This is a genomic window from Mucilaginibacter sp. JRF (genome assembly GCF_015223065.1).
GTDB lineage: Bacteria > Bacteroidota > Bacteroidia > Sphingobacteriales > Sphingobacteriaceae > Mucilaginibacter.
This window is the reverse complement of the sequence record NZ_JADFBY010000003.1, coordinates 173,015-230,685: the sequence shown is the minus strand read 5'-3', so window position 1 is coordinate 230,685 and position 57,671 is coordinate 173,015. Positions and strand designations below refer to the sequence as shown.

Here is a 57,671-nt window from a genome sequence, read left to right as displayed (position 1 = left end):
TTCTGTTCAGGAGCGCATATAGATACGCTTAAAAAATACCCCATTGAGCATAACAAATATATAGGTATCGGGGCAACTATATTTTTTACGGCGCTTTTTGCCGCCCTGTCAGGCGGTTATGCCATGTACTTTGTGTTTAGCGGAAGCGCGTTCGCCGTTGGCTTCGCCATTCTGTTTGGTTTGCTGTGGGGTACGGCCATCTTTAATATGGACCGTTACATTGTATCAAGCATCAACAAAGAGGGCAGCACCAACCAGCAGATATTACAGGCATCGCCACGTATATTATTGGCTATAATGATAGGTATTGTAATATCGCGCCCATTGGAGCTGAAGATATTTGATAAGGAGATACGCACCAAGCTCAAAACATCGTACCTTAAAAGCCAGCAGCGTAAAATTGATACCTTGCAAAAAACCTATCAGGATAAGTATGCCATGGAGCTGGGCAAGAATACCGAACTGAAAAAGGAAAAGGATTCGTTAGAACGTGATATTAACCGCTCACGCTTTCAGTTGAATCAGGAGGTATTTGGCGATAAAACCAACCAAACATCGGGCATAACAGGCTATGGCACCTACGCCAAGCAAAAGGAAGCCGTGTTGAAAGAAAAGCAGGACAGGCTAAAAACCGTAACCGGCGATATGGCCAATATGGAGCAATACCTGAGCGCCCGTAAAAACTACGAGGGGTTGAACAGCACCAAGCTATTTTCGGATAAGCAACTGGATAGCCTGGCCGGCGTAGCCGGTTTCTCTGACCGTAACTGGGCATTGGGACAACTATCATACACCGAAAAAGGTGAGCGCGATCTGGATACTTACTTGGCCATAGCGTTTATTGGCTACCTGTTTATTTTGTTTGAGTGTTTGCCGGTGTTTGTAAAGCTGATGTCGCCCAAAGGGCCTTATGATGTGGCGGTAGCTAAAATTGCCGAGGCCAATGTTCACTACGCCGAACGCGATAAGGAGCGCGACATTGCCGTTACCGATAATGTGTACGATCATCACCTCGAATCAGACATTGACAAGCGAAAGCAGATCATCTCCGGGCAGTCTGAATATGATCTTAGTCGCCATAGTTATGATTAACAGGGTGATATAGCAACGTATAGTAGCCGTAATCAATAATTTACATGTTTGTTAAGTTATAAACTCGTATTTTTCGGGCCATTTATTTAACTGCACTTCATGAAAAAATTGTTACTTACTGCGGTTGTGTGCCTGGCGGTATCAACAACGTATGGTCAGCGTAAGCGCCACCGTTCGCGCCCGGTTTACAACAGCAGCCCTGTTTATTATACGGTATCGTTCCCCAACGCGGTACACCACGAAGCCGAAATTGTTATGACGCTCACCTCGGCACCGCAAGGTCCGCTGCGTGTACGCATGAGCCGCTCATCTCCGGGCAGGTATGCCACGCACGAGTTTGGCAAGAACATCTATAACGTAAAGGCTTATACCAACAAAGGTTCTGAATTGCCCATCAAACAAATTGAGGGCGATCTGTACGAGATACCATCCCATCAATCAGTAGTAAATGTAAGCTATACCCTGTTTGGTAACTGGGTTGATGGTACCTATGCCGGAATTGACGCAGGCCAGGCGCACCTGAACATGCCTGCCTCGTTTATGTGGGCCGTAGGTTTTGACCGCCGCCCGGTAAAAATTCAGTTCATTGATCTGGACAAGCACCAGTGGAAGGTATCATCCCAACTAAAATATGAGGGCAACGCCACTTACACCGCCCCTAATTTGCAATATATGATGGATAGCCCTACCGAGCTATCAGGTTACAAACAGGTAAGCTGGGAGGTGACTAATCCGACAGGTAAAAGACAAAAAATAAACCTGAATGTATACTCCGACGATAATCAGCAGGTGATCAACTCCTTTGCACAAATGGTGCAAAAAGTAGTGCTGGAGGAGCAGGCCGTATTTGGCGAATTGCCCGATTACGATTATGGCGAGTATACCTTTATCAACAACGTGCACTCTACCGTTAACGGCGATGGTATGGAACACCGCAACTCCACCATTATTACCGACCCGATAGATAAGATAGAAGGCAATGAGTTGCAGGTGCTGGGCACGTTCTCGCACGAGTATTTTCATAGCTGGAATGTGGAGCGCATCCGCCCGAAATCATTAGAACCATTTGATTTTACCCACTCTAATCAAAGCAGCGAGCTGTGGTTTGCCGAGGGTTTTACCCAATACTACGGCGAAATGCTGTTGAAAAGGGCCGGTTTTTACACGGTTGATGATTACGCGCAGGTACTGCATGGTTTGGTGAATTCGGTATTGAATACGCCGGGAGCCAAAAAATATCCGCCGGTGCAAATGAGCCGCTATGCCGTTTTCGCGGATGCGGGCGTATCTATCGACATGAATAATAACTCGAACATCTTTACCTCATATTACGTGTATGGCGGCGCTACCGCCCTGGCGCTTGATCTGCGTTTGCGTGCCGAGTTCAACCTTACGCTTGATGATTACATGCGCTTTGTATGGAAAAAATATGGCAAAACCGAAAAGCCTTACACCGTGCCAATGCTGCAATTAGCGCTGGCGCAGTTTACCAAGGAGCCGGCCTTTGCGTCAGATTTTTTCAGGCAGTATATTTATGGTACGGCGAAGAATAATTACGAAGGATTACTGGCTAACGCCGGGTATGTGTTACGTAAAGAAAATCCGGATAAGGCATGGGCTGGTTCGCTGTCAACAGGTGGCGGTCGTGTAAAATCAGGTCAGGCGCATGCCTCGTACGCGGCAAACGGATTATTGGTAGCCCTGCCAACCGTTGAGGGTACACCCTGGTACAAAGCCGGTATTGACGCGGGCGATGTGATACTTACTATTGATGGTATGCCGGTAAAATCAACAAAAGATGTTGATGATCTGTTAAACACCAAAAAGCCGGGCGATAAGTTGGCCATTAAATACCACAACCGTAGCGGCGACCATGATGCCACCCTAACCCTCGAAGCAAACCCTTATTTTGAAGTGGTGAGCTTTGAAAAGGCAGGCAAAACATTAACCAAGGAGCAGGAAACATTCAGAAATAACTGGTTACAATCAAAAGTAAAATAACATCATGATAAAGAATTTTTTAGTAGCGGGATTACTGCTTAGCGCGACTGCCGGCACCCAAGCTCAAAACGTAAATAAGCTGATAGATCAGGAAGATGTTGGTCGTATCATCAAAACCCTCGCAGCTGATGATATGCAGGGCCGTGGCAGCTTTACGCCGGGCATTGATAAGGCCGCAAAATTTATTGAGGGCGAGTTTAAAAAGATCGGACTGAAACCGTTAGCGGGCGAGAAGGATTTTCGTCAATCGTTCAGTGTGGTACGTTCAACACCGGTTAACATACAGGTAAGCATCAATGGCAAACCGGTACTTACCGAAAATGCTTTTGCCTCAGCAGGTGCCTCATTTAAATGGACGGCTGCCAGCGGCGCCGAGGTAGCTACATTGGCCGCCGGTCAGGATTTTCGTACCGAGTACCGCAAGTACACCTCGTCGGGCAAAAATATGCTGATTTTGGTTGACCCATCATTCGCTAACTTTTTCGGCAGGTTGCGTGGCCGTGCTATGGACGGCGGCGTAAGCATGAAGGTGGATAGCAGCCAGGCCTTAGTATTTGTGTTGGGCAAGTTTGATAATGTATCAAATTACGAAGTAAGCTACGAGGTAAAAAATGAGGAAGCTCCGTTATTTAACGTAGCAGGCATGATCAAGGGTAAATCAAAACCTGATGAATACGTGGTTTTCTCGGGACATTATGACCACCTGGGTGTCATCAAGCCAACCGAACAGGACAGTATAGCTAACGGCGCTGATGATGATGCATCGGGTACTACGGCAGTTATCGCGTTAGCCAAATACTACAAAAAACTAAACAACAATGCCCGCACCTTAATATTTGTAGCCTTTACAGCCGAAGAAATTGGCGGTTACGGTTCGCAATATTTTTCAAATAAAGTCGATCCGGATAAAACCGTGGCCATGTTCAATATCGAGATGATAGGTAAGGCATCAAAATTCGGCACCAACTCGGCATTTATTACGGGTTATGAGCGTTCGGATTTTGGCACCATCCTGCAAAAGAACCTGGAAGGTACCGCCTTTAAATTTCACCCCGACCCATACCCGGATCAGCAACTGTTTTACCGCAGCGATAACGCTACCCTGGCAAGGCATGGCGTACCGGCACATACCATCTCAACCGATCAGATAGATATTGATAAACTGTATCATACGGTGAAAGATGAATTCGGCTCGCTGGATGTAAGCAATATTACCTCAACCATACGTGCCATAGCCCTAAGCTCGCGCAGCATTGTTGCCGGTAAGGATACGCCGACACGCATCCCAAAAATGGAAGACTAATAAGCCATTTTATTTATCAGAACTAATTTCGGCCTGCTGTTTTTTCGGCAGGCTTTTTAGTACCAGCTCATACGAGTGGTCGATCATGTCGTGCAGTTGTTTTAGGGTGAGGCTGGCGTCCATTTGCACAGTGTTCCAATGCTTTTTATTCATGTGGTAGCCGGGCTGTACTTCGGGGTGTTGCTCGCGTAGTTCAACGGCCAGTTCAGGGTCGCATTTTGCGTTAAAGCTGTTGCTGTCGATACCGGCTAATAAAAATATTTTGCCGCCAACCTTAAACACCAGCGTATCATCACCAAACGGAAAGCTCTCGTCGGCAGCGGGTTTGGCCAGGCAGTAGTCGCGCAGTTCTTCAATATTCATGGTAAAAGGTATTTATGCTGATTGTCAAAAATACCTTTTTAGGTTTCAATTGTTAAACGGATAATTATAATTGTAACTATGAATCTGTCAGCACTAAAATATACCGTTGCCGAACGCTTTTTGCGCTACGTAACCATCGATACACAATCAGACCCGGAATCGCCCACCTGCCCATCAACCGAAAAGCAAAAGGATCTGGGACGGGTGCTGGTTGCCGAGCTGCTTGAAATTGGCCTAACCGATGCGCATTTGGACGAGCATGGCTATGTGTATGCCACCATCCCCGCCAATACGGATAAGGATGTGCCGGTGATCTGCTTCTGCTCGCACATGGATACCGCGCCCGATTGCAGCGGAACCAATGTTAAACCCATAGTACATAAAAATTATACCGGTGCCGATATTGTATTGCCTGATGATGATACGCAGGTGATCCGCCTCGCTGATCATCCCGATCTGAAAAACCAATTGGGTAATGATGTGATCACGGCCAGCGGTAACACATTGTTGGGTGCCGATAATAAGGCTGGTGTGGCTGAGATAATGGATGCCTGCTACCAGCTGATGAACAACCCGCAGCTCAAACACGGCGTTATTAAAATACTGTTCACCCCGGATGAGGAAATTGGCCGTGGGGTGGACAAGGTAGATATTGATAAGGTGGGTGCCTATGCCGCTTACACCATGGATGGCGAGAGCGCCGGTAACCTGGAAAACGAAACATTCTCGGCCGATGGTGCTAAGCTAACCATCAACGGTGTGAGCGCGCATCCGGGTTTTGCCAAGGGTAAAATGGAGAGCGCCATTAAAATTGCGGGCGAGATAATTGCAGCCCTGCCTTTTGAGCTTTCGCCGGAGGGGACGGAGGATATGGAAGGTTTTATTCACCCGGTTGGCATTCAAGGCCATGTAGAAACCGCCACTATTGAGTTTATACTGCGCGATTTTTATGAAGATAAACTGCACGGCCATGCCGAAACATTGAAGCTGATTGCCAACAATGTATTAGCCAACTACCCGGCCTCATCCTACTCGCTGAAGGTATCTGAACAATACCGCAACATGAAGGTGGTTTTGGATAAGCATCCTGAAATTACCGAATATGGATTAGAGGCTATCCGCCGTGCGGGTATGGAGGCTAAGCTTTGCAGCATACGTGGTGGTACGGATGGTTCGCGCCTGTCATTCATGGGTTTGCCATGCCCTAATATTTTCGCGGGCGAGCATGCTTTCCATAGCAAACAGGAGTGGGTATCGGTACAGGATATGCAAAAGGCTGTTGATACCATTTTGCACCTTTGCGCTATCTGGGAAGAAAAAGCCTAATACATTAACCATGGCCGATGATGCTCAAAACATACGCCGAAAGATCATCCATATTGATATGGATGCTTTCTACGCGTCGGTTGAGCAGCGCGATAACCCCGAATACCGGGGCAAGGCCCTGGTAGTAGGTGGCCTGCCCGAAGGGCGGGGCGGTGTGGTAGCCACGGCCAGTTATGAGGCGCGCAAGTTTGGGGTACGGTCGGCCATGTCGTCAAAACAAGCCTTGCAGCTGTGCCCCCATGCTATTTTTATACGGCCACGCTTTGCTGCGTACAAAGAGGTGTCGCAAAAAATACGGGAGATATTCCGCAGGTATACCGACCTGATCGAGCCCCTATCATTAGATGAAGCCTACCTGGATGTAACTACCGATAAATTGGAAGTAGGCTCGGCCATAGAAATAGCCAAACAGATAAAGGATGCTATTAAGAACGAGTTGCAGTTAACCGCTTCGGCGGGAGTATCCGTCAATAAATTCGTGGCCAAAATAGCATCGGACATGAACAAGCCCGATGGCCTTACCTTTATCGGACCATCGCAAATTGAGGCCTTTATGGAGAAGCTGCCGGTAGAGAAATTCTTTGGCGTGGGCAAGGTAACCGCCACCAAAATGAAAAACATGGGTCTGCATACCGGTGCCGACCTGAAACGGCTTACCGAGGATGAAATGACCAAAGCCTTTGGCAAGGCCGGGCGGTTTTATTACCAGATCATCCGTGGTATTGATAACCGGGCGGTACAGCCGCATCGCGAAACCAAATCTGTTGGTGCTGAAGATACCTTTGCTTATGATCTTACCCAACTGGATGAGATGAACCCCGAGCTCGACCGTATTGCCGAAACTGTAGCCAACCGCCTGCAACGGTATGAACTGAAAGGCCGCACGGTAACACTCAAGGTAAAGTATCACGATTTCAGGCAGATCACCCGTAATCAATCGGTATTGACACCTGTTAGCACCGCTACCGAGATCGCACAACTGGCCAAGCAATTACTTGCCCTTGCGGCTACTGATGATATGAAGGTACGCCTGCTGGGTATATCCCTCTCCAACTTTGGCGAGCCGCAACGTAAGGTTGATACCAATAGCGATCAACTAAGCTTATTCTGAAAACTATTTAGTGCTTCTTTTCTCCCGCGAATAGTTTTTCGCCTGCTTCGACGCTTACCGCCAGTTTATTTTCTTTTGGTGGAACCGGGCATTGGTAACCATCGCTGTAAGCACAATATGGATTATAGGCCTTATTAAAATCGACAGTTAGCGAGCCATCCTTAATATCGTTGGCATTCATATCCATATACCTGCCACCGGGATAGGTTAAGCCACCGTTGGTGGCATCGGTAAATGGTAAAAACAAATAATCCTTGTATTGCGGTATGGCCGAAAGCGCGGGGCTTTTATACAACGTTAATTGCAACGCTTTTCCTTTCAGGCTAAAAGTGAGTTTGGCGTAGCGCACATATTCCTGGCTATGGCCATCAAACGTGGTCAGCTTTAAAGTTGGCTCGTTTTGCAGCAGCTCCACTTTGGCTACAACGCTGTAAGTACTATCGGCATCAAAAAAACGCAGGTTAGGCAGGTCGTCCTTTTTTAACGGCGAGCGCTGCTCGGCTAAAAAGTCGTCCATATACTTTTGCCTGTGGGCGGCTATCTGTTGTTTAAAGGTTTGGGCATGTACGCTTATGGCAGCGGTTATCAGGCCTAATATTAAAAAAGCTTTCTTCATTATTATTTAAGCTTGTGCACCATCTCAAAAAACTTAACACGTGACTTTACACTTGGGCGCTCGTTATAGGCAGAGTAGTATACATAGTCCTTATACTGATCAACACCCGGCATAATGGTTGGCAAGGCCTTGCGTATAGCCAAATTCTCGGCCTTTAAAGCAATGGTATCTTTCAGGTCAATCTGTGATTGATAGCATATCTGCGGAAAGCTACCCTCAGAAGTAGTTTTTGTGAACATACCAAATATTTTAGGTTGAGTAACCACAGCCTTTATAGTATACGGAAACGGGTATTGCTTATTGGCATCATTGCCTACCTGGTAATAGATCTCGGTAAGCTGTTTCTCATATTTGTACTCCCAAAATCTGCTTGGGTGCAGGCAGTTTACTGCAAGCGCTAAAGTATTCAACGCCTCTACCGTTTGGCCTTTGCTATAGCTGTTTTTAGCATGCTCATAAAGCTGCGGGGCGGTTTTGTTATTTATGATGTACGGGGCAACATCAACCGTGCTTAGCCTCCAGCCATATTGGTAATTGGCATACACAATGGTTATAACCTCCTTGTTCGGGCCATTTTTCGGGGTGAATAGAGCCACGTACATTTCTTCGGCATAGGCTGGATAGATCAGTCGGTAAGCATTTATGCCATCACTATTGGCTACAAGTGTATCGCGGTCGTTATATTTGTTCACTACGAAAAACTCATTCATTATGGCATAGGTGCTGTCGGCCTTAAAACGGTTGGCCACCAATTCTATCTCCCGTTTGGTACCCGGGTTATCCAGTAATTCTTTTGATAGCATGTTCTCCAGCGTTTGTTTATCATCGGCCTTCATGGCGGCGATAAGCTGCTGGTTCAGCTCACGAAATTCGTGGGTGTAATCGGCAGGTATCTGGTCATTCTTCCAAAAACCGGGCTCCTTGGTTTTGCAGCCTTGAGCAAACGCGGTAAGTACAATTAGTACAGTTACTAATGTTGAGGGCTTAAGTAATAGGGGTTTCATAACAGATGGTAAATATACAAATCAAAATGTTGCCTGTATTTGTATTATTACAATTGTGCTATTGTTGTCCCTTAAAAAAATACGTATATTTAACTTACCAATTATAAATTTCAGTTTAGGCGAAAGGAGGTGTAGTGATGAGAGCGCTTGTTTTACTTATTGCTTTATTTTTTTCAGTTGCCGCCTATGGGCAGGGCAATAAGGCATCCTTTTGTTTTGATTTTTATGGCAACACCTTTTGTGCCGAGGCCGATACTTCTCTGAACAGCACCATCCATCAAAAAATATCTCCGCAGGATATTAATAACTTTTACACCGGCATTAACGGTTTAGACTATAAACCGCTGATAGGCTCATTATTAGCATGGCGCGAAAAATACCAGCTGAACGATTGGCTTTATTACCAGCTTATACGCAAAACAGCCGAACAGCTAAGCCCTAAAAATGTTAATTACGGCCGGTACACCTTATACAAATGGTACCTGCTCAGCAATTCAGGTTTTGACGCGCGCCTGGCCATTACGCCCGAAAACCGCATCATATTTTATGTTTATAATAATGAGGACATTGCCGACATTCCATTTTTTATGGTTGATGGCAAAAAATATATGTGCCTCAATTATCACGATTATGCTCATGCCGACCTGCATCAGGACCCGCCGATGCCTGTACCCATAAAGGTTGCCGGGGCTACGCACGCGTTTTCATACCTCATAACCCGCCTGCCCGATTTTAAGCCTGATAGCTACGTGGCTAAACAGTTGCAGTTTCAATACGGCAACACCATGTATCACTTTGATGTGAAGCTAAATAACGAGGTTAAAAATATCTTCGCCAATTATCCGGGGGTTGATTTTAGCTATTATTTTAACATCCCGCTAAGCAGGGAAACCTATTCGTCGCTTATACCGCCATTGCGCAAAAATGTAAAGGGCATGTCGCAAAAAAAGGGTATTGATTACCTGATGCGCTTTACCCGATACGCGTTTTTATATGAGGATGATGAGCAGAACTTCGGCAAGGAAAAACGTATGTCGCCCGAAGAAACCTTGTTTTCTGAATACAGCGATTGTGACGACCGCGCGGCCCTGTTCTTTTACCTGGTAAAAGAGATATACGATCTGCCGATGATTGCCATGCTATATCCAACACACATTACCATAGCGGTACAGTTTGACAAACCCATCGGGCAACCTATAGTTTACCGGGGGCGCACCTATTCGGTATGCGAACCTACCCTGCAACCCGAGGATCTGAAGATAGGGCAGCTATCATCAAAACTCAAAAAACAGGCCTACCAGGTGGTGTACAGTTACGATCCGTCGGCACCGACGCAGTAAGTGTTCGCTTAAGATGCTTACCTTTGCCACCTCATGCTCGAAATACTTTATCAGGACGAATACCTGGTGGCCATTAATAAGCCGCATGGCTTGCTGGTGCACCGTTCATCAATAGCTAATGATGCCAGCGAATTTGCCCTGCAAATACTGCGCGATCAGTTAGGACAAAAGGTATACCCTGCCCACCGTATCGACCGTAAAACCGGCGGACTACTACTATTCGCGCTGGATAAGGATAGCGAGATTGCCATGCAAAAGCAGTTTGCCAATAACGAGGTAAGCAAAAGCTACCTTGCCTTGGTACGTGGTTTCGCGCCCGATGAGGGCGAGATCGATTATCCGTTACGTAAGGAGAACGGCACTTTGCAGGATGCCTTTACCGCCTACAAAACCCTGAGCCGTGCCGAGCTGGATGTTCCTTTCGGTAAGCACCAAACATCGCGCTATTCGCTGGTTGAGGTAAAGCCGCGCACCGGGCGTATGCACCAGATACGCAAACACATGGCCCATATATTTTACCCCATAATTGGCGATCGTACTCACGGCTGCAACAAGCAAAACAAATTGTTTAAGGAGCGCTGGGAAATTGAAACCATGTTTCTGCATGCCGAAAGCGTAGCGTTCGTACATCCTGTTATCAGGCAAAACATCAGCATAAAAGCCGGTTTACAGCCCGAATTTATGGCGGTGTTAGATCTGATGGGCATTAATCTGTAGTTAACACTTCCGTTATTTCAGGAAACATTAAGTTGCTATTGGTGGTTATATAATTTACCAGGGATTTTTTTATATAACATCCGTACCCATGAAAGTAGCACTCACACCACAATTACTTGGCGACCTGATAGAAAAGGGATTTACCCACATGCTGGCCAGCGAAAATTATGAGGCCGATGCCTCGCGCAATGCGCCCTTGATACTGAAACCGCTAAAATCAGCGCCGGTATTGCAGCAACTGCCTGATGGGTACCAAACTTATTACCGCATTACCCGCGAGCCCATGCAAATGTGCTGTGGTTTGGCAGACATTGATGTTTGGGTTGAGTATGATAGCAACATTGATGAGGGTGGCGTTGACCCTGCAACTGTTTATAACGACAGCTATTTCAGAATGAGCGAAAGCTTTTTCAGACAGGTACTTGACAGCCTTGACGATTACTGCGTTTTTACCACCGATACCTGGGGCAATGTAAACAGCTGGAACAACGGCGCGCAAAAAGTATTGGGCTATACCGAGAACGAGGTGCTGGGTTTTAGCGCCGATGTATTTTTTACGACTGAAGATGTAGCCCGCAATATACCTGCTACCGAACTTACCACAGCGCTGAAAGAAGGCCGTGCCATTGACGAGCGGAACCATGTACGTAAGGACGGCTCAAAGTTTTGGGGTACCGGCCTGGTGTTCCCCCTATATGATGAAGAACATAAGCATCGCGGCTACACAAAAATTATGCGAAATTTGCGCGAAGAAAAGGAATCGCGGGAGCAGAATGAAATTTAGGTAATTTTAATTTTACAGAAATTATTTTTCAGCGTCTGAAACATCCAAAACTCTTTTTGCGTAGAATGCACAAAACCCTGTTTATTAAACAAATACAGGTATTTAAACTATTGTTACCGGGTACATAATTTTGTGGCGAAAGTGGGCTGGGCAATTTCACTTTTTACAAAAAAATGTATCATTTATTTGCAATATTAAATTGATTGGATAGATTTGTAGCTAACAATAGACACATTGTATAATTTAATAAACAATTTGTTGTACCCCTATTCAACAAGATAAAGAGATTAAATGAAGAAATTTACTATTGCTATCGCATTGTTCATCAGCGCATTAGGCGTTCAGGCTCAAACAAAAACAGCTACAACCGCTCCCGCTGCTGATAATACAGGCGACGATCAGGAAAGCTTAGCTAAAACATATCTTTCGCAGATAATGGGCGTTGCGCTTTCTGCAACCTCAAATCTTAAACTTTTTGAAGTAGTACACGATTGGGTAGGCACTCCTTACCGTTTTGGTGGCAACACCCGCAAAGGTATTGACTGCTCGGGCTTTACTAAAGAGGTTTACAGCAAGGTATTTAATCTTACCATCAAACGTAACTCACGTGATATTTTCAGCATGGTTGACCCTGTTCGCCGTAACGAGCTGAAAGAAGGCGATCTGGTTTTCTTTAAGATCCGCAGCCGCCGTATATCGCATATTGGTGTTTATTTAGGTAACGGCAGGTTTGCACACGCGTCATCAAAAGGTGTGGCTATCTCAAACCTGGAAGATCGTTACTACAGCCGTTACTTTTACAAAGGCGGCCGTTTAACCGCCCAGTATCAGGAAGAACTGGAAATTCCGTTGGAAGAAGAAACTAATTAGAAACTTATTTATACTAAATGCAAGATCCTTCCGTAATTACGGGAGGATTTTTTTTTGCCATGCGCCATAATCTTTACCTTTTACTACTCATCGTATTACTTGCCCCCGCCTGCAAACCCGGTAGTACCAAATCATCCACTCAACAAAACACCTCGCAGCAGGATAAATCCGCCGAACAAACAGTTATACCTTCCGGCGACATTATCAACATTGCTGCCGTTGGCGATATTATGTTGGGCACATCATATCCTGATAAAACCACCCTGCCTCGGGATAGTGCTATAAATAGTTTTAGACCCATTATTGAGCACCTGCGCAATGCCGATATAACCTTTGGTAATTTAGAGGGTGTGTTGCTGGATACCGGTGCTGCCGCTGACTTTAAACTGCATCAGCGCAGTAAATCATACCTGTTCAGGATGCCCGAGGCTTATGGGGGTATTTTGAAGAACGCGGGATTCGATCTCATCAGCATAGGTAATAACCACACTAACGATTTTGGATTGGCAGGTAGAAAAAGCACCATGCGCATACTGGATTCATTACAGATACAATATGCAGGTCTGCGTAGTAAACCAACCGCTTTGTTAAAGGTGAAGGATATTACGGTAGGTTTCTGCGCCTTTTCGCCCAACAGCCAAACCGTATCATTGCTTGATCTGCCTAATGCCGCGCGCATCATCAGCGAATTAAAACAACAGGCCGATGTGGTTATCGTATCCTTTCACGGTGGAGGCGAGGGTACCGAATATGAGCATGTAACCCGCGATACAGAAACTTACAAGGGCGAAAACCGTGGCAATGTTTACGCCTTTGCCCATAATGCCATTGATGCCGGTGCCGATGTAGTTTTAGGCCATGGCCCGCACCTTACCCGTGGCATGGAGCTGTATAATGATCGCCTTATAGCCTACAGCCTCGGTAACTTTTGCACCTATAAAGGTGTTAACACAACCGGCTTTTGCGGACTGGCGCCTTTACTCAAGATCGCCATAAACAAAAAGGGCGAGTTTACCGGCGGACAGATCATTGCCACCCGGCAAACTTACCCGCAAGGCTTACGTGTTGATACAGCCAACCGTGTCATCAAGCGCATAAAGGCATTAATCGCGACGGATTTCCCGGAATCAACCCTCAATATAGCCGATGACGGCCGTATAACACCAATGCGTTAAACAGCTTTGTCGGCCGTGTTGCGTATCAGGCTCACACCTGTAAAAAAGAATATCATAGCTATAATTCCTACCACTATCAGTGTAGTAGTTTCACCACTTTTTTGAATGATGTTCAGCCCTGTGTAAATCAGGCCGGCGATGCCCAACAGGGTAAGTATGGTGCCGAAAGTACGTTTTAAGTTCATGGTTATTTTGTGTTTGCTTTAACAAAACAAATTGCACACCAATAATTAGTTCTATATTTATTTAAACCTTTAATCGTTGTTTATGGATATTTCTATCTCGCTTACGGTAATACTTGTTGTATTGATCGTTATCCTGTTCAGTTCATTTGTGACCGTAAAACAGGGCACTATAGCCGTTGTTACCATATTTGGTAAATACCGCCGTATACTTACACCGGGCCTGAATTTTAAGATACCGCTTATCGAGTTGATCTACTCGCGTATATCCATACAAAACCGTTCGGTCGAGCTGGAGTTTCAGGCTGTAACTTATGATCAGGCTAATGTTTACTTCAAGGCCATGCTGCTTTATTCGGTGCTCGATCAGCGGGAAGAAACCATCAAGAACGTGGCTTTTAAGTTTGTTGACGAACGCAACCTGATGCAGGCTCTGGTGCGCACCGTTGAGGGCTCCATACGTGCCTTTGTAGCCACCAAACGCCAGGCAGATGTACTGATACTCCGTCGCGATATTGTAGAGCACGTAAAGGAGCAGCTGGACAATATACTGGAAAGCTGGGGCTATCACTTGCAGGATCTGCAATTGAATGATATTACGTTTGATGATATAATCATGAAATCAATGAGCCAGGTAGTGGCATCAAACAACCTGAAAGCTGCCGCCGAGAACGAAGGCCAGGCCCTGCTGATCACCAAGACCAAGGCTGCCGAGGCCGAGGGTAATGCCATCAAAATATCAGCCGAGGCCGAGCGCCAGGCTGCACAGTTGCGCGGTCAGGGTATCGCCTTATTCCGCGAGGAAGTGGCCAAGGGTATGACGGTGGCCGCCAAAGAAATGCAGGAAGCCAATATGGATACCTCGGTAATACTATTCACCATGTGGACGGAATCCATCAAGCACTTTGGCGAGAACTCAAAAGGCAACGTTATCTTCCTGGATGGCTCGGTAGATGGCCTGCAACGCACCATGAAAGAAACTATGGGCTTAAACCTTTTAAAGGATGATGCGGTCAAAAAGTAAAACTTTTTGGCTGTATGGTATCAAAATTTATCAGGTTAATGTTGGTGGCTTTGCTTTGCTCGGCCACCAACAGCTTTGCACAACAGGGCTATAAAACACTTACCGCTAATGATTTTCAGGGCATGCCGCGTCGCAGCAGTTTTGGGGCGGTTGCCTATACCAATTGCAGCATAAGCTATAATTACACGGTAAAGCGCATAAAGGGCGTGTTCAAGATCGATTTTGAGGTAAGCATGGTGATGAATAAGGATAAATCATGGCTTGATGTTACCCGTATTAAAAGCCCCGAAATGATGGTCGAGGTGTTACGACACGAGCAAGGCCATTATGCCATAGCCTATTTACAGCAGCAGGAAGTGCTGCGAACTTTTAATCGAACCCAGTTCGGCCGTGATTACAGCATGGTGATAGCTGATATTTTTAACCGGATTGATGCCAAATACCAGCAACTTAATAAGGATTATGAGGATGATACCAACCACATGCAAAACCGCGCACAGCAAGCCGTATGGGATAAGCATCTGCAAAAAAAGGTAAGTAATTTGCCGCCGTTAACGGCATCAATGTAATAAAGCAAAAAAGCGGTGTCACCTAATAGGTGACACCGCTTTTTTTATTGGCCGATCTGTTAATATAACAAATGATCGTACGGATACCTGGCTGTATGTATGGCCTTAACCTTATCGTACAATAGCTGACGGAACTCGTCGATATTTTCGCGCTTGGCGGCTGATATAAATATGGCCGGGCTGTTGTGGCGTGCCATCCAGCTTTGCTTAAAATCTTCAAGCGTTAGCGGTTTCAGTTCCTCACCCTCAAAAACCTCGGTAGGTTTGTACGCGTCAATTTTGTTGAATACGGTGATGTTATCCTTATCAACCGCTCCCAGATCCTTCAACGTTTCGTTAACCGTACGTATCTGATCCTCAAAGTTAGGATGCGATATATCAACCACGTGTATCAAAATATCGGCCTCGCGTACCTCATCCAATGTCGATTTAAAGCATTCCACCAAATGGTGAGGTAACTTGCGGATGAAGCCTACAGTGTCTGACAGCAGGAAAGGTGCGTTCTCAATAACAACCTTGCGTACCGTAGTATCCAGCGTAGCGAACAGCTTATTCTCAGCAAATACATCCGATTTTGAAAGCATGTTCATAATGGTTGATTTACCTACGTTGGTATAACCCACTAATGCCGCACGAACCAGTTGATGGCGGTTCTTGCGCTGAGTTTCATTCTGGCGGTCAATGCTTTTCAGCTTATCCTTTAACAACGATATCTTATTCAGGATCAAACGACGGTCAGTTTCAATTTGCGACTCACCCGGGCCACGCATACCAATACCACCCTTTTGGCGCTCTAAGTGGGTCCACATACGGGTTAGGCGTGGCAGCAGGTATTGCAGCTGTGCCAGCTCCACCTGTGTTTTGGCCTGTGCCGTTTGCGCACGACCGGCAAAAATATCCAATATAAGGTTGTTACGATCGAGTATCTTCACCTTCAGCTCGTTCTCAATGTTACGCAACTGCGATGGCGACAGCTCATCGTCAAACACCACTATATCAATTTCTTCGGCTATTACATATTCCTTTATTTCTTCAAGCTTGCCGGTACCAACATAGGTAGCGCGCTCAGGGCGCATCAGTTTCTGGGTAAAATGCTTAACGGTTTTGCCGCCTGCTGTTTCCACCAAAAACTCCAGCTCCTCCAAATATTCTTTTTCCAATTCTTCGGTTTCGTCGGCAGTGATAACGCCAACCAAAATCGCTTTCTCCTGCTTCACAGCAGTATCATAAAATTTTTGTTTCATTCAATAAAATGATTAACAATCAAAATGCCAAGTTACTAAAAGGCATTGTTTTACTCATGCACATGCCAAAATAACATACGGCAATATGTTGAGAGGGCATTTAACCCGGCAGTAATGATCAAGTACTAAAAGAGATTAATTAACATACTCCGGTCCGGCTATTGGGCAATAGCTTTACCTGGGAACCAAAGCATTAAGCAAATACGGTAGTAATTTCCATGATGATGCAAAGATAATGATTTTTTGATATTTGTGTATTTATCTATTAGCAATGTCATTTTGAACGAGGTACGAGGAGAAATCTGTCGCTTGATTATGAACGCGTACAGATTTCTCGCTATCGCATCGAAATGACAAGAATAAAAAATGAAACAAAAGCACAAACCATAAATAACCGTATCCTCCGGCCTCTTAATTTTCGGGTAGCACTAATAATTCACTGGCTTTCATAGAAAATTAAAAAGCCGGCGATTTTTGTTTCTTTTGATCGCTCAAAAGAAATTTAGGACAGGTGATGAACTTTGCTTTATTAAAAGTTTGTGCTTTATTTCAGAGGTTGTGCTTTAACCATCGTCAGCCTGCTCTTGGCCGCAGAGGCCAGTTATTTTACCTTAGATGCAAAGTAACCAAACATCAAGGCAGAAAAAACCTTCCACCCACAGGCCATACTCCCTGGCCCGGTTTTCTGCCAGGCCACCGCTCTTTTTTGAAGAACATAATTTTATAAAAGTCCTCCCCCTCGGGGAGGATTATTCGCATATTGCTGTTTATTTTTAATGGTGCTCATGAGGGCTGCGCCGTTTAGGAGGGGTTGTATGAGCAGATATCTGTCGTTTGGCAATGAACGCAGACAGATTTCTCGCTACCGCATCGAAATGACAGAATCTTAAAAATTAATAATTTGCGAAACTCCTCCCTTGCCCTCCCCAAGGAGGGAATTAATCCCCTCTCCCTCATTTCTTAATCAAGATTAAGATTTTGCTGCCCGCGGCTATGCACCTTTGTATTGTAAACGCCGGCACAAACATTTAATCACATTTTAAAAATTAAGAAATATCATGGAAACCAGGATCAAAATACACGAAATAGCACCTGATGCATTTAAAGCTATGTATGGCCTTGAAGCCTATATGCAAAAAAGCGGACTTGAAAAAAGCTTGTACGAGCTGATAAAAATTCGCGCGTCACAAATTAACGGCTGTGCTTACTGTTTAGATATGCACACTAAAGACGCCCGTAAGATAGGCGAAACCGAACAACGTATTTACGTACTACCCGCATGGCGCGAAACCGACTTTTTTACCGCCGAAGAACAAGCCGCGCTTGCCTTAACCGAGGAAGTGACCAACATACAAGGCCACGTAAGCAATGCTACTTACCAACAGGCGGTAAGTGTATTGGGCGAGCAAAAAACAGCACAGGTAATTATGGCCGCGGTAACCATTAACGCGTGGAACCGCATAGCCATCACTACACATTTAATGCCCGAAAGAGCTTAAGTTTTTCTTTAAGTTTGTTGTTAATAGCAAAGGCCCCGGTTTTCGGGGCCTTTGTGTTTTATGGGGTCGATTATTTTTTCCAAACGTTGTTGTCAGGATTGTAATCGGGTAGGGTTTTGTCAGGGTCGTAAGTTACCTGAACAACTTCCTCGGTTGACGGGTGTTTGTAAACGAATGATACGTTACGTTCCCAAATTTCAACAGGTAGTTTTACACGCTCGGTTTTGCCGCTTTTGTATTTTATCTCTAACGGAACCGGCATCGCCATTTTTTCCATATTAGTTAGGGTGATCAGCACGCCTTTTGATGGGTCAACGTCAACATTTTTAACATCGTTAACTGCTACGTCAAGCCTCCAGTTGTTGGTGAACCACCCGCGCCAAAACCATTGCAGGCTTTCGCCTCCAACGTTCTCCATCGTGCGGAAGAAATCATCAGGCGTAGGGTGTTTGAATGCCCAGCGCTCCACATAGGTACGGAAGGCCAGGTCAAAACGCTCTTTACCCAATATCTGCTCGCGCAGCATGGTAAGGCCGAAGCCTGGTTTAAAATATAGCAGCATGCCAATGTTCTTCTCTTTCATGTTGGCAGGCGCGCTTAATACGCTTTCCAGGTCAGGTTTGGTAGCGAACTCGCCTACGCGTTGCATGTCCATCGGGCGTTTGTTGGCATACTCGCCGTTGTTGAAATCCTCAGTGGTTAGGGTGTTGATAAAGGTGTTGAAGCCTTCATCCATCCAACCATAAACGCGCTCGTTTGAGCCAACGATCATCGGGAACCAGGTGTGGCCGAATTCATGATCGTTAACACCCCAAAGGCTGCCTTTTTTAGCTTTGTATCCGCAGAAAACAATACCAGGATATTCCATACCACCTACAATGCTGGCTACAGCGGTAGCGGCAGGGTAAGGGTATTCAAACCATTTTTTTGAATTGTATTCAACTGATTTTTTAACGTATTCGGTTGAGCGTGCCCAGGCATCGTTGCCATCGCTTTCTTCAGGGTATGCTGATATGGCTAATGATTTTTTGCCGCTTGGCAGGTTCATTTTAGCCGCGTCGACAATAAAAGATGCTGATGAAGCCCATGAAGCATCACGTGCGTTCTTTATGCGGAATTTCCAGGTCAGCTCGGTTTTACCTACCGGGCGTGATGCCGGGTTGGTAACCTCTTTAGCCGAACGGATGATAACCGTTTTGTCGCTTTGCGAGGCCTCGGCCCAACGTTTTTGCTGCTCGGCGGTGTAAACCTCTGATGGGTTAAGCAGCTCGCCCGATGCTACCACGATGTGGTTGGCCGGAGCAGTAATGGTCAGATCGAAATCGCCATACTCCAAATAAAACTCAGCCGGGCCGGTGTAAGGCACCACGTTCCAACCCAAAACATCATCATACACACATACGCGTGGGTACCATTGTGCTATGGTGTATACCTTACCATTCTTGGTGTTCAGTATACCTGTGCGGTCTGATCCGTACTCGGGGCTGATGTATGAAAATTCGATACGCAGTTTTATCTGTCCGCCTTCGGCAGCTACGTCCTTCGGCAAAAATACCTGCATGCGGGTATCATTGATGATGTATTTCAGCTCAGTTTCGCTGCCTACCAGTTTTACTGATTTTATTTTATGCCCTGCATCAAAAATTTGCCCGTGGCCACCGTTACGGCTACCGGTAGGAGGCACGATGGCTGATCCGCGCGAATCCTGCTTGAACAGGTTTTGATCAAGGTGCATCCATATAAAGCCTAATTTTTGAGGGCTATTGTTGGTATAGGTAAGTACCTCGGTACCGGTAATTTCGTTGGTTTTGTCGTTAAGTTTGGCAGTAAGCTGATAGTCGGCACGGTTTTGCCAGTATTTGGGGCCTGGTTCGCCGCTTGCCGCGCGGTATTCGCTGCCATTTTTAGTGTAGAAATTAGGGCCGAAAGCATCATGATAATCATACTTTGATGCTGATGCGTCCTGAGCCTGGGCCATGCCGGTTTGGGCAAAAGCCATAACAGCCAGCATAGCGCCGGCTACGTACTTAAAGGTCATGTTAATCAGTTTTATAAAATAATAACAGCAAGTATACCACAATTAGCTGTAATTGAGCTATGCAGTAAAGCAATTGTTACTGATTTTACGCTTTAGAGTTCTGATTATCAGGTTGCCCAAATAAAAAAAGCGACCCGTAGGCCGCTTTGTATTATTTGTTAAAATGCTTTTTATAAACATCCTCGTTAAAACCGAAGTAGAGGTATCCGGGATCTTCAATAACCGGGCGTTTTATCATGCTGGTTTTTTCCTGTAGCAGTTTAAGCGCGTCGGTATTGGTTTTCACGCTTTCCTTAACCTCGGGGGCAAGCTGTTTCCAGGTGAGGCCCTGCTTGTTCAAAAACTTTTCGTAACCGGCCTTTTGGTCCCATTCGGTTAGTTTTTCGTTGCTGATGCCAAGTTTTTTAAAGTCGTGAAACTCGTAGTCAACTTTATTTTCTTTAAGCCAGTCAATGGCTTTTTTTACAGTATTGCAGTTGGTTATTCCGTAAACTTTCATGACGGTAAAATTAACCATTTCCGCCACTACTTTTGCCCCCGCTGCTGTCATCATTGTTAATGCCACGCTGGTTCTTTTTGATCTCGCCGCTCAGCTTGCCAAATTTATAGCTTAAGCGTATGGCGAAATGGCGGTATATCTGGTTATAGGTGGAATTCTGTACAAAATCGGGCGTAATGGTTGATGAGGTATTGCGCCAGTTTTTACCATACGGATTGTTAGCTACCAGTGCTATACTGGCATTCTTATCCCAAAACTCCTTGCTCACTACATACGAGTTGTACATAAAGAACCTCGATTTACCTTGCAACGTTACCGAACCGCTAAAGTAACCGGCATTCAGGCCAATGCGGTAACCTTTCTCAAACTTATAACCAATGTTGGCAAAAGCGTTGCCAATATACCCTGCATTATTGTAAAGCTGACCATTGTAAGTGCCCTCTAACCAAATGCGCGATATCTGGCCGTTCAGGCTTAATGATAGCTTTTTGGTGATATCGTAATTGGTATTCACATTAAGTCCCAAAGTTCTGTTACTACCAATGTTCTCGTAATTGGTAGTAGTGATTTTTTGTGATTGATTGTTGATCAGCGTATCTCTGAAACTGGTAACACTTTGTATGGAGTTGTTCGAGAACGCGTAACTTAAGCCAATATTGATAGAACCTTTCGCGAAGTTGCTGTAAGTAAGCTCAAAGGTGTTGTTCAGTTCCGGTTTAAGATTAGGATTACCTGTGCTGATGAATAACGGGTTCGACCTGTCGACAAATGGATTTAACTGGTAGATACCCGGCCTGCGTATACGCTGGGTAAAGCCCAGGTTAAAGCTGCTGGTTTTGAACTTGCGCTGTAACGATATGGACGGGATCAGGTTATTATAGTTGGTATTCAACTCCGGCTGACCGGCCTCAAACGTTGCATTGATGGTAGTGTACTCCAACCTCAAACCCGCCTTGGCTGACCATTTTTCGCCTTTCAACGAGTAGGAGTTATACACGCTGTAAACGTTTTGCTGATAGTCGAATATGTTCGACTGCGAATCATTACGATCATAAACTCCCGGGCTTATCAGGGTATCGGTATTAAATTCGCTGTAGTTATTACGCAATATGCCTTTGGCACCGGCCTCAATATTTACCTTTTTTAGCGGATGCACGTAATCTAACTGTACAGTATGCTCTTTAGTACCCTGATCGTTATTCTGTAAAAAGTTGGCCTGGTTGTAATTTAATGCTTCACTAAAAGTATTCTCGGTAACCTGATCGTTAGGGGAGTAGCTGTATTTGTATGATAGAGTAAGCAACTGCTCCTTATTCTTTTTAAAGCCTAACTGGTAGTTCAGCGCCGCGTCAACGCCGGTGTAATGGCTCACGCTGTTGCTTAACTGCCTGTAGCGCTGGGTTACGGCACTGCCACTGTTAAATAATTGCGATAACAGGTCATTAGATTGGTTGTTCTTTTCCCTGTACATCTCGAACGAGCCGGTAAGCAGGTTAAGCGAATCTATCTCATAGCTTAACTCGCCGTTGCCATACATGTAGCGGCCATCAAATTTATTGATGCCGTTTTGCAATAACAGCGATTGATCGGCTGTACGTAGCTGGCTGTTCTCTGAACTGTTCTCGTTCTCCGGCTGTCGGCCAGCACCGGCGTAGCCGGCAAAGCCTAATTTTCCTTTTTTAACGGTACCGTTCAGGTTAAAGCCCTGACCCCAAACCGTGTTGTGGCGAACGTTCACACCAATGTTGTAGCCTTCATCGGCATTAGTTTTTGTGATGATGTTGATGATACCTGCCAAGCCCTCTGCATCGTATTTTGCCGGGGGAGTGGTGATCACCTCTATTTTCAGGATGTTGGTAGCAGGCATGGCCTTCAATACGTCCGATGGGTTTTTAGCCATCAGTGCCGACTCCTTGCCGTTAATTAATATTTTGTAGGCACCACTACCTTTCAACTTAATAGCGTCAGATGCATCTACGCTTAGCAAAGGCACTTTTCGCATCATATCCAGCGCGGTGTAGGCTTTGCTTTCAGGGTCGGCCTGTACGTCGTAGCTCAGGCGATCAACCTCCTGTTTCATCACGGGTTTAACGGCTGTTACCTGTACCTCGCCCAGCTGTTTTGATGATGCCGAGAACATGATGCGGCCCAGCTCATTCACCGGTTTGGCTTCAAGCGTAATAACCTTATTGCTATAGCCCACAAAGGCTAATACCAGTTGATATTGTTTACCGGCAGGGGCGGTTAATTCAAAGCTACCATCGCCTTTGGAGAGGGCGCTTTTTACCGGCGATTTAGTAGCAGCATCCTGCAAGGCCACGGTAACAAAGTCGAGCGGTTTATTGGTGGCTGAATCAATAACTATCCCTTTTACGGATATGTTCCCTCCCGGTGCCTGCGCAAACAAGCATAGCGATAGCGTACAATATAAAATTGTGAGTAAAGTGGCTTTCATTTTTTAGGTTTCTGTGGTGTGTTTCTGTTAGGGCGCAAGTTACCCATGCCATGCTACATAAAGCGGTTGTTTAACAAAATTTAACTAAGCAATAGTTAAATTTTAACATTCGCTACTTATTGTACCTGGTCATGGTAAGCTCGGTGCCGATGGTTGCAAAGCTTTTTATCATGTCAATCGAGCGATCAACAAGGGCTGGTAATTCCGGTATTTCGTCAGCATCAAAGCCACTCAACACATAATCAACCTGCTGCCCTTTGGGGTAGTTATCGCTTATACCAAAGCGTAACCTCGCGTAGTTGTTATGGCCAAGGGTAGCCTCAATGTGCCTTAACCCGTTATGCCCCGCCGCGCTGCCTTTGGGTTTTAAACGCAGAGTGCCTAATGGTAACGCGAGGTCATCAACAATAACCAAAACGTTCTCTAAAGGTACCTTAAGTTCGTTCATCCAGTAGCTAAGCGCTTTCCCGCTCAAATTCATATAGGTAGTAGGCTTTATTAAATGCAGCTTGCGGCCTTTAAAAGATGTTTCGGTGTGGTAAGCGTGGCGTCCCATACTAAACTTCACCCCATCCTGTCGAGCCAGCTCATCAAGTACCATAAAACCTATGTTATGTCGTGTATCGGCATACTCAGGGCCTATGTTACCCAACCCAACTATCAAATATTTCATTTAGGAGAAAAGACGGTTAATTATTTAAAACGTTACAGTAAACTGCAATTTTTATTTGAAAAAAACTTTTTTGCAAAGATATAGATTTAGCCCGGCACCATCAATCAGCGGGCCTGAGTAAAATTCATGATGCAATTTGTTAAAATGTGTTAATGACATATAAAAATGTGAAATAAAAGCTTTTACTTGCGTTTAAATCGCAACTATAAACTTCACTCTTGTCACAATTTAATGAAACCAACCTTTTTATCACTTTTGTGCTGCCTGCTATTTTTTACCACGGCATCGGCACAAAACAAAGCTACCTTAAAGGGTACTGTAATTGATTCGGCCAGTAACACGGCGCTTGAACATGCCACCGTTACCGTTATCGATGTTAAGGACTCATCAATGGTAGCCTATACCCTTAGCCGGGCTAATGGCGGCTTTGAGCTATCGGGCCTGCCGCTAAACCGCGATGTTAAGTTGCTGGTAACCTTTGTAACCTATAAATCATTCCGCAAAAATTTCAATTTTACTACCGGAGGAGTAACCGATGTGGGCAAAATTATTATGGCCGGCAGTATGATGGAGGAGGTGGTGATCAAGGGCGAGCGTGTACCCATTGTAATGAAAAAGGATACCATAGAGTTTAATGCCGAAGCCTTTAAAACCCGCCCAAATGCCATGCTGGAGGAATTACTGAAAAAGATACCCGGTATGCAGGTGAATAAGGATGGATCATTCACCGTAAATGGTAAAACGGTGAGTAAGCTGCTGATAGATGGCAAGGAGTTTTTTGGCAACGACCCTAAGATAGCCACCAAGAACCTCGACGCCTCTATTGTGGATAAGGTGCAGGTATATGATGACAGGGAGAACGACCCCGACCACCTGGTGAGCGAGGTAAATGTTAACAAGATTGTGAACATTAAACTAAAACGGGCCATAAAGCGCAGCATATTTGGCAAGGTGTATACCGGTGGCGGCTCGCGCGACAGGTATGAAACCGGCGGATTATTCAATATGTTTAGAGATACCTTGCAGCTAAGCGTTATAGCCATGAGCAATAACCTCAACAAAACAGGCTTTAGCAGCCAGGAATTGTACAGCAATGGTGGCTTTGACCGCAGTGGGGGCGATGCCTTATGGAACGGTTCGGTGCAGCTTGGGGGCCGTGGCTGGGGTGGTATTGAAAAAGTAACATCGAGCGGGTTTAACCTTAATGGAGATTACGGTAAAAAGCTTAAGCTTAACCTGATGTACTTTTATAACGAAACCCGCAACATCAATCAAAGCAGCAATTTTGTGGAACAGTATATAAGGGATACCACATTGTTTAGCCGTAATGCGTACGGCTCGGAGAGTAAAAGTTTCGGGCATAATATTAATGGCCTGGTGGAGTGGAAGCCTGACACTGTAAACAGTCTTACTTATCGACCCAACCTGTCGTTCAATAATAATAGCAGCGATAATTCATCAAACGGTAACAGCTACAACAGTTTTAATGCCCGGGTTAATGATAATGAAAGCAAAGGAACCAACAGCGGCAATTCATCAACCTTTGGCCATAGCCTGATATATAACCGCAGGGGTAAAAAGCGGCGCGAAGAATCGTTCACGCTGACGCATAACCTGAGTTTTAACCCCAACAAAACAGATGGGTTTAACATGAACCGCACCACAAGTTATGTATCAACAGTGCCATCGTTTTTGTTGGACAGGTATAATACCAGCGATAACAAAAACTCATCGGGCAGCCTTTCATTAAGCTATCGTTACCCACTATCGAAAAAACTGGTGGTTGATGTGGTTACCTCGGCCGATTATAACAATGCTGATCAAAACCAATTTGTGTACGATAGGGATACCCTTACGAATCGCTATAGCATATTACTCCCCGACCAAAGTGCCGACCTTAACCGCCGCACCTGGACAAAAAATGTTAAACCTGGCGTTACCTGGCGTATGTCGAAAAAAATATCAATTATTGCAGGGGTAACACAGCAATGGCAAAACCTTACCGATGTTTTTGATGTAGGCACGGTAAAGCGATCGTACAGTTTTTTAATGCCGACGTTAAGGTTAGAGTTGTTTGATCGTATCTCCATATCAATGGATAAGGGGTATAACCTGCCTTCCATATCCGATCTGCGGCCGGTTACCATTGTGTATAGTCCGCAATCATCATTCATAGGTAACCCCGGGTTAGAGCCATCGTCAAATACCCGTTTTACTCTCAACTATTATAATTACAATTTTGAGAAAGGGCTAAACATGTATGCCTGGTTTAACTACTCGGTAACACAAAATACCGTAATACATAAAAGCACTATTACCAGCAATAGCGTGCACACCACTACACCGGTTAACGCGGGGCAAAGTGTAAATATGTACGGCTCGTTCTCGTTTGGTAAGGAGTTTAAAAAAAGTAAGATATGGCGTTTCGGCCTGCGCAGCAGTGCTGGTCCTAATTATCGTGAGCGTATCAATATGATCAACGATGAATCGGGCAAGGAGCGTAACTGGACAGCGACATTTACCCAGGGCGGAGATGTTGCATGGAATGATCAGATAGAGTTTAATACTAATGTTACCTACTTCCGCAACTGGACGAGGTATGATTACGCCAGCGGCCAAAGCCAAAACCTGAAGGGCTTTACCATGCAAAACAACATTAATGTGCGCTGGCCTAAAAAGGTGGTTTGGGAGGGTAAGCAGGAATTTACCTACAACTCGCAGATAGCTGATGGTTTCCGCAAGAGTAATAATATACTAAGCGCGTCAGTTGCGTTGCAGATGTTTAAAAAGGAGCAGGGAGAGATAAAGTTGGCGGTGTATGATTTGCTCGATCAAAATATCAATATATACCGCTTTACCACTACCAACGCGCTTATTGACGGGCAGAATAATACGCTTAAAAGATATTTCCTGCTCACATATACCTATAAATTCAACGTGCTGAAAACTAAGTAGCGTTAAAACGTAAGGCACAAAAAAAAGCGGTAAGGATATCCTCACCGCTTTTTTTATTGCTAACAGATCATGTTATCTGATTATTTACCTTTTGCAGCTTCCTGCTCAGCCTGACGTAATGCACGTGAGGTGGTTACTGATACGATAGTATCTTCCTGAGCGTTGGTGATAGCAAGGTTGTCTAATTTAATGTCGCGAACGCGTACTGATTTACCAACTTCAAGCTCCTCGATGCTAACTTCGATGTTATCAAGGTGATCTTTAGGTAAGCCTTTGATACGTAGCTTACGTAATTTTTGAACCAGTTTACCACCTACTTTAACACCCGGAGAAGTACCGGTTAATTGTACAGGGATCTCGATAGCGATTGGTTTGCTTTCGTCAAGCTGTAAAAAGTCAACGTGTAAAAGTTGTTCAGTTAACGGGTGAAACTGAATGTCTTTAATAATAGCCTGCGCTTTTTTGCCGGCAATGTCAAGGTCGATGAAATGAACAACCGGAGTGTAAACAACGGCTTTCAAATCAGCTGCGGATACTGAGAAGTGAGTTTGAGTTTCACCTCCGTACAGAACTGCCGGCACCTGGCCTTCATAGCGCAGCTCTTTAGCATCTCTTTTCCCTACGTTCTCTCTTAGAGAACCGCTAATAGCAAATGATTTCATTTTTTGTATTTATTTATTGTTTATTCCGTGGCGCTTGCCGCCACAAAGTCTTTATTAATTCATGCTGATAACTATGAGCCATCAACCATGAACTATATGCTTTTTTTAATCTACTTTAAAAAGCTGGCTTATTGAGCCATGCTCGTTCACGTTCATTATCGCTTTGGCAAAAAGGTCAGCTGTTGATAGCACCCTTATTTTGCTGCTTTGCTGCTTTAACGGAATAGTATCGGTTACTATCAGCTCAGTTAAGGCTGAGTTCTCGATGGTTTCGTAAGCCTTGCCAGATAATACCGGGTGTGTACATACCGCCCTTACACTGCGTGCGCCACGCTCCATAATGAGGCCTGCTGCTTTTGATAGGGTACCTGCTGTATCGCAAATATCATCTATCAGTACAATGTCCTGATCAACCACATCGCCTATCACCGTCATTGATTCAATCTCATTAGCGCGTTTACGGCGTTTGTCGCAAATAACTACCTCAGCGTTAAAAAACTTGGCAAAGGTGCGTGCGCGGTACGAGCCACCCATATCAGGCGACGCGATGGTAAGGTTTTCGAGCCCCAGGCTTTTGATGTACGGTACAAATATTACCGAGGCATCAAGGTGATCAACCGGAACATCAAAAAAGCCCTGTATCTGCGCTGCGTGCAAATCCATGGTCATGATACGGTTGATGCCTGCCGCTACCAACAGGTTGGCAACAAGCTTGGCGCCGATAGCCACACGTGGCTTGTCTTTACGATCCTGACGGGCCAATCCAAAATAAGGTATAACAGCGGTTACGTAGTGGGCTGATGCACGGCGGGCCGCGTCAATCAGCATCAGCAACTCCATCAGGTTATCAGTAGGCTGGTTGGTTGATTGTATCAGAAATACATCACAACCACGTACCGACTCATTAAAGTGAGGCTGAAACTCGCCATCGCTAAAGCGTGAAAGGATAACTTCACCAAGTTCACGACCATAGCTTGCCGATATTTCGGTAGCCAGCTCTTTTGAACCTAATCCTGAGAATAATTTAACAGGGTTAAACTGTAACGGCATTTTATTTGGATTTCAAACGCGTTGATACATCATTTAGAGATACTTCACGCGCCCGTATAAAACCTTAAAAACACAATTCGGATTTCAAATTCTCTATCGGTTTAAGCCGAAACTGAAAATTCAAAATCCGAATCTTTTTGTTGTTGCCCGACCTGGATTCGAACCAAGACAAACGGTACCAAAAACCGTCGTACTACCATTATACTATCAGGCAATCTCCGTTGGATAATTGCTTTTCCGAACGGAATGCAAATGTAAGACGATTTTTGAAATGGTAAAAATTTTTTTGAAAAAAAATTACAAGCTGTTTTGCTGCACGGCTTTACGGCGTTAAAATATGTTAACTGCTAAGTTTTTAATAGTAACATTAAGGATAGTTTGTTATTTTCGGCAGCTTATAAAGCTGTATAGTATTTATATCATTTAACGATGAATTACAACAAGATAAACAATCTTTTTGGCTGGCTGGCCTTTTTGATAGCCACCATTACCTACGTTTTAACGCTCGAGCCATCAACCAGTTTTTGGGATTGCGGCGAATTTATTGCCTGTATATACCGGTTACAAGTGGCCCACCAGCCCGGCGCGCCGCTGTTTACCATGATAGGCAAAGCCTTTTCGCTGCTATCATTGGGCGATAATACCAAGGTGGCGTATTTTACCAACATGGCATCGGCCTTATCAAGCAGCGCTACCATATTGTTTCTGTTTTGGACAATAACCGCGCTGGCCAAAAAGCTATTGGTTAAACCGGGCGTACAAATAACCACGGCCAACCTGATCCTGATTATTGGAGCGGGTTTGGTAGGTTCGCTGGCCTATACCTTTTCAGATACGTTCTGGTTCTCGGCTGTCGAGTCAGAGGTTTACGCCGAATCATCGTTATGTACGGCCATCGTATTCTGGGCCATCCTGAAATGGGAAGCCCACGCCGATGAGCCTCACGCCAACCGCTGGATAGTTTTCATAGCCTACGTAATGGGCTTATCTATCGGTATACACTTGTTAAACTTGCTGGTTATACCTGCCATAGCGCTGGTTATTTACTTCCGCAAAACCGAAAAGGCTACTTCAGGTGGCGCGCTTTTATGGTTCTTTGGTGGTATCGTGGCTGTAGCCTTTGTGCTTTGGGGAGTGATACAGTTCACGGTAAAAGGTGCCGCGTTCTCTGATCTGTTCTTTGTAAATACATTGGGCATGGGTTTTGGTACCGGTGCCGTTACCTTCTTTGTATTATTGGTAGCATTGCTGATAACCGGTATATATTATACCATTAACCCGGTTAAACCGGCCATTTTAGCTGCCGCGGTATTGTTTGTGCTACTTGCTGGCATAAGCAGCGGTATTATTGGTTTAATAGTGGCCATTGCCGTATTAGCATTTTTGGAGTATGTGGTTAAGATCCGCGAAAAGCGTTTCGCGCTTAACAGCTTTTTGGTTTGTTTGGCATTCATTCTGTTTGGTTACAGCTCTTTCGTGATGATCGTTATCCGTGCAAAAGCCGGTACTAATCTTAACAATAGCGATCCGCAGGATGCCTTCGCGCTTAACAGCTACCTTAACCGTGATCAGTATGGCGATACTCCTTTAATGTATGGCCAGTTCTTTGATTCGGAACTTACCGATCAGAAAGAAGGTGCCGCTATATATCGTCGTGGTAAGGAAAAATATGAGATAGCAGGCAGAAAGATCAAGAATATATACGATCGTAATACCTTCTTCCCGCGTATGTTCAGCGATAAGCCGAGCCATGCGCAGTTTTACCGCCAATGGGCGCAGTTAGGTGCCGAGGAGCATCCTAATCTTGTGACCAACTTCAAGTTCTTCATGACCTGGCAGGTTACGCAAATGTATACCCGCTATTTTCTGTGGAATTTTGTTGGCCGTACCAACGATCAGGATGGGCAGATAGACGCTAATGGTGTTGACGGTAATTGGGTAACTGGTTTCAGGCCTAACCAGCCATTACCTTACTCGGTAACTAAAAGTAAGTCATACAACCATTTATACGCCCTGCCGTTAATTATCGGTTTAATGGGTGCTGTATACCATTTCCGCCGTAACCAAATGGACGCGGGTATTGTGGGGGTACTGTTCTTTTTTACAGGTTTGGCCATTGTGCTTTATCTTAACCAGGACCCATTACAACCACGTGAACGTGATTACGCTTACGCGGGTTCGTTCTATGCCTTCGCGATATGGATAGGCCTGGGCGTATTATTCATCGCCGAAATATTGAGCAGGCTGAACGCTAAAACAGCGGCGGCAATATCAACCGTGGTATGTTTGTTAGCAGCCCCGGCATTAATGGCCAGCCAGGAGTGGGATGACCACAACCGCTCAACCAAGCTTACACCGCATGATATGGCTTACAACTACCTTAACTCGTGCGAGCCGAATGCCATACTGTTTGTTTATGGCGATAACGATACTTACCCGCTGTGGTACATTCAGGAAGTTGAAGGCGTTAGGCCCGATGTGCGCATTGTTAACCTGAGCTTGCTGGGTACCGATTGGTACATCCGCCAGATGAAGGGTAAAATGAATGAATCGGCACCGCTGCCTATCACCATGCCTAACGAGAAATTCCAGGCCGGTGTACGCGATGTTATTTATTACAGCGATGGCAACGTACCGGGATCAACAGATGTAAAAGAGTTGTTTGACTTTATTACTTCGGATGATCCGCGTGCTATGGCCGAGCTGCAAAGCGGCGCCAAAACCAACTACCTGCCAACTAAAAACTTTAAACTATCGGTTGATGTTAACGAGGCTAAAAAATCAGGCGCTATACCCGCCGGCAAAGAGGCTCAGGCCGAAACCGCTATTGAGTGGAAATATCCGGGTAACTACATCACTAAAGATAACCTGGCCCTGTTAGATATTTTGGCCCATAACGATTGGAAACGCCCTATCTATTTCGCCGTTACCGTTGGTAGCGAGAACATGATCGGCCTTGACCGTTACCTGTATAACGAGGGTTTTGCCTATCACCTGATGCCGCTTAAGCCTGATACTACGGTTGCCGCGCTTGAGGCTACCAACAGCGACAAGATGTACGATAACATGGTTAACAAATTCAAATACGGCAACTTTAAAACCGCCAAGTATCTGGATCACGAATCGCAAACCATGTTCTACCCGCTTATTTCGCGTATGTACATGAACTTGGCCGATAACATGATCAAAGAAGGTAAAAACGAGCAGGTTAAAAAGCTGATAGCTAAATACGATGCCGAAATGCCTGCCGATATACCGGTGCAGGAAGTTGCCGTACGTAAATATTACCTGCTTGAAAGCGCTTACCGTGTTGGCGAAACCAAAATCGGCAACAAGCTGGCCGCGCAGATAGATGATTATTTAGTTGACATGCTTAACTACAAATATGAGTCGATGCAAAACGGAGATTCATCAGGCTCAGATAGGGATATACAGTTCACCATGTCGTTACTGAATGGCTTGGTTGGTTTAACTAAGGATTTCCATCAAACTACGCTGAACAAAACCTATTCAGATCAGCTTAAAAATTTTAGCAGCAAATTCGGAGTACCTCAGCAATAAGCGGAGGTACTTGTATAAAACAAGAAAAGCGGCCATAAGCCGCTTTTCTTGTTTTATTATAGCCGGTAATAAATTACTCGGCTTGCTTAGCTGTAGCAGGGGCTTCGGTTACCTCGGGTTCATCCTCAATAACAACACCCATTGAGCCGAATTTCTCGATACGCTCGTTAACCACCTGGTTAATGTCCTTTTGTTTAAGCTGGTTAAGCTCCTTGATCAATTGTTTTTTCAGGATGGTAGCCATAGCCACTGGGTCCTGATGAGCGCCGCCAAGAGGCTCTTTCACTACGCCATCAATCAGTTTGTTCTTTAGCATCTCGGTAGAGGTCAGCTTTAACACTTCTGCCGCGCGCTCTTTGTTCTCCCATGTTTTCCAAAGGATGGTTGAGCAGTTCTCTGGCGATATAACCGAGTACCATGAGTTATCCAGCATCAGCACACGATCGCCAATACCAATACCCAACGCGCCGCCCGATGCACCCTCGCCAATAATAACGCAAACAACAGGCACCTTAAGTACCGACATTTCCAGCAGGTTGCGGGCAATGGCTTCACCTTGTCCGCGTTCCTCAGCCTCAAGGCCTGGGTAAGCTCCCGGGGTATCGATCAGGGTAATAACCGGTTTGTTGAATTTTTCGGCCAGTTTCATCAGGCGTAAAGCCTTGCGGTAACCTTCGGGGTTAGCCATGCCAAAGTTACGGTACTGGCGCTCCTTGGTGTTACGGCCTTTTTGGTGGCCGATGATCATTACGGTTTGGCCGCCAAGGGTGGCAAAACCACCTACAATGGCCTTGTCATCGCCAACGGTACGGTCGCCGTGCAGTTCAATAAAATCGTCGCACATCAGCTCAATATACTGTAGGGTATAAGGCCTCTCCGGGTGACGCGATATTTGAACCTTTTGCCAACCGGTAAGGTTGCCGTAAATATCCTTTTGTGCTTGTTCAAGCTTGGTTTCCAGCTCGGCAATAGTGGCCGACATATCCAGCTTGTTCTTATCTTCTATTTGTACAACCTTGTCGATCTGCTGTTGCAGTTCGGCCAGCGGTTTCTCAAAATCAAATGAAATTTTCATACAACTCTATCAATCAGGCGCCAAATTTAAATAAAACCAATGGCAAATTGTTACTTGTTCTCCTGTAAACGTTCAAACTTATTTATTTGCTTTGCCGTAAGCAGCTTTTGCGTCTTGAGGCAGGCTTGTAAAATGACGTTCCTGAGTTCGCCCTGGTATATACCATAGCGGTTGGTGTAGTAGATCAGGTTGCCGTCATTTATCTTTTTTATGCGGAAAAGGCTGTCAATTGCCCGCTCGTTACGGATAATGAACACGCCCATTTCCTTTTTTTTGCGGATAAGCTCGGTATTGATAGTGCTTATTTTGCTTACCTGCGCATCATCCAGTTTCAATTTATCCTTAACACTTAATACCTGATCGGGGGCAGGGTAGTGGTTTAATACTGCTGCCGCTGCCATGTTATACATATCATCACCCTTTTGCAGTGCATCATATTGTTTAAGGCTGAGGGTTTTTACTACCGATGGTTTAGTGGTGCTATCCGTTTGCGCGAATACACTTAGCGAAAAAACAGAAATTATAGATAATGATAGTATCGATCTAAGCATAAGCAGTGGTTTGTTTTTTAACGGCGGTGTAATGTATGTAGTATAAATTTTATTTAGTGTTATGTGCCGATGCAGGCGGTAAAGGGGCTTTCCAAAGCTTCCACCACGGCGTTCCCGGCGATTCATGGTGCTCATAATGATAGCCGAAAAAATAACAGCTCACAAAGGCCCAAACATGGTTACGGCTTTGGCTGCGGGCATGGTGATGATTATCGTGCTCGCCCTTATGCGGCAGGTAGGTGCCAAAGTAAAACAGTTGCAGGGTGCTCAACAGTGATGGCACCACCCAAAACAAAATGAGGTTTGGCTCAGGTATCCATAACTTTAAAATGTTGAATAGCGCCGCCATGATCACAATTTGCCATGTAGACAAATAATTACGGATGAAGCGAACATACCAACTGAAAAAGTTGCCCTGGTGATAATCGGGGTCATCGTGAGTATGTACATGCCGGTGGTGCATGTGGTGCTTTTTATACAGGTGCGGGTACCAGAACGAGGCGTACAGAAAAGTAGCTATAAAACCAGCGGCATTATTTATTTTTTGGTTAGATGATACCGTGCCGTGCATGGCATCGTGCGCGGTGATGAACAGGCCGGTGTACAAGTGCATTTGCAGTAGGATGAACAGGTAAAGCAGCGGATTGGTATAATCCACCGCCCATTGCATTAACAGGGTGATAGATACCGCCCAGCAGCCAATAACAATAAGCGCGATGATTATACCTGTGTTCGATCTGTTTTGCATGGTTACGGCAATTGCACAGCAAATTTACGACCAAGATAGTGAATGTGGTTATGAATTAGCTGCCGGATCCTGCCCGAACGCTTTGCTCAGCATATCATACAGTTCGGGGTGGCGGGCCTGTAGCTTGTCGGGCTTCTCGAAAAAGTATTCGGACACCACGGCGAAAAACTCAGCCTCGTTAGTGGCGGCATAAGGGTTAATATCAGATTTGCCTTCCTCTATCCGGCGTATTTCCTGGTGCATCATGCGTACCCAGGGTTTGATGAATTCGTGGGGTAATAAATGTTCGGGGATGCCATCGGTAGCGCCATCAACTTTATCTAACAGGTGCACAAACTCATGAATACCGGTATTCTCCGCGCCCGAGTTTTTAGAAAAGCCTTTTTGCAATGCCGCGCGCGACAGGATCATCTGCCCGTTCATATATCCGCTGCCCACCATACCCATAATGTTGCGACCGCTATCACCCTCAAACTGGTACTGCTCGTCGAATGTATCAGGGTACAGCAGCACATTGGTAACGTTACGGTAGCTCCAATCCTTAAAAGCGAATATGGGTATCACCGCGCTCGATGCCACCATCAACCGGTCAACATCATTAACCTCCAAACCAACGCCCTCAATATGCACCGCATCCAGAAACTGCTCCACCTTATCCTCAAAATAAAGCTTATCGGTATCATTTAATGTATTATAAAAATCGATATGCTGAGCCAGTAGTTTCTTTTGCGCATCATTAAGTATAACCTGTGTAAGCTCCCGTTTGTGCTTACGCTGAAATAGGGTGTAAGAGATAATGATGGCAGTGATGATGGCGATGTAGAGCATGGGGATAATATTAAGGACTAATTACAACAAAACAAAAAAAGCGATGAGCCTAAACCCATCGCTTTTCAAAATTTCGAAATATAGGTTTATTAGCAACCCATCAGTATTTCTATAACAATTAATTTTTCAATCTCTTTTTTTGAACTCTTTTGCTGTCCCGTTATCCTCAAAAAATAGCGGCTAACACTAACTGCACTTGGATAATCTGTTGGTGATTTTACATTTTTTATGTGGTTGCTCCATCTCTCACCACAATGTTTTTCAACAGCTTTTTTTAATTCGGCAATACTTACATCCGGAAATTTTTGCCACTCATCTTCGGTATATGATAAGCAAGTAAATTGACCATTCTTGTTTTTAGGTAAAGGTTTCCATTCCGAATCGTAATGTTTCCATTCAGTCAAATCGCAATGCGGACCTTCATCTTGTATAGTTACGCTTGTTTCATAACGCTGTTCCAATTTCAGATTAAGCAAATTATCAGAATTCACTGATATAAGCTGTCCTTCAATTGTTTCGCCCAAACCGGCAATTAAATACATCGTATCTGCTTTGGCATCTTTAGTTGTTATAGTGTCCTCAAATAAAACTAATCGATTGATATTGAGTGATATTTCGGGAAATTTAATAGTAACAGTAGTGTCAGGCAAAGATTTATCAGGGATTGTTTTATTATCAACAAGCCCTTTTGACTGATTGGTGGTTGAAGAAACGGCACTGTCAACTTTAGGTGTATCTTTCTTGCTGTTAGAGGAGTTATCACAAGCAGAACACACAGTTAATACGGCTATAAGAAGAAAAAATAACAGTTTCATTTTGTAACAAGGTTTTATATAAATATATACAAAAAAAGCGATGAGCCTAAACCCATCGCTTTTCAAAATTTCGAAATTGAAAATTCGAATTTCGAAATCAAAAAATTATATCAGTAACCTTACCGGTTCTTCTAATAGTGCTTTCAGGGTTTGCAGGAAGGCCGCTGCTGAGGCACCGTCAACTGTGCGGTGGTCAGAGCTTAAGGTAACCTTCATTACGTTGCCCGGTACTACAGCGCCGTTTTTAACAACCGGTACTGCCTGTATACCGCTAACCGCTAATATACATGAGTTTGGTGTGTTAATAATGGCGGTAAACTCATCAACACCAAACATACCTAAGTTTGATATGGTGAAGGTTGAGCCTTCCATTTCGTTAGGCTGAAGTTTTTTGTCCTTAGCTTTCTTAGCGAATTCTTTTACCTCAACCGACAGGTGGCTTAATGATTTGCCATCAGCGAATTTAACAACCGGTACCAACAGGCCTTCATCAACCGCTACGGCTACGCCAATGTGTACGTGCTCGTTAAAGCGGATCTTATCGCCTAACCAGGCTGAGTTAATGGCCGGGTGTTGCCTTAATGCAACGGCACAGGCTTTAAGCACCAAGTCGTTAAATGATATTTTAACCGGGGCAATGTCGTTCATTTTAACACGGGCTGCAATGGCTGCATCCATATCGATAGACATGGTTACAAAGAAATGCGGCGCGGTGAATAAGCTTTCAGACAAGCGGCGACCGATAGCCTTACGCATTTGCGTAACCGGTTTCTCGGTAAATTTCTCCTCGCCGGTGTAAGTTGGCAATGAGATAGCTTTTTCAGCCTTAGCAGCCGGAGCAGCATCTTTAGCGGCTTCCTGAACTTCTTTAGTTGATGGGGTAAAGCCTTCGATATCTTTCTTCACAATGCGGCCACCTTCGGCAGTGCCTTTAACCTCGTTCAGGTTGATGCCTTTATCCTTAGCGATCTTACGTGCTAACGGAGAAGCTTTAACGCGGCTGTCGTCATCGTTAGTAGCAGAAGCAGCTTCTTCTTTAGTAGCTGTTGCAGAAGCAGTTGCGGTTTCTTTGTCAGCTTTTTCTTCACTGCTATCGCTGGTGCTACTGCTACCAGTATCAGCTCCACCATCTAATAATGGTTGAATATCGGTGCCTTCTTTACCCACAATGGCTATAATGTCGTTAACCTTGGCGGCTTCGCCTTCTTTAACACCAATGTAAAGCAGGGTGCCTTCTTCGTAACCAACAACTTCCATAGTGGCTTTGTCGGTTTCAACATCGGCCAGTGAGTCGTCAGATTTTACTTTGTCGCCTACTTTAAAGTTCCATTTGTTGATAACGCCCTCGGTCATGGTATCGCTCAGTAAAGGCATACGTATTACCGCGGCAGGTATGCTTGAAAGGTCAACCTTTGGTTTGCTTTCGCCCGCTGGTTTGCTTTCTTCTTTTTTATCTTCGGCTGGTTTTTCCTCTTTCTTATCGGCCGGGGCGCTACCGCCTTCAGCGTCAAGTGCAGCTTTGTAGTCCTCGCCCTCTTTACCTAAAACGGCAATAACAGCGTCAACCGGTACAGCGGCACCTTCTTCAACACCGATGTAAAGCAGTGTACCGTCCTGAAATGATTCAAAATCCATAGTGGCTTTATCAGTTTCAACCTCGGCCAATACATCGCCTGATTTTACCTGATCGCCAACTTTTTTATGCCATTTAGCCAATACCCCTTCGGTCATGGTATCGCTCATTTTTGGCATTTTAACTACTTCAGCCATATTATATTTGTGTGTATAACGGTTAGTCTAAAATGTAAGGATAATCTTGTTGCACATAAACATCAGTATAAAGCTCTGATGCCTCTGGCCATGGTGATTCTTCAGCAAATTGTACCGCTTCATCAACCGTAGCTTTTATCTTGGCGTCGATCTCCTCAAACCATTTCTCATCGGCATAACCTTCTTTAAGTATAGTTTGTTTTACCGTTTCAATAGGATCTTTCGCTTTGTAGCTTTCAAGCTCCTCTTTGGTACGGTATTTTTGCGGGTCAGACATAGAGTGACCTTTGTAGCGGTAAGTACGCATCTCCAAAAAGGTTGGGCCTTCGCCTGCACGGGCGCGTTGTACGGCCTCGTCCATAGCGTTGTGTACCGCAACCGGGTCCATACCATCAACTGCTGATGAAGGGATGCCGTAAGGTATACCTAATTTAAAAATATCCGGTTCAATAGTAGTACGCGCTACTGATGTACCCATGGCGTAGCCATTGTTTTCGCAAATAAATATAACAGGCAGTTTCCAAAGGGCAGCCATGTTAAAGGTTTCGTTCAAAGCACCCTGACGTACGGCACCGTCGCCCATGTAGCAAACGTTCACATTGTCAGTGCCTTTGTATTTTTCGGCAAAAGCGATACCTGCACCCAGTGGGATCTGGCCGCCTACTATACCGTGGCCACCGTAAAAATGGTTCTCTTTGTCGAACATGTGCATCGAGCCACCTTTACCTTTTGAACAGCCTGTAGCTTTGCCGTACATTTCGGCCATTACAGCTTTAGGTGCTGTCCCCTTTGCAAGTGCATGGGCGTGATCACGATAAGCAGTGATCAAACTATCCTCATGACGGATTACCGACATTGCACCGGCAAGCACAGCTTCCTGACCTATGTACAAGTGGCAAAAGCCCCTGATTTTTTGCTGACCATAAAGTTGTCCGGTTTTTTCCTCGAACTTGCGCATCAACTGCATCGACTCGTACCACATCAGGTAGGTGTCTTTATTTATTTCGATTGAACTCATGTTTATTAAAGAACCTTTTTTTAAGATGCGCAAATCTAATTATTGATTTTATAAAATGGAAATCCATTGCAATTGTTACCTGAATTATACTCTTTTTTTACAAAGTGATACTTGTTGCAGGCTAATGCAGCGGTGTAGTTATTAAAAAGGCATTAAATATTTGGACAAAAACCGCTGTATGCAAATAAAAAATGCCGGCAAGTACCGGCATTTTAAAGTATTATCCTAATTTTTTGTATTTGATGCGTTTAGGTGCCACATCGCCAAGGCGTTTTTTGCGGTTCTCCTCGTACTCAGAGTAGTTACCCTCGAAGAAATAAACCTGCGAGTCGCCCTCAAAGGCCAGTATGTGGGTACAAATACGGTCAAGGAACCAGCGGTCGTGACTGATCACCACGGCGCAGCCGCCAAAGTTTTCCAGCGCTTCTTCTAACGAGCGCAGGGTATTTACGTCAATATCATTGGTAGGCTCATCTAGCAGCAATACGTTACTGCCCTTTTTAAGGGTGATGGCCAGGTGCACGCGGTTACGCTCACCGCCCGATAGTACGCCGATTTTTTTCTGCTGATCGGCACCGTTAAAGTTAAAGCGCGATACATAAGCACGTGAGTTGATGGTGCGGTTGCCCACCACAATGTTATCGGTGCCGCCGGTAACATTCTCCCATACTGATTTATTGGCATCCAGGTCATCGTGCATCTGGTCAACATAGCCTAAAGCTACGGTTTCGCCTACGCGGAAGGTACCTGCATCGGGTCTTTCCTGCCCGGTAATAAGGCGGAACAGGGTGGTTTTACCCGCGCCGTTAGGGCCTATGATGCCCACTATGCCCGCCGGTGGCAGTGAAAAGCTCAGGTTCTCAAACAATACCTTATCGCCATAAGCTTTAGTAACATTGGTAGCCTCAATAACCACATTGCCCAAACGCGGGCCCGGTGGAATGAACAGCTCCAGTTTTTCTTCTCTGTCCTTAGTTTCTTCGGATGCCAGTTTCTCGTAGTTTGATAAACGGGCCTTGCCTTTTGCCTGGCGGGCCTTTGGTGCCATGCGCACCCATTCCAACTCACGCTCCAGTGTTTTTTGGCGCTTGCTTTCGGTTTTTTCTTCCTGTGCAAGGCGCTTGGCTTTTTGGTCAAGCCACGATGAGTAATTGCCTTTCCACGGAATACCCTCGCCACGGTCAAGCTCCAGTATCCAACCGGCCACATTGTCCAGGAAGTAACGGTCGTGCGTTACGGCGATCACCGTGCCTTTATATTGTTGCAGGTGTTGCTCCAACCAGTCGATAGATTCAGCATCCAGGTGGTTGGTAGGCTCATCCAGCAGTAACACATCCGGCTCCTGCAATAACAAACGGCACAAGGCCACACGGCGGCGCTCACCGCCCGATAGTACGGCTATCTTGGTATCAGGCTCGGGGCAACGCAGTGCATCCATAGCGCGTTCCAACTTGGTGTCAAGCTCCCAGGCGTTCACGGCGTCAATCTTGTCCTGCAATTCACCCTGGCGGGCCATCAGCTTATCCATTTTATCGGCATCGCTGTAGTATTCTTCCAGTCCAAATTTTTCGTTAATGTCTTCGTACTCCTTTAAAATGGAGGTTATTTCGGCAACGCCTTCCTCAACCACTTCGCGTACGGTTTTTTCAGGGTCCAGCTCAGGCTCCTGGCTTAGCATACCCACAGTATAACCCGGCGAGAATACCACTTCGCCCTGGAATGATTTATCGACCCCGGCAATTATCTTTAATAATGATGATTTACCTGAACCATTTAAACCGATAACGCCAATTTTAGCGCCGTAAAAAAAGGAGAGGTATATGTTCTTAAGAACTTGTTTTTGCGGCGGGAATATCTTATTCACCCCGGCCATCGAGAATATTATCTTTTCGTCTGCCATTATATTCTTGTTAGAGGGGCAAATATCTGCTAATGAATATTAATTAGCCAAAAAAATGCAACAAAGGTTTACCGGCCTCTTACTGATACCTCTGCATCAGCCCTCCGTGTAAGTACGGTAACTACAGATGTATTGGGCATGGCGGTTTTAAAGTAAGGCATATTTGCCGCCGGGGTAACTTCAACACTTACTAAAAAGCTTTCGGGCACGCGCACATTGGCAGTATCGGTAAGTAATTTACTATCCCAAACATAAATGGCAGGTTTGTTTTTATTTATTTTGAGGCCCTTTTTAAGCAGAATATCTTTTATCGACATCAACTTGTCGGATAATATTTTCCCCACCATTTCTTCATCCTTAAGCGTAACGTAAATTACACCATTAGGGTGATCGGCGTCATTTTTAATTACATGTATCTCCTGTATGTAATCACTCTTAATGTAAGGAAAATAAGCCCTGTTCAACTTGGTGGAGTTAACATAGTAATCGGGCTGGCTATCGGCTTTTTTTGTTTGCGCGTTAACAGTGCACACTGCGAATAGCATAATTGTTACGATGTAATACTTTAGGTTTAACATAATTGGTTTAATTTTAGTTAGATAAAGATAGCGATATTAAAAGTACGTGCAACTGCCAATAAAGTTTTTGTGCCGATATGGCATAATTGCTGACGAATTTGCCGTTATGTATAAAGTTTACTCCGTTGGGTTGTATTTATTAAACTTTTTGCCTGTTCAACGTATCAATATATTGGATTACAACGTATTTGTAAAAAATGAAAGAAAAACACCGCTTTTGTTGTTATAATATTGTTGGGATTGGTTAAAATTTATAGATTGCATTACCATCACAGTGTCTGTTTTAAATAGTCGAAAAATATTGGCAGTGTTGTTGATAAAAGTATACGAAACACGTCTTTTTAACTATTGATAGCGAATTGATAAATTTTAGGGACGTTCACTCATAAGAAAGGTATTATATATGGAAGCTAAATTTTCGCCGCGCGTTAAGGATGTGATACAATATAGCAGGGAAGAGGCTATTCGCCTTGGGCATGATTATATAGGTACCGAGCATCTTTTGTTAGGTTTAATTCGCGATGGTGACGGTGTAGCAATAAAATTGCTTAAGGGGTTTAGCGTTGATACCGCTAAACTGCGCCGTGCTGTTGAAGATGCCGTAAAGGGAACAACCGGAACTAACGTAAACATTGGTAGCATACCGCTTACCAAACAAGCCGAAAAGGTATTGAAGATAACTTACCTTGAAGCAAAAATATTTAAAAGCGATGTGATAGGTACAGAGCACTTGTTACTATCAATCCTTCGCGATGAGGATAATATTGCCTCGCAGATACTGTCGCAGTTCAATGTGAATTACGAAGTATTCAAGGCGGCAGTTGAATCGCACAAAAACGATATTACCGACGAGATGCCGGGCTCATCAACAGGTGGCGATGATGATTTTAAAGAAGAAGAATCATTCAGCCAGCCTAAAAAGGTGTCAGACATTAAATCAAAAACACCGGTGCTTGACAACTTTGGCCGCGATTTGACCAAGGCTGCCGAGGAAGGTCGTTTGGACCCTATCGTTGGTCGTGAAAAAGAGATCGAGCGTGTATCGCAGATCCTGTCACGTCGTAAAAAGAACAACCCTATTTTGATAGGTGAACCGGGCGTGGGTAAATCAGCCATTGCCGAAGGTTTGGCACTGCGCATTGTGCAGCGCAAGGTATCGCGCGTGTTGTTCAACAAACGTGTGGTTACGCTTGATCTGGCCTCATTAGTGGCAGGTACCAAATACCGCGGCCAGTTTGAGGAGCGCATGAAAGCCGTGATGAACGAGCTTGAAAAATCTCCGGACGTGATCCTGTTTATTGATGAGATCCACACCATTGTGGGTGCAGGTGGCGCATCAGGTTCGCTGGATGCCTCAAACATGTTCAAACCGGCATTAGCCAGGGGAGAGATACAATGCATCGGCGCGACAACTTTAGACGAGTATCGCCAGTACATTGAAAAAGATGGCGCTTTAGATCGTCGTTTCCAAAAGGTAATGGTTGAACCGGCTACGCCTGATGAAACCATTGAGATTTTGAACCGCATTAAGGAGAAATACGAAGAACACCATGGTGTAGCCTACACTCCGGAAGCTATTGTGGCTTGTGTTAACCTGACCACCCGCTATATTACCGACAGGTTTTTACCTGATAAGGCGATTGACGCATTGGATGAATCGGGCTCACGTGTGCACCTGACCAATATCCACGTACCACAAAACATACTGGATATTGAGCAGAAGATAGAGCAGATCAAGATCGAGAAAAATAAGGTTGTTCGCAGCCAGAAGTATGAGGAAGCCGCTAAGCTTCGCGATACTGAAAAGCACCTGCTTGAAGAACTTGACCAGGCAAAATCAGTTTGGGAAGCCGAAACAAAATCAAAACGCTACACGGTTAGCGAGGATAATGTTGCCGAGGTTGTAGCCATGATGACCGGTATACCGGTACAAAAGGTTGGCCAGGCCGATAGCGCTAAACTGCTTGCCATGACCAATACCATATCAGGCAAGATCATCGGTCAGGACGACGCGATCAAGAAACTGACACGTGCTATACAACGTACCCGTGCCGGTTTAAAAGATCCGAAGAAACCTATTGGCTCATTCATATTCCTGGGCCCTACGGGTGTAGGTAAAACTGAGTTGGCTAAGGAGCTTGCCCGTTTTATGTTTGATACCGAGGACGCGCTGATACAAATTGATATGAGCGAGTACATGGAGAAATTCGCGGTATCGCGCTTGGTAGGAGCGCCTCCGGGCTACGTAGGTTACGAAGAAGGCGGACAGTTGACCGAAAAGGTACGCCGTAAACCATACGCGGTTGTATTGCTTGATGAGATTGAGAAAGCGCACCCTGATGTATTCAACATACTGTTACAGGTGTTGGATGAAGGCCAGCTGACCGACTCATTAGGCCGCAAAGTAGACTTCAGGAATACCATCATCATCATGACATCAAACATTGGCGCACGCCAGTTGAAGGATTTTGGCCAGGGTGTTGGTTTTACCACTACCGCCAAAACCATACAGGCCGAGGCGCACTCAAGAGGTGTGATAGAGAACGCGTTGAAGCGTGCATTCGCGCCGGAGTTCCTGAACCGTATTGATGATGTTATCGTGTTCAACTCACTGGGTAAAGATGAGATATTCAAAATTATCGATATCGAATTGGCTCACCTGTTTAGCCGTGTTAACAGCTTAGGCTACAAAATTGAGCTTACTGATAACGCAAAAGAGTTCATTGCCGAAAAAGGTTACGACTCACAGTTTGGTGCCCGTCCGTTAAAACGTGCTATCCAGAAATACCTGGAAGATCCGATTGCAGAGGAAATACTGAAAGGTGAACTGAATGATGGTGACGTAATGGAGGTAGACTACGACAAGGAAGCCGACCAGATCAAGATCATCGATAAAAAGAATCAGGATAAAACAACTGAAGAAGAATCGAAGTAATTGTCGTTAAATTCTTTTGAACATAGCAAAGCCCGCCGTTTTAAAACGGCGGGCTTTTTTTATGGTTGATATGTTACCGGAGTGATTGGGCAGCCTTTAGCTTCAACTTTTTGTGCCAAAAGATGTACGACATGGCAATGAAAACAAAGCCCAGCAATATAGGAGCCCACATCATAGGCGGATCGCCGGCGGCGATAAAGGAATATACGGCACCCAGCAAGTCGAAAGTAAAACCGGCATAAGCCCATTCCTTAAGCCTTGCAAAGCCGGGTACTAATAAGGCTATCGACCCTAAAACTTTTAATACACTCAGCAATGGCAACACGTGCGGACCAAAGCCAATGTGTTTCATCATGGCGTTGCCCTCTGGTGTGGGCATAAAACCGCTAATGGCCGAGAACAACATGGATGCCACCAGTAGTATGGTGAATATCCAGTAAATAATGTTCACTGTTTTCATGATACGAGTTGATTTATGTAATTGGTTAACTTATTCAGGGTTTGGTTACCGCCTTCAGCAGCGCCAAATTCACGCACAACGTATTCAAGTTCTTCGGCGCTGTTAAACAGCAGGCGCATGGTTAGACAGGTTTGGTTTTCGCCCGCTTCCTCCAGGGTCACTGATCCTGTAAATGAACCCTGATCGCCCTCATGCTCACCATGAAGATAGCGGATTTTTTCGGGCTTTACCACTTCTAAATATTTCATAAAGTTTGGATAGTTGCGTCCGTCAGGCCCATGCATCATGTATTTCCAGCTGCCGCCGGTGGTGACATCCATATATTCAATAGTATTGGTAAAGCCGTTAGGTCCCCACCAGTTGATGATGTGTTGGGGCTGTGTCCACACATCAAACACCAACTCGCGCGGTGCATTCAGTAATCGCGAAAAAATAAGCTCGCGGTTGGCGGGCATGGTGCTCAGTACTTTTTCGAGCCGGTCAAAATTCTGCTCGTTGGCGGGTATAATAAAATCCTTTACCTTGTTGTATTCATCATCACTCTCAAACACCATCTTGAAAACAACACGGGTTTTGCCGTTGGAATAATCCAAAGCCAGCGAACCTGTAAAAACGTGTAACGGGTCGAGGTGTTTATAAACAATAAGTTCCGGCGGTATTACTTGCTCAAACTTGCTTACGTTATAAAAATCCTGCCCATCGGGGCTGTGCATGGTCAGTGTCCAATCGCCGCCTGGTTTAAAGTCGAATGTATGGATGGTATTGGTAAAGCCATTTGGCCCCCACCATTGTGCAAGGTATTCAGGGTTGGCAAAGGCGTTATAAACCTGCTCGCGCTGGTAACTGAACTCGCGGGTGCTGGTAATAGTGTTCTTCTCGTTTTGCATAGCTTATTGGTTTTTCAGGTAATTTTCCAGTTGGATGAATGTGCCGGCGTACCCTTGCTGCATTGATGGATGCAGATCAGTAAACACCTTGGTTTCATCAGCGGTAGCGTTGATGGGTTCGGCCGTTAGGGTGAGTAGTGTTTTGCCGTCGGCTTCTTCAAGAGTGAGTATGTTCAATATCTCCAGCGGCCAGTTAGGGAAGAAGGGGCCACGGGTAAGGTTGCCATCCTCGTCAGAAAATGAGCTCACAAATACCAGTTTGCCCGGAGCCTCAATTTCCCTGAATTTAAACAGCGCCCACATTTCGCCATGTTGCGAGCTTAAGTGGTAATGGAACAAGCCGCCGGGTGTAAGGTTAAACTCCTTTACTGTAACGGTTGAGCCTTGCGGCCCCCACCATTGGGCTAAGGCCTCTCGGTCTGTCCAGGCTTTAAATACCAGGGCTACAGGAGCATTGAGTGTGCGTGTAAGTACGAGTGATTGAGTGGTCATGGTTTGTCGGTTTTTGATTGTATTTTATTAAGATATTCCTCAAGAGAATCGAGCCTGCTGTTCCAGAATTTGCGGTATTGCTCTATCCAGTCGGCCACCTCACTCAGTTTATCCAAACGGCCTTCGCAGTAACGTTCACGCCCTTGTTGCCTGATGCTGAGCAAACCGCACTCGTGCAAAATTTTAACATGCAGCGATATGGCCTGCCTGCTTACATCAAATTTTTCGGCAAGGGCATTTACATTTTGGGGTTGGCTGGCCACCATACCTAAAATGGCTCGGCGGGTAGGGTCGGCAATAGCCTGGAAAACATCACGTCTGGCATCCATAATAAATGTGCAAGTATTTGCTTGCTAATATAAACGCAAGTGATTGCTTGCGCAAATTTTATTTCATTATTTTTATCGGCACAAAAAAAGCCCGGCAAAATAACGCCGGGCTTGATGTGAAAACACTATACACGCTAATTATACAGTCACTACTATTTTGCCTGTGGTGCGCCCGCTTTCAATTTGGGTATGGGCAGCGGCTATATCATCAAACTTAAATGTTTGCGAAACATGGGCTTTAACAATACCTTTTTCAAGCCATTCGGCTATTTGTTGCATATCATCACCGTTTGATTGCACCAGGATAAAGTATCCGTTAACGCCTTTGGCTTTAGCTTTTTCGGTAACCTCATCGCTCAGGCCGGTAGGTATGCTGATCACGGTGCCGCCTTTTTTTGTCACAGCTATCGATAGGTCGATATTGCTGCCACCAATGGTATCAAGCACAAAGTCAAATTCTTCGGGGTGGTTTTTCCAGTCATAATTATGATAGTCGATATGTGCATCGGCACCAAATTGTAAAACCAGTTCCTTGTTTTTTGCTGATGATGTACCTGTAACTATGGCACCCAACTGTTTGGCAATTTGTACGGCGAAATGCCCAACGCCACCCGCCGCGGCATGCACTAATACCTTTTGGCCGGGTTGCACATTGGCATTATGCACCAATGCCTGTAAAGCTGTTAAGGCGGCAAGGGTAGCGGCGGCAGCTTCCTGGTGCGATATGTTGACCGGTTTTAATGCCAGGTGCGATGCCGGTGCGGCAACAAACTCGGCATAACCCTTGCCATGCCCCGGAAAATTAACCATGCCGAATACTTCATCGCCTACCTTAAAACGATCGGATCGGGTTTCGGTAACCGTGCCCGATACATCCCAGCCGATGATCAGTGGCTGCTCATTTTTTATCCGGCCATAAACGCCCTTGCCCACACGGGTTTTGGCATCAACAGGGTTTATGCTGATGGCTTTTACTTTGATTAATACCTCATCGGCCTGTATGGTTGGTATGGCAATTTCCTGTATCTGAAGTTCGCTAACTTCGCCGGGTTTATTTAAAACTATCGCTTTCATGTTTTTAATGTGTTGAATTATTATTTAGCAAATTTATACTTGTTATAATTGATTTATTAGGTATATATTTGCTATAAATCAGTACATGTTATGAAAAAGGAAAACCTGCACGAGCCATTCTCCATCGCCTACCAAACATTGGAACAAAGCCCGGCTACCGAGCATAAGCACACTTTTTTCGAGCTGGTTTATATTATGGATGGTACGGGTATGCAGTGCATTAACAAAAGCCAGTTCGCGTACCAGCCGGGGCACATGTTTTTAATAACACCTGATGATTGCCATTCGTTTGATGTACGCAGTACAACCACATTCTTTTACCTGCGGTTTAATGATATTTATATTAACGAGTCGGGTATATCAAACGGAAACATACAGCGGCTCGAGTTTATTTTGAGCAATGCTAACCATAAGCCCGGTTGCATTCTTAAAAACCTGACCGACAAGCAGGTGGTGAAACCATTGGTTGAAGCCATTATGCGCGAGGATGCCAATAAGGATGTATATAACCAGGAGCTGATACAGCAGTATGTTAATACGCTGATAGTATTGGTAGCCCGCAACATTGCCAAGTATCAGCAACTGGAAATAACCGAACATACCGAGCAGCGTGCCGCCAACATTCTGAAATTTATACAAGCCAATATTTACTATCCCGAAAAGTTAAGGGCCGAATTTTTATGCGGGCACTTTAATGTATCCATCAATTATCTGGGCAAGTATTTTAAGCAACATACCGGCAGCACCATACAAAAATATATTACCCAATACCGCCAAACGCTGATAGAGCACCGGCTGATCCATAGTGATAAGCGCCTCAACGAAATTGTTAACGAGTTCGGCTTTACCGACGAAAGTCACCTCAATAAATTTTTCAGGAATAACAAGGGCATTAGCCCCAAGGCGTTCAGGATGGAGAATAATAAGCGATTGAACACGACGCTTAACTAAAATAATAAAGGCGGAACATGATGTTGTTCCGCCTTTGTTTTATGCTTTGCCGTATATCTGTATGGCTTTACTGAGTTGTTCTTCGGTGCGATGGTATTCTTCGGGGCACGATTGCGGGTCGGTTATCTTGAAATCGCCATCACCATTGATCTGCATGTGGAAACGCTTTCCCTCGCCATTGTGCACCACATACACCTGGAATAGTTGCAGGCGCTGTATGTTCATGGTGTTAAATTCAAACTGCGCGCCATCCGCCTCTACCGAAAAATTCTTCATGCCGCAAAGATAGCATCGGCGGTTTATATGTGCCGCCTTAAGTTATCAAGATAGATGCAAGGCTGTTATTAAATTACCGGATATACCTGGCCGGTTTGCGCGCCCAGCACACTTTTAACATAAGCCTGTGCTACACGGTGCATACTCACCGGGATATGCCCCTGGAAGAACGGGAAGTAAGCAGGTGATTCCTCAACCACATCAGGCGCTACAACATTTATACGTACACCTTTGTCCAGCTCAATTGCGGCGGCTTTTACAAACGAGTCGAGCGCGCCGTTGATGGAGCTAACTGCCGCGCCTAACACAATAGGGTCATTAGCCAAACTGCCCGATGTTAGTGTGAACGAACCTTTAGGGTTAATGTAATGCTGACCAATCAGTACCAGGTTCACCTGTCCCAGCAGTTTGCTATCTACGCCGACCCTGAAATCCGCCTCGGTCATTTGCTGTAGCGGGCCAAAATGGGCATCGCCCGTGGTGCTGATCAGGGCATCAAAAGAGCCAACGTTTTCAAACAATGCCTTAACCGAATCAGCATCGGTGATATTTACCTGGTAGTCGCCGCTTTTTGAGCCTACCTTAACAATTTCGTGTTCTGTTTCAAGCGCTTTAACAACGTGCTTGCCTATTGTTCCGGAAGCACCAATAATGATGATTTTCATGGTTATTTTAGTTTTTGAGATAGCAAATCTATCGCAATACTTTACTTTTGTCAAGTAGTTACCTTTTTGTCAAGTAATGACTAATGGGTAGTAATTGCGTTTATATGTCGACAGCCCAACAAAAAATTGTAAATAATTTTCACAGTAACGAAGAATGCCCCATTACCGCCGCCATTGATGTAATAGGCGGTAAATGGAAATCACCCTTAATATGGCTGTTGCTAAAAGGCCCTATGCGTTTTGGCGAACTGCATAAAACAATGCCGGGTATGGCGCTAAAGGTACTATCGCGTCAATTAAAGGAACTGGAGGCTGATGGCATAGTTATCCGCAAAGCTTACCCCGAAGTACCGCCAAGGGTAGAGTACAGCCTGAGCGAAAAGGGTCAATCGTTATGGGATGTAATGTCCCTGCTATCCGAATGGAGCCGCAAGAACTTAATGGGTGTTTAATTGATCTCCATTTATTTACTTTTGCACAAAATTTGAAAGCAGGCAATATGGATGGGAAGGTTATATATTTTGATGAGAGCGAAATAGCGGGTATACCATTGCCCGGGCGCTTTACCTTCCCCTTTTTTTATGAGCCGCAACCATTGGCTACTATAGCTGCTGATCATCTGCAACATTACCTCACAACGCAAGCTAAACTCGATCATAATTTTGGATTGGATAAGGATGCACAAGGCACGGCCATAGGCAAAATGTTCGGCGTATTGATAGTGCAGGATGCTGATGGCAGGATAGGGTATTTGTCTGCCTTTTCGGGCAAGCTGGCTAATTCTAATGATCACCCCCGTTTTGTTCCGCCGGTTTTTGATATGTTGGCAGAGGATGGTTTCTTTTTGAAAGAGCAGTACGTACTTAACGATATTAACAGCCGGGTAAAGCAGATAGAGGCGAACGAAAATTACATCGCCCTGCAACAACAGCTTAAGTTACTGGCCGAGAAAACAGAAAAGGAACTATCAGATTTTAAACAGCATCTTAAGGTTAATAAGCAGGAGCGTAAAGAGCAACGCATCGAACAAAAAAGCAAACTGAGCACCGAAGCCTATGCCGAATTTGAGGCTGAGATGATCAGGTATAGTTTGCACGATAAGCACCGCCTGGCCGTGCTAAGCGCCGAATGCAGCCAGCGGTTGGATGAGCTGCGTAGCCGTGTCGCCCAATTTGATAATGATATTGATGCGCTGAAACAGGAGCGTAAAGAACGATCGGCAGCATTGCAGCAACAGCTTTTTGAGCAATACGCTTTTCTTGATCAGTACCGGCAAACTAAAAGCCTGCATGATATTTTTAAGGAAACTGTTTTTGGTGTGCCACCCTCAGCTGCCGGCGAGTGCGCTACGCCCAAGTTGTTGCAGTACGCCTTTTTGAACGGGTATAAACCCCTGGCCATGGCTGAGTTTTGGTGGGGGGCGTCGCCTAAATCAGAGATCAGGATGCACGGGCAGTTTTACCCCGCCTGTACCGGGAAATGCAAGCCAATACTAAAGCACATGCTGCAAGGTGTCGAGATGGACGATGACCCGCTGCTGCACAATCCCGGCGAGTTAAAACCACTTGATATTATATTTGAGGACGACAGCTTTGTAGTGGTAAACAAGCCTCACGGACTGCTTTCGGTACCCGGCGTAAATATCACCGATTCGGTTTACATGCGATTAAAGCATCTTTTTCAGGGTATAGAGCCACTAATTATTCACCGGTTAGATATGGCTACATCCGGATTATTGGTGGTGGCTAAAACAAAGGATGCACATAAACATATACAAAAGCAGTTTTTAAAACGTACGGTAAGTAAACGCTACACGGCATTGCTGAGTAAAGAAATTGAAAGTACATCAGGCGAAATAAACCTGCCCCTGCGTGGCGATCTGGACGACAGGCCCCGCCAGTTGGTATGCTTTGAATTCGGTAAAAAAGCCATAACGCAATGGCAGGTTGCTGAACTTAAGGATGGCAAAACCCGAATATATTTTTGGCCCTTAACCGGCCGCACCCACCAATTGCGTATGCACGCCGCACACGAACTCGGCCTAAACGCCCCCATTGTAGGCGACGACCTATACGGCAACCCCGCTGACAGGCTTTACCTGCACGCCGCGAATCTTGAATTTACTCATCCGGTATCGGGCGAGAAAATAGTTTTTGAGGTTAAGGAAGATTTTTAAAGTTGAGATAATGGTTTTATTTGTTCTGCACAAGCTCCAGCACCACCCTATAAGCACCCTTTTTCTCCCAGCGCGCCATTAGCCAGGCTATAAAGCTTAGGGTGAATATATCGTTATTTTCTGCCTGGGTTGCCATTTCAGTAACTGATCTTTTGTATGCCTCATCAAAAATCACATCGGGTTTTAGCAGGTATTTTTCAACCAGTTTGAGGTATAGTAATACGCGTTCTTCCGAAGTTTTTATCAGGTACTTTTTGTATCTTCTGCGGAAACTGTTTAAGCGCGACATAGCCAGCTCAATGTTGGAGAACTGCGCCTGAACCAGTATTTCCATCAGGTTTTTACGGATGGTCCATAGCATGCCCATCTTTTTTTCGTACCAGGCATCGGTGCGTGTTAACAGGGTTAGTTGTTTCAGGCTTCCGCGATCATTGCACAGGGCTAAAAACATGGCCAGGCATATCCGCAGATCCTCAATATCTTCGGGCTTGGAGGTGTGTTTTGCCTCTGCGAGCGATCGTTGCAACAGCGCAATAGCATCGGTAGCAAAGCCGGTATAAAACAGGTTAAGTCCGGCCAATAACTGATGGCGCAGGTAAAACAAGGTGTAATACCGGCTATTCGTGTTCATCAAGTCTATCATCTCTTTAAGATAAGAGGCGCTTGTAGTAAAATGCTTTTGCCGCAAATGAAAGTTGGCCAAAAGGTACAGGATGGATATATGATAAAACAGATAAGGCTGCTTTTTATGTGCCTGACTTTGTATAAACAGTTTGGTTCGGCTAATATAGCGTGCTATCAATCCATAATTCTGCTGTATGGCGGCGTATTCGTTTGCTATAAAAAGTATTTGATATACGGACTTATAAGTCATCAAGTCCTGCGCAGAAATTTTATACTTGCGTATCGTAGCTATCATCAGGCTCGTCAGGTTAACGATCTTGCCTTTCAGGTGTATCTGCTGCAACTCCTGCCTTAATACGGCATACACCATATTGAGCCTGGCCTCGCGCTGCATGTCTGCCTGGTTTCGCATAAAGCGCGTAGTCAATGCTTCAAAACCTTCCGCTCCCGGCAGGTGGGCATATTGTAGCTTTAATAGTAATAACTCGTTCAGTAAGTTGAACTGCTCCAGGTGCTGCGCCAGCCGTTCGGCCTTATCCAAACATTTGAAGGCTATTTTGGGGACATCGTTCTCTAATAAAAATCGCCCGACCACCACCAGGCGCAGCGCGTCATAAGTTTCGGAGTGGCTGTTCTCAAAGGTTTTTTGTGATAAGAATAGTAGCAAACTATCCTGTAAGCGTTTGCGCAGGGCATGGTAAGCGTCATTATTTTTTTGCGATGTGTAGAGTTTATTTAATGATGCTATATCGTCAGTTTCTATCAAATCAAGTAATTGCAGGTTCTTTACATCGTTCCGTTTGTTTTTTCGCTGTAAATATTGCCTAAAAAGTTGTTTATCGGCAGTGTTAAGCAGGTTTATCAACTCCGAAAGTGAATCCATATCGATAAAATAGTGTATATAAATGTAGTATAATTACCAAATTATATCGTCAGTATTTTGCATAATATGTCTTTTGCAGGTCTGTTTGGTAAGCGACATTTGCTTCCATATTAATCATTAAAACAAAACAAAAATGGAACCGCTACAACACAGAACAGAAGAATTATCATCAACAGTAAAACATGGTAAAGAGGGCAGAAATCCCTTTAAACCTACCGGCGCGTTCATAGGCGCATCGTGGTTTGCCTTATTAGCCGGAATGGTGGGTTATTGCACCGGCTTATGGAATGCGAGCATACAGTTGAACGAAAAAGGATATTATTTCACCATCTTATTATTCGGCCTGTTCGCTGTAATCTCCGTGCAAAAAAGTGTGCGGGACAGGGCCGAAGGACTCATGGTATCTGAACTTTATTACGGCCTGAGCTGGTTTGCCACCATAGCCGCCATGGTGCTGCTAACCATCGGCCTGTGGAATGCCGATATTACACTAAGCGAAAAAGGCTTTTACGCTATGGCATTCTGCCTGAGCATGTTCTCGGCCATTGCCGTACAAAAAAATACCCGCGACGCCAAAATGTTTGAGGATAAAGAACTGTAACGTAGCGGTTACCACCCCGCAGCGCCTTGCCCGCCAAGCCTGCGGGGTTCATTAACCCGCGCTTATAGTTCACGCTCAAGCTAACGATAACTCACCTAAAACCCTTATTACAAATTAAAAGCGCTTGAAAGGGCGCTTTTTTGGTTTGGTCAAATTAAATAGGATCAGAATACACAATCAAAGTTGAACCTGTAGCCATCGCATTATTATAATTATCCCTTGTTTCGTCGTCGTTCACCCTGTCTGGGCTTATCTTTCCAAATTTGGAAAATTCAATTTCGTACAGGCCATAATTTGCGACAGCTTTCTCTGCATCGGTCAGGTCAAGATCTGTGTTGATCGCTGCTTTAAGATATAGTAAGAATGAATGTTTTTCTCCTACGGGGAATTTATACCTGGACAACTTGCCTATACGGCCAGATCCTAAATAGATGTGAATTTCGTGATGCATAAACAAATATAGCAGGTTGAGATAGTCGCACTATATCGGGATGATTGCGATAGCATGGGTTTTGATAAATTTTACTCCTATAATTGCAATACTTTGGCCTTAAACTATAAGGACTATTCATCAACCACAAGCGGGACGCTTGCGGGAGCAGGGAAGCGAAATGAAAAATCAAGTTATTTCAACAGGAACTATAACGGTGTTAATAAATTAATTATTATGGGGGAAATTATTAACAAACAGGGGTTTAGCTTGGTTACCTACGATGGTATTGATTGGCACATATTGATCAATGATAATAATACTTTATCAGCGAAGAATTTTATGCTTGACCACAACATAACAAAAATTCAACTTAATTATACAGCTGGTTTCACAAAAGAAAAAATTGATTTTTTGGAACACTACTCTTTCGTAGATGAAATTACAATAATTCCAGGAGGAGATATCGATATCAGTGGTATACATTTTTTGGATAACCTGAGGAAAATGCGTATCACAAAAAGGGTTATACAGGGTATTCACTTTAATCTATTTCCTCACTTGCAGAGGTGTTCAGTTGAATGGAATACGAAGAACAGAAATTTGGAATCTTGCATTTCGTTAGAAGATCTGACTCTATACGCCTATAAAGCGCACGACTTATCCATGTTGTCAGGTTTAATTAATTTGAAGCGTGTGAAGATAGGGAGTTCGCCAATAAAAGTTATTGATGGTATAGAATCTTTGAAACTTAAATCGCTGTCACTTAACTACAATCGTAAACTTTCTTCATTAAAAGGGATCGAAAATTTATCAAGCACATTAAGTGAACTTAATTTATTAACCTGTAAAGCAATTTCTTCAATTGAGGAAGTTGCTTTATTATCGAATTTAGAGGAATTGGGAGTTAACAATTGTGGCGAAATAGATTCTATAAAAGCTTTAACTAAGTTAAAAAAGCTTAAGCAGTTTACTTTTTGGGAGTCAACCAATATTATAGATGGTGATGTATCACCTTGTATCGGAATCAAGCAGGTAGCATTTCAAAACAGAAGAAATTATAATTATACCAATGAAGAAATTGATAAAATTAACCTCATTAATGGCTTATAGAATTGCCCACGCTCCCGCAAGCGTCCCGCTTGTGGTTATTGCAAATATTAAAGGAATAAATTAATAAGCGAAACGCTTGCAAAAAGATGGCGGATTTCATCCGCCGTAGCCCGCTTCGGCGGGCGGAGGCGGAGAGGGAGGGATTCGAACCCTCGATACGCTTTTGGCGTATACACACTTTCCAGGCGTGCTCTTTCGACCACTCAGACACCTCTCCGTATTTATGCTTGTGGGGCAGCAAAGGTAATACATTAAAATCAGCTTTAAATAAAAAAGCGAAACCGGCCATTACCCCGATTTCGCTACGCTCTCATAAACATAAAAGTAAAACTAATCTAAACTCACCTATTCCACGTTCACTGTATTGTTAGATGCTGCCGGGCGCCGAAAGTTTAATCGCTATCTAAAATTTTTTGTAGCCTTGTGCATATCGCTTTTTTTTAGCTTATGTTTGCCTGCTGTTAGCCTGTTGCTATAAGTATTTATCAATCTGTACCAAAGTTTAAATGCCCGGCATTAACGAAATTAAAAAGCCTATTGCTGCCGATATTGACGCGTTCGAGGCCAAGTTCAAAGCATCTATGCAGAGCTCGGTGCCCTTGCTCGATCGTATAACGCATTATATTGTTAAGCGTAAGGGTAAGCAAATACGGCCAATGTTCGTTTTCTTTTCGGCCAGCATTTGCGGGGGCATCAATGAGGCTACCCACCGGGGGGCCGCGCTGGTTGAGCTGCTGCACACCGCCACGCTGGTGCATGATGATGTGGTTGATAACTCTTACCAGCGCCGCGGCTTTTTCTCCATCAATGCCCTCTGGAAAAATAAGATAGCCGTTTTAGTGGGCGATTACCTGCTCTCAAAAGGCCTGCTGCTATCAATTGATAATGGCGATTTTATGCTGCTCAAAATAGTATCCGAAGCGGTTAAGCAAATGAGCGAGGGTGAGTTGCTGCAAGTTGAAAAGGTACGCCGCATGGATGTTGATGAGCCTGTTTATTACGAGGTTATCCGCCAAAAAACGGCATCGCTTATTGCGGCCTGTTGTGCCTGCGGGGCGGCATCAGCCGGGGCAAGCGACGAGGTGGTGAAAAAGATGCACGACTTTGGCGAGAACATCGGCATCGCTTTCCAGATAAAGGATGATATGTTTGATTTTGGTACCGATGATGTGGGCAAACCGCTGGGTATCGATATCAAGGAGAAAAAGGTTACCCTGCCGTTGATCTATGCGCTTAAAAATGCCGAACCGGGATTAAAAAAGCGCATGATGAGCCTCGTTAAAAATCATAACGATGAGCCTGAAAAGATCATGCAGATCATTAATTTCGTGAAACAAACCGGCGGACTGGAATATGCCGAAACGCAGATGAAAAAGTACCAGGACAGGGCGTTCGATATTCTCCGCACCTTTCCCGAAGGGGATGCCCGCACCGGTTTGGAACAATTAGTGCGTTACACTACCGAAAGAAATAAATAATGGCAAATGAGCTTATTTTTATCATCGGCTTTATAGTTTTTATAGGGCTTATGCTTGCTATTGACCTCGGTATGTTTGCTAAAAGCAACAAACCGGTAAGTGTTAAACAAGCCGCCATCATGAGTGGCGTATGGATAATTTTAGCGTTAACCTTTTACTGGCTCATTACCCAATACGGGCACCTGCTGCACGGCATCGAAAACTTTGCCGACCTGCAAAAAAAGAATATCGAAAGTGCCCACAAGCTAAAACTCAATCCTGCCGACTTTGAGGGTAGTTTGGCCATCTATCAAAAAAATCTCGGGCTCGAATTTATTACCGGTTACGTGGTGGAGTACGCCCTCTCGGTTGATAATATATTTGTGATGGTGCTTATTTTTTCGGCCTTTGGGGTGGAGGAGAAGTATTACCACAAGGTGCTGCTATGGGGCATACTGGGCGCGGTGGCCATGCGTTTCGCGTTCATATTTTTGGGTGCCGCGCTGATCGAGAATTTCCACTGGATATTGTATGTGTTCGGTGCGTTTTTGGTTTACACAGGTATCACCATGTTCATCAACCGTAATCAGGACGAAAAGATAGACCCGCAGAACCACAAGGTTGTAAAGTTCGCCTCAAAGTATTTTGGTATACACCCCAGGTTTGAGGGCGGCCGCTTCTTTGTAAAGCGCGATGGTAAAACCTTGCTTACCCCATTATTTTTAGTATTGTTGATTATTGAGTTTACCGATGTAATATTCGCTGTTGATTCTATCCCGGCTATATTTTCGGTGACTAAAGATCCGTATATCGTGTTCTTCTCCAACATATTCGCCATTTTAGGCTTGCGCTCCATGTTCTTTTTGTTGGTGAATATTATCGAAAAGTTCCATTACCTCAAGGTAGGCTTGGCGGCGCTGCT

Annotated in this window: 52 protein-coding genes and 2 tRNA genes (2 of these 54 running past the window's edge); 23 read left to right on the top strand and 31 right to left on the bottom strand. The window is 44.8% G+C overall.

The genetic code is table 11. The features are described 5' to 3' along the window. The 3 genes from IM792_RS09680 to IM792_RS09670 form a co-directional block, all read left to right on the top strand. On the top strand, window positions 1-1,092 hold the 3' portion of the coding sequence (locus IM792_RS09680; protein WP_194101651.1) for a DUF4407 domain-containing protein. The gene continues 27 nt to the left of window position 1, outside the view; the window shows 1,092 of its 1,119 coding nt (coding positions 28-1,119); the start codon falls outside the window, past its left edge; its stop codon occupies window positions 1,090-1,092. Between the two features lie 99 nt (window positions 1,093-1,191). Then, window positions 1,192-3,093 (top strand): PDZ domain-containing protein, encoded by a 1,902-nt coding sequence (locus IM792_RS09675; RefSeq protein ID WP_194101650.1) that lies wholly within the window; start codon window positions 1,192-1,194, stop codon window positions 3,091-3,093. A 4-nt stretch (window positions 3,094-3,097) separates the two neighbouring features. After that, entirely contained in the window at window positions 3,098-4,396 is a 1,299-nt protein-coding gene (locus tag IM792_RS09670) for a M20/M25/M40 family metallo-hydrolase (protein WP_194101649.1), read from the top strand. A gap of 9 nt (window positions 4,397-4,405) precedes the next feature. On the opposite strand, the gene IM792_RS09665 is transcribed toward IM792_RS09670, so the two are convergent. After that, complete coding sequence (locus tag IM792_RS09665) at window positions 4,406-4,759, bottom strand: MmcQ/YjbR family DNA-binding protein (protein WP_194101648.1); 354 nt, start codon at window positions 4,757-4,759, stop codon at window positions 4,406-4,408. A 78-nt stretch (window positions 4,760-4,837) separates the two neighbouring features. Between IM792_RS09665 and pepT the strand changes: the two genes are divergently transcribed. Both pepT and dinB read left to right on the top strand, forming a co-directional pair. Beyond that, complete coding sequence (gene pepT / locus IM792_RS09660; protein ID WP_194101647.1) at window positions 4,838-6,085, top strand: peptidase T; 1,248 nt, start codon at window positions 4,838-4,840, stop codon at window positions 6,083-6,085. Between the two features lie 10 nt (window positions 6,086-6,095). Continuing rightward, window positions 6,096-7,196 carry a DNA polymerase IV gene (gene dinB, locus IM792_RS09655; protein WP_194101646.1) on the top strand — a complete coding sequence of 367 codons (1,101 nt, stop codon included), beginning with the start codon at window positions 6,096-6,098 and terminating at the stop codon, window positions 7,194-7,196. Window positions 7,197-7,203: 7 nt separating this feature from the next. On the opposite strand, the gene IM792_RS09650 is transcribed toward dinB, so the two are convergent. Both IM792_RS09650 and IM792_RS09645 read right to left on the bottom strand, forming a co-directional pair. Continuing rightward, window positions 7,204-7,812, bottom strand: a complete 609-nt coding sequence (locus IM792_RS09650) for a DUF1684 domain-containing protein (RefSeq protein WP_194101645.1) — start codon at window positions 7,810-7,812, stop codon at window positions 7,204-7,206. A 2-nt stretch (window positions 7,813-7,814) separates the two neighbouring features. Further along, on the bottom strand, window positions 7,815-8,816 hold the full coding sequence (locus IM792_RS09645) for a hypothetical protein (RefSeq protein ID WP_194101644.1): 1,002 nt from the start codon (window positions 8,814-8,816) through the stop codon (window positions 7,815-7,817). Between the two features lie 137 nt (window positions 8,817-8,953). Here IM792_RS09645 and IM792_RS09640 point away from each other — a divergent pair, with 137 nt between their 5' ends. The 5 genes from IM792_RS09640 (at window position 8,954) to IM792_RS09620 (ending at window position 13,702) form a co-directional block, all read left to right on the top strand. Next, window positions 8,954-10,156 (top strand): hypothetical protein, encoded by a 1,203-nt coding sequence (locus tag IM792_RS09640; protein WP_228085010.1) that lies wholly within the window; start codon window positions 8,954-8,956, stop codon window positions 10,154-10,156. Window positions 10,157-10,189: 33 nt separating this feature from the next. Then, window positions 10,190-10,873: a pseudouridine synthase gene (locus tag IM792_RS09635; RefSeq protein ID WP_194101643.1), complete on the top strand. Its 684-nt coding sequence runs from the start codon at window positions 10,190-10,192 to the stop codon at window positions 10,871-10,873. A gap of 88 nt (window positions 10,874-10,961) precedes the next feature. Next, window positions 10,962-11,657: a PAS domain S-box protein gene (locus IM792_RS09630; RefSeq protein ID WP_194101642.1), complete on the top strand. Its 696-nt coding sequence runs from the start codon at window positions 10,962-10,964 to the stop codon at window positions 11,655-11,657. Between the two features lie 291 nt (window positions 11,658-11,948). Further along, on the top strand, window positions 11,949-12,527 hold the full coding sequence (locus IM792_RS09625) for an NlpC/P60 family protein (RefSeq protein ID WP_194101641.1): 579 nt from the start codon (window positions 11,949-11,951) through the stop codon (window positions 12,525-12,527). 17 nt (window positions 12,528-12,544) lie between these two features. Continuing rightward, window positions 12,545-13,702 (top strand): CapA family protein, encoded by a 1,158-nt coding sequence (locus IM792_RS09620; protein ID WP_194101640.1) that lies wholly within the window; start codon window positions 12,545-12,547, stop codon window positions 13,700-13,702. Here IM792_RS09620 and IM792_RS09615 read toward each other — a convergent pair. After that, window positions 13,699-13,887, bottom strand: coding sequence for a hypothetical protein (locus IM792_RS09615; protein ID WP_194101639.1), 189 nt, complete (start codon window positions 13,885-13,887; stop codon window positions 13,699-13,701). The genes IM792_RS09620 and IM792_RS09615 overlap by 4 nt on opposite strands. Window positions 13,888-13,969: 82 nt before the next feature. On the opposite strand from IM792_RS09615, the gene IM792_RS09610 reads away from it, so the two are divergent. Both IM792_RS09610 and IM792_RS09605 read left to right on the top strand, forming a co-directional pair. After that, a complete protein-coding gene (locus tag IM792_RS09610) occupies window positions 13,970-14,908 on the top strand; it encodes an SPFH domain-containing protein (RefSeq protein ID WP_194101638.1) in 939 nt (312 codons plus the stop codon). Between the two features lie 14 nt (window positions 14,909-14,922). Continuing rightward, window positions 14,923-15,477 carry a hypothetical protein gene (locus tag IM792_RS09605; protein ID WP_194101637.1) on the top strand — a complete coding sequence of 185 codons (555 nt, stop codon included), beginning with the start codon at window positions 14,923-14,925 and terminating at the stop codon, window positions 15,475-15,477. A gap of 59 nt (window positions 15,478-15,536) precedes the next feature. Here IM792_RS09605 and hflX read toward each other — a convergent pair whose 3' ends face one another. Continuing rightward, a complete protein-coding gene (gene hflX / locus IM792_RS09600) occupies window positions 15,537-16,721 on the bottom strand; it encodes a GTPase HflX (RefSeq protein ID WP_194101636.1) in 1,185 nt (394 codons plus the stop codon). Between the two features lie 1,058 nt (window positions 16,722-17,779). Between hflX and IM792_RS09595 the strand changes: the two genes are divergently transcribed. Next, window positions 17,780-18,220, top strand: coding sequence for a carboxymuconolactone decarboxylase family protein (locus tag IM792_RS09595; RefSeq protein WP_194101635.1), 441 nt, complete (start codon window positions 17,780-17,782; stop codon window positions 18,218-18,220). A 70-nt stretch (window positions 18,221-18,290) separates the two neighbouring features. Here IM792_RS09595 and IM792_RS09590 read toward each other — a convergent pair whose 3' ends face one another. From IM792_RS09590 to pth, 4 genes are all read right to left on the bottom strand, one after another. After that, window positions 18,291-20,258: a M1 family metallopeptidase gene (locus IM792_RS09590; protein WP_194101634.1), complete on the bottom strand. Its 1,968-nt coding sequence runs from the start codon at window positions 20,256-20,258 to the stop codon at window positions 18,291-18,293. Between the two features lie 151 nt (window positions 20,259-20,409). Next, window positions 20,410-20,757, bottom strand: a complete 348-nt coding sequence (locus IM792_RS09585) for a Spx/MgsR family RNA polymerase-binding regulatory protein (RefSeq protein WP_194101633.1) — start codon at window positions 20,755-20,757, stop codon at window positions 20,410-20,412. Between the two features lie 10 nt (window positions 20,758-20,767). Further along, window positions 20,768-23,212, bottom strand: coding sequence for an outer membrane beta-barrel family protein (locus IM792_RS09580; RefSeq protein ID WP_194101632.1), 2,445 nt, complete (start codon window positions 23,210-23,212; stop codon window positions 20,768-20,770). Between the two features lie 112 nt (window positions 23,213-23,324). Beyond that, on the bottom strand, window positions 23,325-23,885 hold the full coding sequence (pth, locus tag IM792_RS09575) for an aminoacyl-tRNA hydrolase (RefSeq protein WP_194101631.1): 561 nt from the start codon (window positions 23,883-23,885) through the stop codon (window positions 23,325-23,327). A 231-nt stretch (window positions 23,886-24,116) separates the two neighbouring features. Between pth and IM792_RS09570 the strand changes: the two genes are divergently transcribed. Next, complete coding sequence (locus IM792_RS09570; RefSeq protein WP_194101630.1) at window positions 24,117-26,840, top strand: outer membrane beta-barrel protein; 2,724 nt, start codon at window positions 24,117-24,119, stop codon at window positions 26,838-26,840. An 80-nt stretch (window positions 26,841-26,920) separates the two neighbouring features. On the opposite strand, the gene IM792_RS09565 is transcribed toward IM792_RS09570, so the two are convergent. The 3 genes from IM792_RS09565 to IM792_RS09555 all read right to left on the bottom strand — a co-directional run bounded on the left by IM792_RS09565 (window position 26,921) and on the right by IM792_RS09555 (window position 28,766). After that, the gene (locus IM792_RS09565; RefSeq protein ID WP_194101629.1) at window positions 26,921-27,502 is read right to left on the bottom strand and encodes a 50S ribosomal protein L25/general stress protein Ctc; all 582 of its coding nucleotides are present in this window, start codon (window positions 27,500-27,502) and stop codon (window positions 26,921-26,923) included. 105 nt (window positions 27,503-27,607) lie between these two features. Further along, window positions 27,608-28,552 (bottom strand): ribose-phosphate pyrophosphokinase, encoded by a 945-nt coding sequence (locus IM792_RS09560; RefSeq protein ID WP_194101628.1) that lies wholly within the window; start codon window positions 28,550-28,552, stop codon window positions 27,608-27,610. A 143-nt stretch (window positions 28,553-28,695) separates the two neighbouring features. After that, window positions 28,696-28,766: transfer RNA gene (locus IM792_RS09555), tRNA-Gln, on the bottom strand. A 215-nt stretch (window positions 28,767-28,981) separates the two neighbouring features. Here IM792_RS09555 and IM792_RS09550 point away from each other — a divergent pair. Then, on the top strand, window positions 28,982-32,113 hold the full coding sequence (locus IM792_RS09550; RefSeq protein ID WP_194101627.1) for a DUF2723 domain-containing protein: 3,132 nt from the start codon (window positions 28,982-28,984) through the stop codon (window positions 32,111-32,113). 73 nt (window positions 32,114-32,186) lie between these two features. Here IM792_RS09550 and IM792_RS09545 read toward each other — a convergent pair whose 3' ends face one another. The 9 genes from IM792_RS09545 to IM792_RS09505 all read right to left on the bottom strand — a co-directional run bounded on the left by IM792_RS09545 (window position 32,187) and on the right by IM792_RS09505 (window position 41,363). After that, complete coding sequence (locus tag IM792_RS09545; protein WP_194101626.1) at window positions 32,187-33,188, bottom strand: acetyl-CoA carboxylase carboxyltransferase subunit alpha; 1,002 nt, start codon at window positions 33,186-33,188, stop codon at window positions 32,187-32,189. A gap of 50 nt (window positions 33,189-33,238) precedes the next feature. Next, window positions 33,239-33,739, bottom strand: coding sequence for a hypothetical protein (locus IM792_RS09540; RefSeq protein ID WP_194101625.1), 501 nt, complete (start codon window positions 33,737-33,739; stop codon window positions 33,239-33,241). A gap of 49 nt (window positions 33,740-33,788) precedes the next feature. Further along, window positions 33,789-34,487: a fatty acid desaturase gene (locus IM792_RS09535; RefSeq protein ID WP_194101624.1), complete on the bottom strand. Its 699-nt coding sequence runs from the start codon at window positions 34,485-34,487 to the stop codon at window positions 33,789-33,791. Between the two features lie 48 nt (window positions 34,488-34,535). After that, the gene (locus tag IM792_RS09530) at window positions 34,536-35,315 is read right to left on the bottom strand and encodes a M90 family metallopeptidase (RefSeq protein ID WP_194101623.1); all 780 of its coding nucleotides are present in this window, start codon (window positions 35,313-35,315) and stop codon (window positions 34,536-34,538) included. 89 nt (window positions 35,316-35,404) lie between these two features. Continuing rightward, window positions 35,405-36,130 carry a hypothetical protein gene (locus IM792_RS09525; RefSeq protein ID WP_228085009.1) on the bottom strand — a complete coding sequence of 242 codons (726 nt, stop codon included), beginning with the start codon at window positions 36,128-36,130 and terminating at the stop codon, window positions 35,405-35,407. A 105-nt stretch (window positions 36,131-36,235) separates the two neighbouring features. Next, window positions 36,236-37,900, bottom strand: coding sequence for a pyruvate dehydrogenase complex dihydrolipoamide acetyltransferase (locus IM792_RS09520; protein ID WP_194101622.1), 1,665 nt, complete (start codon window positions 37,898-37,900; stop codon window positions 36,236-36,238). Between the two features lie 22 nt (window positions 37,901-37,922). After that, the gene (gene pdhA / locus IM792_RS09515; protein ID WP_194101621.1) at window positions 37,923-38,918 is read right to left on the bottom strand and encodes a pyruvate dehydrogenase (acetyl-transferring) E1 component subunit alpha; all 996 of its coding nucleotides are present in this window, start codon (window positions 38,916-38,918) and stop codon (window positions 37,923-37,925) included. Between the two features lie 220 nt (window positions 38,919-39,138). Continuing rightward, window positions 39,139-40,818, bottom strand: coding sequence for an energy-dependent translational throttle protein EttA (gene ettA / locus IM792_RS09510; protein WP_194101620.1), 1,680 nt, complete (start codon window positions 40,816-40,818; stop codon window positions 39,139-39,141). A 68-nt stretch (window positions 40,819-40,886) separates the two neighbouring features. Next, window positions 40,887-41,363: a hypothetical protein gene (locus IM792_RS09505; protein ID WP_194101619.1), complete on the bottom strand. Its 477-nt coding sequence runs from the start codon at window positions 41,361-41,363 to the stop codon at window positions 40,887-40,889. Between the two features lie 436 nt (window positions 41,364-41,799). Here IM792_RS09505 and IM792_RS09500 point away from each other — a divergent pair, with 436 nt between their 5' ends. Beyond that, entirely contained in the window at window positions 41,800-44,331 is a 2,532-nt protein-coding gene (locus tag IM792_RS09500) for an ATP-dependent Clp protease ATP-binding subunit (protein WP_194101618.1), read from the top strand. 73 nt (window positions 44,332-44,404) lie between these two features. Here IM792_RS09500 and IM792_RS09495 read toward each other — a convergent pair whose 3' ends face one another. The 5 genes from IM792_RS09495 to IM792_RS09475 all read right to left on the bottom strand — a co-directional run bounded on the left by IM792_RS09495 (window position 44,405) and on the right by IM792_RS09475 (window position 47,573). After that, the gene (locus tag IM792_RS09495; protein ID WP_194101617.1) at window positions 44,405-44,791 is read right to left on the bottom strand and encodes a DoxX family protein; all 387 of its coding nucleotides are present in this window, start codon (window positions 44,789-44,791) and stop codon (window positions 44,405-44,407) included. Next, a complete protein-coding gene (locus IM792_RS09490; protein WP_194101616.1) occupies window positions 44,788-45,678 on the bottom strand; it encodes an SRPBCC family protein in 891 nt (296 codons plus the stop codon). Before IM792_RS09490 ends, IM792_RS09495 begins: the two co-directional genes overlap by 4 nt. 3 nt (window positions 45,679-45,681) lie before the next feature. Then, on the bottom strand, window positions 45,682-46,170 hold the full coding sequence (locus IM792_RS09485; RefSeq protein WP_194101615.1) for an SRPBCC domain-containing protein: 489 nt from the start codon (window positions 46,168-46,170) through the stop codon (window positions 45,682-45,684). Continuing rightward, the gene (locus IM792_RS09480; protein WP_194101614.1) at window positions 46,167-46,499 is read right to left on the bottom strand and encodes a metalloregulator ArsR/SmtB family transcription factor; all 333 of its coding nucleotides are present in this window, start codon (window positions 46,497-46,499) and stop codon (window positions 46,167-46,169) included. The genes IM792_RS09485 and IM792_RS09480 overlap by 4 nt, the downstream gene beginning before the upstream one ends. Before the next feature lie 138 nt (window positions 46,500-46,637). Further along, the gene (locus tag IM792_RS09475; RefSeq protein WP_194101613.1) at window positions 46,638-47,573 is read right to left on the bottom strand and encodes an NADP-dependent oxidoreductase; all 936 of its coding nucleotides are present in this window, start codon (window positions 47,571-47,573) and stop codon (window positions 46,638-46,640) included. Between the two features lie 90 nt (window positions 47,574-47,663). Between IM792_RS09475 and IM792_RS09470 the strand changes: the two genes are divergently transcribed. After that, window positions 47,664-48,524 (top strand): helix-turn-helix domain-containing protein, encoded by an 861-nt coding sequence (locus IM792_RS09470; protein ID WP_194101612.1) that lies wholly within the window; start codon window positions 47,664-47,666, stop codon window positions 48,522-48,524. 39 nt (window positions 48,525-48,563) lie between these two features. Here the strand turns inward: IM792_RS09470 and IM792_RS09465 are convergent, their stop codons facing one another. After that, a complete protein-coding gene (locus IM792_RS09465; protein ID WP_194101611.1) occupies window positions 48,564-48,800 on the bottom strand; it encodes a hypothetical protein in 237 nt (78 codons plus the stop codon). Between the two features lie 68 nt (window positions 48,801-48,868). Then, a complete protein-coding gene (locus IM792_RS09460) occupies window positions 48,869-49,465 on the bottom strand; it encodes a short chain dehydrogenase (protein ID WP_194101610.1) in 597 nt (198 codons plus the stop codon). A gap of 104 nt (window positions 49,466-49,569) precedes the next feature. Here IM792_RS09460 and IM792_RS09455 point away from each other — a divergent pair, with 104 nt between their 5' ends. Both IM792_RS09455 and IM792_RS09450 read left to right on the top strand, forming a co-directional pair. Further along, window positions 49,570-49,917: a helix-turn-helix domain-containing protein gene (locus tag IM792_RS09455; RefSeq protein ID WP_194101609.1), complete on the top strand. Its 348-nt coding sequence runs from the start codon at window positions 49,570-49,572 to the stop codon at window positions 49,915-49,917. Between the two features lie 47 nt (window positions 49,918-49,964). Beyond that, window positions 49,965-51,641: an RluA family pseudouridine synthase gene (locus tag IM792_RS09450; protein ID WP_194101608.1), complete on the top strand. Its 1,677-nt coding sequence runs from the start codon at window positions 49,965-49,967 to the stop codon at window positions 51,639-51,641. A 16-nt stretch (window positions 51,642-51,657) separates the two neighbouring features. Here IM792_RS09450 and IM792_RS09445 read toward each other — a convergent pair whose 3' ends face one another. After that, window positions 51,658-53,148, bottom strand: coding sequence for a hypothetical protein (locus IM792_RS09445; protein ID WP_194101607.1), 1,491 nt, complete (start codon window positions 53,146-53,148; stop codon window positions 51,658-51,660). A 133-nt stretch (window positions 53,149-53,281) separates the two neighbouring features. Here IM792_RS09445 and yiaA point away from each other — a divergent pair, with 133 nt between their 5' ends. Continuing rightward, window positions 53,282-53,749: an inner membrane protein YiaA gene (gene yiaA / locus IM792_RS09440; RefSeq protein WP_194101606.1), complete on the top strand. Its 468-nt coding sequence runs from the start codon at window positions 53,282-53,284 to the stop codon at window positions 53,747-53,749. Between the two features lie 154 nt (window positions 53,750-53,903). Here yiaA and IM792_RS09435 read toward each other — a convergent pair whose 3' ends face one another. Further along, entirely contained in the window at window positions 53,904-54,200 is a 297-nt protein-coding gene (locus IM792_RS09435) for a hypothetical protein (RefSeq protein WP_194101605.1), read from the bottom strand. A gap of 54 nt (window positions 54,201-54,254) precedes the next feature. Here IM792_RS09435 and IM792_RS09430 point away from each other — a divergent pair, with 54 nt between their 5' ends. Continuing rightward, complete coding sequence (locus IM792_RS09430) at window positions 54,255-55,292, top strand: hypothetical protein (protein WP_194101604.1); 1,038 nt, start codon at window positions 54,255-54,257, stop codon at window positions 55,290-55,292. A 129-nt stretch (window positions 55,293-55,421) separates the two neighbouring features. Here the strand turns inward: IM792_RS09430 and IM792_RS09425 are convergent. Next, window positions 55,422-55,509: transfer RNA gene (locus IM792_RS09425), tRNA-Ser, on the bottom strand. A gap of 289 nt (window positions 55,510-55,798) precedes the next feature. Between IM792_RS09425 and IM792_RS09420 the strand changes: the two genes are divergently transcribed. Then, on the top strand, window positions 55,799-56,770 hold the full coding sequence (locus IM792_RS09420) for a polyprenyl synthetase family protein (RefSeq protein WP_194101603.1): 972 nt from the start codon (window positions 55,799-55,801) through the stop codon (window positions 56,768-56,770). Beyond that, on the top strand, window positions 56,770-57,671 hold the 5' portion of the coding sequence (locus tag IM792_RS09415; protein WP_194101602.1) for a TerC/Alx family metal homeostasis membrane protein. The gene runs 151 nt beyond the window's last position; 902 of the gene's 1,053 nt are visible here — the first part of the coding sequence; it begins with the start codon at window positions 56,770-56,772; its stop codon lies beyond the right edge, outside the window. Before IM792_RS09420 ends, IM792_RS09415 begins: the two co-directional genes overlap by 1 nt.

Coding starts and splice junctions, on each gene's coding strand:
- IM792_RS09580 (WP_194101632.1), bottom strand. CDS start 23,212: ATGAAAGCCACTTTACTCACAATTTTATATTGTACGCTATCGCTATGC.
- IM792_RS09485 (WP_194101615.1), bottom strand. CDS start 46,170: ATGACCACTCAATCACTCGTACTTACACGCACACTCAATGCTCCTGTA.
- IM792_RS09665 (WP_194101648.1), bottom strand. CDS start 4,759: ATGAATATTGAAGAACTGCGCGACTACTGCCTGGCCAAACCCGCTGCC.
- IM792_RS09625 (WP_194101641.1), top strand. CDS start 11,949: ATGAAGAAATTTACTATTGCTATCGCATTGTTCATCAGCGCATTAGGC.
- IM792_RS09670 (WP_194101649.1), top strand. CDS start 3,098: ATGATAAAGAATTTTTTAGTAGCGGGATTACTGCTTAGCGCGACTGCC.
- IM792_RS09530 (WP_194101623.1), bottom strand. CDS start 35,315: ATGCTCTACATCGCCATCATCACTGCCATCATTATCTCTTACACCCTA.
- IM792_RS09480 (WP_194101614.1), bottom strand. CDS start 46,499: ATGGATGCCAGACGTGATGTTTTCCAGGCTATTGCCGACCCTACCCGC.
- IM792_RS09455 (WP_194101609.1), top strand. CDS start 49,570: ATGTCGACAGCCCAACAAAAAATTGTAAATAATTTTCACAGTAACGAA.
- IM792_RS09470 (WP_194101612.1), top strand. CDS start 47,664: ATGAAAAAGGAAAACCTGCACGAGCCATTCTCCATCGCCTACCAAACA.
- IM792_RS09435 (WP_194101605.1), bottom strand. CDS start 54,200: ATGCATCACGAAATTCACATCTATTTAGGATCTGGCCGTATAGGCAAG.
- IM792_RS09490 (WP_194101616.1), bottom strand. CDS start 45,678: ATGCAAAACGAGAAGAACACTATTACCAGCACCCGCGAGTTCAGTTAC.
- IM792_RS09590 (WP_194101634.1), bottom strand. CDS start 20,258: ATGACCTTTAAGTACGTAGCCGGCGCTATGCTGGCTGTTATGGCTTTT.
- IM792_RS09445 (WP_194101607.1), bottom strand. CDS start 53,148: ATGGATTCACTTTCGGAGTTGATAAACCTGCTTAACACTGCCGATAAA.
- IM792_RS09645 (WP_194101644.1), bottom strand. CDS start 8,816: ATGAAACCCCTATTACTTAAGCCCTCAACATTAGTAACTGTACTAATT.
- IM792_RS09565 (WP_194101629.1), bottom strand. CDS start 27,502: ATGAAATCATTTGCTATTAGCGGTTCTCTAAGAGAGAACGTAGGGAAA.
- IM792_RS09420 (WP_194101603.1), top strand. CDS start 55,799: ATGCCCGGCATTAACGAAATTAAAAAGCCTATTGCTGCCGATATTGAC.
- IM792_RS09520 (WP_194101622.1), bottom strand. CDS start 37,900: ATGGCTGAAGTAGTTAAAATGCCAAAAATGAGCGATACCATGACCGAA.
- pepT (WP_194101647.1), top strand. CDS start 4,838: ATGAATCTGTCAGCACTAAAATATACCGTTGCCGAACGCTTTTTGCGC.
- IM792_RS09595 (WP_194101635.1), top strand. CDS start 17,780: ATGGAAACCAGGATCAAAATACACGAAATAGCACCTGATGCATTTAAA.
- IM792_RS09640 (WP_228085010.1), top strand. CDS start 8,954: ATGAGAGCGCTTGTTTTACTTATTGCTTTATTTTTTTCAGTTGCCGCC.
- yiaA (WP_194101606.1), top strand. CDS start 53,282: ATGGAACCGCTACAACACAGAACAGAAGAATTATCATCAACAGTAAAA.
- IM792_RS09505 (WP_194101619.1), bottom strand. CDS start 41,363: ATGCTATTCGCAGTGTGCACTGTTAACGCGCAAACAAAAAAAGCCGAT.
- IM792_RS09585 (WP_194101633.1), bottom strand. CDS start 20,757: ATGAAAGTTTACGGAATAACCAACTGCAATACTGTAAAAAAAGCCATT.
- IM792_RS09460 (WP_194101610.1), bottom strand. CDS start 49,465: ATGAAAATCATCATTATTGGTGCTTCCGGAACAATAGGCAAGCACGTT.
- dinB (WP_194101646.1), top strand. CDS start 6,096: ATGGCCGATGATGCTCAAAACATACGCCGAAAGATCATCCATATTGAT.
- pdhA (WP_194101621.1), bottom strand. CDS start 38,918: ATGAGTTCAATCGAAATAAATAAAGACACCTACCTGATGTGGTACGAG.
- IM792_RS09610 (WP_194101638.1), top strand. CDS start 13,970: ATGGATATTTCTATCTCGCTTACGGTAATACTTGTTGTATTGATCGTT.
- IM792_RS09550 (WP_194101627.1), top strand. CDS start 28,982: ATGAATTACAACAAGATAAACAATCTTTTTGGCTGGCTGGCCTTTTTG.
- IM792_RS09495 (WP_194101617.1), bottom strand. CDS start 44,791: ATGAAAACAGTGAACATTATTTACTGGATATTCACCATACTACTGGTG.
- IM792_RS09675 (WP_194101650.1), top strand. CDS start 1,192: ATGAAAAAATTGTTACTTACTGCGGTTGTGTGCCTGGCGGTATCAACA.
- pth (WP_194101631.1), bottom strand. CDS start 23,885: ATGAAATATTTGATAGTTGGGTTGGGTAACATAGGCCCTGAGTATGCC.
- IM792_RS09450 (WP_194101608.1), top strand. CDS start 49,965: ATGGATGGGAAGGTTATATATTTTGATGAGAGCGAAATAGCGGGTATA.
- IM792_RS09615 (WP_194101639.1), bottom strand. CDS start 13,887: ATGAACTTAAAACGTACTTTCGGCACCATACTTACCCTGTTGGGCATC.
- ettA (WP_194101620.1), bottom strand. CDS start 40,818: ATGGCAGACGAAAAGATAATATTCTCGATGGCCGGGGTGAATAAGATA.
- IM792_RS09535 (WP_194101624.1), bottom strand. CDS start 34,487: ATGCAAAACAGATCGAACACAGGTATAATCATCGCGCTTATTGTTATT.
- IM792_RS09475 (WP_194101613.1), bottom strand. CDS start 47,573: ATGAAAGCGATAGTTTTAAATAAACCCGGCGAAGTTAGCGAACTTCAG.
- IM792_RS09605 (WP_194101637.1), top strand. CDS start 14,923: ATGGTATCAAAATTTATCAGGTTAATGTTGGTGGCTTTGCTTTGCTCG.
- IM792_RS09540 (WP_194101625.1), bottom strand. CDS start 33,739: ATGCTTAGATCGATACTATCATTATCTATAATTTCTGTTTTTTCGCTA.
- IM792_RS09500 (WP_194101618.1), top strand. CDS start 41,800: ATGGAAGCTAAATTTTCGCCGCGCGTTAAGGATGTGATACAATATAGC.
- IM792_RS09525 (WP_228085009.1), bottom strand. CDS start 36,130: ATGAAACTGTTATTTTTTCTTCTTATAGCCGTATTAACTGTGTGTTCT.
- IM792_RS09570 (WP_194101630.1), top strand. CDS start 24,117: ATGAAACCAACCTTTTTATCACTTTTGTGCTGCCTGCTATTTTTTACC.
- IM792_RS09560 (WP_194101628.1), bottom strand. CDS start 28,552: ATGCCGTTACAGTTTAACCCTGTTAAATTATTCTCAGGATTAGGTTCA.
- IM792_RS09650 (WP_194101645.1), bottom strand. CDS start 7,812: ATGAAGAAAGCTTTTTTAATATTAGGCCTGATAACCGCTGCCATAAGC.
- IM792_RS09630 (WP_194101642.1), top strand. CDS start 10,962: ATGAAAGTAGCACTCACACCACAATTACTTGGCGACCTGATAGAAAAG.
- IM792_RS09635 (WP_194101643.1), top strand. CDS start 10,190: ATGCTCGAAATACTTTATCAGGACGAATACCTGGTGGCCATTAATAAG.
- hflX (WP_194101636.1), bottom strand. CDS start 16,721: ATGAAACAAAAATTTTATGATACTGCTGTGAAGCAGGAGAAAGCGATT.
- IM792_RS09465 (WP_194101611.1), bottom strand. CDS start 48,800: ATGAAGAATTTTTCGGTAGAGGCGGATGGCGCGCAGTTTGAATTTAAC.
- IM792_RS09620 (WP_194101640.1), top strand. CDS start 12,545: ATGCAAGATCCTTCCGTAATTACGGGAGGATTTTTTTTTGCCATGCGC.
- IM792_RS09545 (WP_194101626.1), bottom strand. CDS start 33,188: ATGAAAATTTCATTTGATTTTGAGAAACCGCTGGCCGAACTGCAACAG.
- IM792_RS09430 (WP_194101604.1), top strand. CDS start 54,255: ATGGGTTTTGATAAATTTTACTCCTATAATTGCAATACTTTGGCCTTA.